Genomic DNA, 44,657 nt, shown 5'->3' with positions numbered 1-44,657 from the left:
CCACGGGTGGCCATTCCGCGTTAACAGGGTGGATTGCCGACGTAGAACGGATCCAGGAGGATCGAAGAATGCCAGAGCAGGAGCCGCGCGACGATCGACGCGCGCCGCGCGAACGATCCACCGGGAAGCCCTCGTCGGCCGGCGCCGACCGCAAGCCGTACGCGAGTCGCGATGGTGATCGCAAGCCGTACGCGCAGCGCGACGGCGACCGTCCCTATGCGAAGCGCGACGGCGATCACAAGCCGTACGCCAAGCGCGACGGTGACCGCAAGCCGTACGCGAAGCGCGATGGCGACCACAAGCCGTACGCCAAGCGCGATGGCGACCGTCCCTATGCGAAGCGCGACGGTGACCACAAGCCGTACGCCAAGCGCGACGGTGAGCACAAGCCGCACGCGAAGCGCGATGGTGACCGTCCCTATGCGAAGCGCGACGGCGATCACAAGCCGTACGCCAAGCGCGATGGCGACCGTCCCTATGCGAAGCGCGATGGCGATCACAAGCCGTACGCGAAGCGCGATGGTGAGCGCAAGCCGTACGAGAAGCGTGACGGCGACCGTCCGTATGCGAAGCGTGATGGTGACCGGAAGCCGTACGAGAAACGCGATGGCGACCGTCCTTACGCGAAGCGCGATGGCGACCGGAAGCCGTACGAGAAACGCGATGGCGACCGTCCTTACGCGAAGCGTGACGGCGACCGGAAGCCGTACGAGAAGCGTGACGGCGACCGCAAGCCGTACGAGAAGCGCGATGGCGACCGTCCGTACGAGCGCTCTGCGCGCCCGACGCGCGGGGGAGCGAACCGCCCCGACCGCGCCGTCCGCGAGGGCGAGATCCGTGCCGTCCGCCCTCGACACGACGACCCGGTCATCCCTGAGGATGTCACCGGCCGCGACCTGCCGCCGGCTGCGCGCAACGAGCTGAAGACCCTCAGCAAGGAGAACGCCGAGGAGGTCGCGCGTCACCTCGTGATGGCGTCGCAGTTGATCGACGAGGACCCGGCGCTGGCGCACCAGCACGCACTGTCTGCATCCCGTCGCGCCGGCCGCATCGCCGTGGTCCGTGAGACGCTCGCCATCACCGCCTATGCGACCGGCGACTTCGCGCTCGCCCTGCGCGAGCTGCGCACCTACCGGCGGATCTCGGGTCGCGATGACCAGATCGCTTTGATGGTCGACAGCGAGCGGGGCGTCGGACGTGCCGATCGCGCGCTCGAGGTCGGTCGCGCCGTCGACCGCGCCACGCTCGAGACGCCGGTGCGTGTCGAGCTGGCGATCGCGATGTCGGGCGCCCGTCTCGACCTCGGCGAGCCCGAGCGTGCGCTGCAGGAGCTCGACATCCCCGAACTCGATCCGGATCGCGCGTTCGAGTGGAGTCCCTCGCTGTTCGCCGCCCGCGCCGCGGTGCTCGAGGAGCTCGGCCGCACGGACGAGGCCGCGCAGTGGCAGCATCGTGCCGTGATCGCGGCGGACGCGATCGACGCGGCGTCCGGTCTCGGCGACCTCGAGACCGTCTTCGTCGAGGAGGTCATCGAAGAGGACTTCGAGGACGAGGCTGAGGACGAGCAGGACACGTCCGAGGATCTCGGCGAGCCCGAGCCGGAGCCCGAGCCCGAGCCCGAGTCCGAGTCCGAGTCCGGCTCGGTCGATGAGCCCGAGTCCGCCGCCACGGAGCAGGAGGAGATCTCCGTCGCCGACGAGGTCGCCGAGATCCTCGTGGAGGCGGGGGTCGACGACGCACCCGGCGACGGCGAGGCCGACCGCTGATGGCGCTGTTCGGGCGGCGGGCTGCGACGCCCGCCCCGCTGGACGGCGTCGACGTCGTGCTGGCTGACCTCGACGGAGTCGTCTATGCCGGTGCCGGCGCCCTGCCGCACGCGGTAGACAGCCTCAACCGTGCCCGAGGCGGTCGCTCACTCGCGTACATCACGAACAATGCTGCGCGGACGGATGCCTCGGTCGCGGCGCATCTGAGCGAGCTCGGGCTCGCGACGACGCCGCGTGATGTCGTCACCAGCCCGCAGGCCGCGATGCGGCTGCTCGCGGAGAAGATCGCCCCTGGGTCCACGGTCCTCGTCGTCGGAGGCGACGGCCTCGTTGTCGAGGTCGAGAAGGCCGGGTTCGTCGTGACACGCAGCGCCGATGACGCGCCGTCGGCCGTCGTGCAGGGATTCGCGCCCGAGGTGGGCTGGACTCAGCTGGCTGAGGCGGCCTTCGCGCTCAAGACGCCCGAGGAAGACGGCGGCATCCCGTGGGTGGCGACGAACACGGACTGGACGATCCCGCAGTCCCGCGGCATCGCGCCCGGCAACGGCACGCTGGTCTCCGCCGTGCACACCGCCGTCGGGCGGCTCGCGACCGTCGCCGGCAAGCCCGAGGTGCCGATCTTCGAGGAGGCCGTCGCGCGGTTCGAGGCGCAGCATCCGTTGTTCCTGGGTGACCGTCTCGATACCGACATCCTCGGCGCCAACCGTGCCGGCATCCCGTCTGCCCTGGTGCTCACGGGCGTGGATCGTCCGAAGCACGTGCTGGCGGCGCCCGAGAACTCGCGTCCGACGTACATCCTGGGGGACCTCCGCGAGCTCCACGAGCCGTACCCCGAGGTACAGGTGAAGGACGGTGTCGCCACGGTGCGGGACGCCCGTGTCGCGATCGACGGCGCCGATATCCGGATCCTGAGCGAGGGCGCGCCGGTCGACCTCGTCCGCGCGGGTGCGGCGGCGATCTGGTCGACCGGACGCGCGATCTTCGGCTTCCGCGTGCCCGAGCGCCTCTACGCGGATCCGTTCCACCGCCCCTGATCCTCGCCGCGGAAAAGCGGGGACTGTCGGGCGACCCCCGTATTCTGGGGGCATGGATGGAGCCGACGCGCATCAGGACGAGCACGGCGATCTGCTGTCGACCCTCGAGGTGATCGAGGCGCAGCCGCTGGCCACGCGTGCCGAGGCGTACGACACGCTGCACGACACGCTCGCCCGTCGCCTCGAGGCGACCCCCGGCACCCCGTCATGACGAGCCGCCTCGACGCCGCTCTCGCCGCCCGGGGTCTCGCGCGCTCCCGCACCCACGCCGCGACGCTGATCGCCGAAGGGCTCGTGACGGTCGACGGCCGGCCCGTGGTGAAGGCCTCGGCTCCGGTCGGCGACGAGAGCCTGATCGAGGTGGCGGTTTCGGACCACTACGTCAGCCGTGCGGCGCACAAGCTCATCGCCGGCCTCGACGCCTTCGAGGTCGATGTCCGCGGCCGCGTCGCGCTCGACATGGGCGCGTCCACCGGCGGCTTCACCCAGGTGCTGCGCGAGCGCGGCGCCGAGCCGGTGATCGCCGTGGATGTCGGTCACGGGCAGCTCGCGGCATCCGTCGCCGACGATCCCGGTGTGGTCGCGGTCGAAGGGTTCAACGTCCGCTACATGACCCCCGACTCGCTCGCCGAGGCGAGCCGCGTCTCCGAGGCGCCCTCGGTGATCACGGGCGACCTGTCCTTCATCTCGCTCACCCATGTTCTTCCCGCGGCGCGCGCGGTCGCAGCAGCCGATGCGGATCTCGTGCTCCTGATCAAGCCGCAGTTCGAAGTCGGGCGCACGGCGGTCAAGGGAGGCCTCGTGACCAACCCCGTGCTGCGCGCCGACGCGGTCGCGCGCGTCCTGTGGGCGGCGTGGGACGCGGGCCTCGGCACGTGCGGGTTCGTCTCCTCCCCGATCGCGGGGACCCACGGCAATTCCGAGTTCATCGCACACCTCGCGCCGGGGCGGGGGAGCAATCCGACAGAATGGTTGAGCACTGTGAACCGACTGGCGGGGAGCCGATGAACGACGCCGACACCGAGGCCCAGCGCAGCATCCTCGTGGTGGCGCATGCGCATCGCGCCGACACCGTGGCTGCCGCGGAGCGGGTCGTCGCCGCGCTGCGCGCCGCCGGAGCCCGTCCCGTCCTCGCCCTCGACGACGGCGAAGACCTCGTGCAGGCGGGGCCGACGCTGGCCGACGTCGCGGTGCTGGGCATCGATGTGCCGGTGACCGAGATCGAGCTCGCGATCGTCCTCGGTGGCGACGGAACGATCCTGCGGGCCGCCGAACTCGTCCGGGACGGCAGTGCGCCGGTCCTCGGCATCAACATGGGCCACGTCGGCTTCCTCGCGGAGATCGAGCGCGACGACATGGATGAGGCCGTCCGCCGCGTCATCGCGCGCGAGTACGAGGTCGAGGACCGCATGGCGCTCCAGGTGCGGGTGAAAGACACCGGCGACTCCGTGATCTACGAGACCTGGGCGCTCAACGAAGCGACAGTCGAGAAGGCGAGCCGTGAGCGCCTGCTCGAGGTCGTCGTCGAGATCGACGGCCGGCCGCTGTCGACGTTCGGCTGCGACGGTATGGTCGTCTCGACGCCCACCGGGTCGACCGCCTACAACTTCTCCGCCGGCGGGCCGGTGATCTGGCCGACGGTCGAGGCGATCGCCGTGGTGCCGCTGTCGGCCCACGCCCTCTTCGCGAAGCCCCTCGTGGTCGGCCCCGAGCACTCCGTGGCGATCGAGGTGCTCGAGCGCACCAACGGGACCGGCATCCTGTGGTGCGACGGGCGCCGGTCGCACGACCTGCCTCCGGGTGCGCGCGTGGTGGTCCGGCGGTCCGATCGCCCGGTGCGTCTCGCCCGCCTGCATCCCGCCCAGTTCACCGACCGTCTCGTGCGCAAGTTCCGCCTCCCCGTCGAGGGCTGGCGCGGTCCGGCCGCGATCACGGGCGTCATGCCGACCCAGAAGCCGGCGAAGGATGCCGCGATCGCCGCGGACGTCGAGATCGATGTGGTCGGCAGCGAGGTCGCCCCGTGATCGAAGAGATGCGCCTGCGCGACCTCGGCGTGATCGCCGAGGCGACGCTGCCGATCGGTGCGGGCTTCACGGCGATCACCGGTGAGACCGGTGCCGGCAAGACGATGGTCGTGACGGGACTCGGGCTGCTGCTCGGCCAGCGCGCCGACTCCGGCGCCGTGCGCGCGGGCGCGGCTCAGGCCACGGTGGACGGTGTGTGGATCGTCCCCGAGGACGGGCCGGTCGCCGCGCGCGTGCGCGAGGCCGGTGGCGATGTCGAGCCCATCGGCGGGGGTCGTGCCGAGCTGTACATCGGGCGGTCGATCTCGAGCGAGGGCCGTGGGCGGGCGTCCGTCGGCGGCCGCGCCGCGCCGGCCGGAGTGCTCGCCGACCTCGCCGACGAACTCGTCGTCGTGCACGGGCAGTCCGATCAGCTGCGACTGCGATCCGCCGCCGCACAGCGTGACGCGCTGGACCGATTCGGCGGCGAGGCAGTACACACCGCACGCGACGCGTACCGCCGGGCCTTCGAGCACTGGCGTGCGATCGACCGAGAGCTGTCGGAGCTCACCGACGACCGCGACGCGCGGGCGCGCGAGGCCGAAGACCTGCGGAACCAGCTCGCCGAGATCGAGCAGGCCGCGCCCGAATCCGGCGAGGACGCCGAGCTGGCGACGCGCGCCGAGCGCCTGGCGAACGCCGAGGAGCTCCGGCTCGCCGCCGCGACCGCGCATGACGGGCTCTCCGGCGAGGGCGACGAACCCGATGCCGGGGCGCTGCTCGCCGAGGCGCGTCGCGCCCTCGAGCGCGTGCACGACCCGGTGCTGGCCGAGCTCGGCGGGCAGCTCGCCGACGTCGGCTACCGGGTCGCCGACATCGCCGCCGCCCTCGCGGGCTACCTCGCGGATCTCGACGAGTCCGGCCCGCACGAGCTCGCGGCCGTGGAGGAGCGCCGTGCGGTGCTCGCCGGCCTGGTCCGCGCGCACGGCACCCTCGACGCCGCCATCGAGCTGCTCGACACCGGCTCCTCTCGCCTCGCGGAGCTCGACGACGACTCCGATCGCATCGACCGGCTGACGGCGGAGCGGGATGCCGCGGCATCCGTCCTCGACGAGACCGCTGCCGTGCTCACTGCGGCGCGGACCGAGGCAGCCGCGCGGCTGGGTGCCGCCGTGAGCACCGAGCTGCGCGCGCTCGCGATGCCGGACGCGCGCCTCGAGGTCGCCGTCACGGCGGGCACGGAGTCCGCGTCGGGGCGCGACGACGTCGCCATCCTGCTCGCGCCGCACCCGGGCGCCGAGCCGCGGGCCGTCTCGCGCGGCGCGAGCGGCGGTGAGCTCAGCCGCGTCATGCTCGCGATCGAGGTCGTGATCGCGGCGGTCGACCCGGTCCCGACATTCGTGTTCGACGAGGTGGATGCCGGCATCGGCGGCGCCGCGGCGATCGAAGTGGGCCGGCGTCTCGCGCGCCTGTCGGAGTCGTCGCAGGTGATCGCGGTGACGCACCTCGCGCAGGTGGCGGCGTTCGCGGCCAACCATCTGACGGTCGTCAAGGCGAATGACGGCTCGGTCACGGCGTCCGATGTCCGCCGCCTGGACGGCGCCGATCGCGAGGCCGAGATGGCGCGTCTGCTGTCGGGCATGCCCGACTCGGACGCCGCTCTCACCCACGCACGCGAGTTGCTCAGCCTTCGCAGCGAAGTCGACTGAGCGCGGTGCCCGCGCCCGCGTGTCCTCAGCTTCTGCGAAGCTCATCGAAACACTGCCTGATAGGATAAAAGCCCGTGATGCAGACTTCTGATTCTTTCCGCGGCGACACTTCGAACGACACCACCAAGCACATCTTCGTGACCGGTGGTGTCGTTTCCTCGTTGGGCAAGGGTCTCACCGCGGCCAGCCTCGGAAATCTCCTGACGGCCCGCGGACTGCGTGTCGTGATGCAGAAGCTCGACCCGTACCTGAACGTCGATCCGGGCACGATGAACCCGTTCCAGCACGGCGAGGTCTTCGTGACCGACGACGGCGCCGAGACCGACCTCGACATCGGGCACTACGAGCGCTTCCTCGACATCGAGCTGAGCCAGGCGGCCAACGTGACCACCGGCCAGATCTACTCGCAGGTCATCGCGAAGGAGCGCCGCGGCGAGTACCTCGGCGACACCGTGCAGGTGATCCCGCACATCACCGACGAGATCAAGCGCCGCATGCGCCTGCAGGCCGACGAGACGCCCAAGCCCGACGTGATCATCACCGAGATCGGCGGCACGGTCGGCGACATCGAGTCGCAGCCGTTCATCGAGTCGGCGCGTCAGATCCGCCACGAGCTCGGCCGCAACAACGTCTTCTTCGTGCACGTCTCGCTCGTGCCCTTCATGGGCGCGTCGGGGGAGCAGAAGACGAAGCCGACGCAGCACTCCGTCGCGACGCTGCGCTCGATCGGCATCCAGCCCGATGCGCTGGTGCTGCGCAGCGACCGCCCCGTCACCGAGGCGAACAAGCGCAAGATCGCGCTCATGTGCGACGTCGACGAGGGCGCGGTCGTGAACGCGATCGACGTGCCGAGCATCTACGACATCCCGTCGATGCTCAACGAGCAGGGCCTCGACGAGTACATCGTCCGTGCGCTCGGCCTGTCGAAGGCCGCCGACGTCGACTGGTCGCGCTGGCAGCGCGTGCTGAACGCCGTGCACAACCCCAAGCACGAGGTCACCATCGGCCTGGTCGGCAAGTACATCGACCTGCCCGACGCCTACCTCTCGGTCACCGAGGCGCTCAAGGCGGGCGGGTTCGCGCAGGAGACGCACGTCAACATCCGCTGGATCCCCTCGGACGAGTGCGAGACGCCCGAGGGTGCCGCCAAGGCGCTCGGTCCGCTCGACGGCATCGTGATTCCCGGTGGCTTCGGCATCCGCGGCATCGAGGGCAAGATCGGGGCGCTCAAGTTCGCGCGCGAGCAGGGCATCCCGACGCTCGGCATCTGCCTCGGCCTGCAGTGCATCGTCATCGAGTACGCCCGTCATGTCGCCGGCATCGAGGATGCCTCGTCGAGCGAGTTCGACCCCGACACGCAGCATCCCGTCATCGCCACGATGGAGGAGCAGGTCGACATCCTCGACCACGGCGACCTGGGCGGCACGATGCGTCTCGGCCTGTACCCGGCCGACCTCGCGGAGGGTTCGATCGCGGCCGAGGTGTACGGCGCGGGGCGGGCGTCGGAGCGCCACCGCCACCGCTACGAGGTGAACAACCGCTACCGCGACCAGATCGCCGAGGCGGGTCTCATCTTCTCGGGCATCAACCCCGATCTGAACCTCGTCGAGTACGTCGAGCTGCCGCGCGATGTGCACCCGTACTACATCGCGACGCAGGCGCACCCCGAGCTGCGCTCGCGTCCGACGGACGCCAACCCGCTGTTCCGCGGTCTCGTCGGCGCGGCGCTCGAGCGGCACCGCTCGAGCGAGCTGTTCGAGGTCGAGAACGACTGACGTGGCGGAGGAGCTTCTCGCCGACGAGCCCGTCGACGCCACCATCCTCGACAGCGACCTGGTCTACGAGGGCCGGGTCTGGGACGTGCGCAGCGACACCGTCGCGTACGGCGACGGGCAGATCGTGCGCCAGTACGTCGATCATCCCGGTGCGGCCGCGGTCGTGGCGGTGGACGACGAGGGGCGGGTACTGCTGATCCAGCAGTACCGGCACCCGATCCGCCACCGCGACTGGGAGATCCCGGCCGGTCTGCTCGACATGGCCGGCGAGACGCCGCTCGAGACCGCCCGACGCGAGCTCGCCGAGGAGGTCGACCTCGTCGCCTCGTCGTGGGAGCCGCTGGTGAGCATCTTCACCACGCCCGGCGGGAACGACGAGATCGTCCACCTGTTCCTCGCGCGCGGGCTCACCCCCGCGAGCGAGGTGCACGCGCGGGAGGACGAGGAGGCCGACATCCGGCTCGAGTGGCTGCCGCTCGCCGACGCCGTCGCGGGGATCCTCGCGGGGCGGCTGCGCAACGGCATCCTCGCGGTGGGCCTGCTCGCTGCGGCCGAACATCTCCGCCAGGCCGACGCCGAGGGAGCCTGACAAACCCTCCGGAGTTCGCCGGCCGACCGGCAGGACGTGAGACCCTCGTGACAGGAGGCGCCTGACATGCAGATCGCTCGAGCGATGGACTCGTACCTGCGCCACGTCGCGATCGAGCGCGGCCTGTCGGAGAACACCGTCGCGGCGTACCGGCGCGACCTCGGCGGCTACGCCGACTGGCTGCGCGAACAGCACATCGACGACACTGCCGCGGTCACCTCGGTGACTCTGGCCAGCTTCATCGCCGACCGCGCCGCCGCCCAGCCGCCGATGGCCGCATCGTCGCTGGCGCGGCTGCAGTCCTCGGTACGGGGGCTCCACCGCTTCCTCGCCCGTGAGGGCATCGAGCCCGCCGACCCGTCGTCGAACCTGCGCCCGCCGAAGCAGCCGCGAAGGCTGCCCAAGGCGCTCACGATCGAGCAGGTGGAGAGCCTCTTGGATGCCTCGGGGCCCGCGCCGGCGACCGAGGCCGACGCATCCGGCAACGGGGGAGCGGCGGCGGGCGATCTGCTCGGCATGCGCGACCGCGCGCTGCTCGAGCTGCTGTACGCCACCGGTGCGCGGGTGTCGGAGATCGTGCAGCTCGACGTCGACGATGCGGCGCACGGCGACGTGCTCCGCGTGCGCGGCAAGGGATCGAAGGAGCGCATCGTGCCGGTGGGTTCGTACGCGCGCGCGGCCGTCGACGCCTACCTGACCCGCGCGCGGCCCGAGCTCTCGCACCGTGGCCGGTCGACGCCGAAGCTCTTCCTCGGCGCGCGCGGAGCGCCGCTGTCGCGGCAGAGCGCGTGGCTGATCATCCAGTCGGCGGCCGAGCGCGCCCACCTCACCGCGCACGTCTCGCCCCACACCCTGCGGCACTCGTTCGCGACCCACCTCCTGCAGGGCGGCGCTGACGTCCGCGTCGTCCAGGAGCTGCTGGGCCACGCCTCCGTCGCGACGACCCAGATCTACACCTACGTGTCGGTCGATGCGCTGCGCGACGTGTACGCCACATCGCATCCGCGCGCGCGGTGACGCCACGGAGCCGGTTCCGACGAATCCGCACCTGAACAGCGATTTTGCACGGCCGAACGCTGTGCGGTCCTGATGCCCCGGAGCGGATAATGGCCGCATGACCGACGTCGCCGCGCGCGCGGCATCCGGAGCACCTCAGGCCGCAGCTGGGCCCACGCGCCCGGAGGCTCCGCGCGGCGCGCCAGCGACGCGTGGAGGGGGCGTGGGGACCGTTCGCCCGACAGCCTGCCCGCCGACGGCGCTGGCGGTGTTCTGGATCGTCGCGGGGCTCGCCGGCTGGGTCGTCTCGTTCCTGCTCTACCTCGAGTACATCGGCCAGCTCGCGGGAACAGCGCCGCTCATCTCGTGCCAGGTGAGCCCGATCGTCACGTGCGGCCCCAACCTGCTGTCGCCCGGTGGCAACCTGCTCGGCTTCAGCAACTCGATCATCGGGATCGTGCTGTTCCTCGGCCCCATCTACGCCGGCGTGAGCGCCCTGGCCGCTCCGGGCGGGCTCCGCCGGTGGTACTGGCGCGTCTATTCGCTGTTCCTGTTGGGAGCGGTGGCCTTCGTCCACGTCCTCGCGTGGCGCAGCGTCTTCGAGTACGGCTCGCTGTGCCCGTGGTGCATGGTGGTGTGGGTCGTGACGATCCCGCTGTTCTGGTTCACGCTGGGGTGGACCGTCCGCGACGGTGTCTGGGGAAGGATGCCTCGGCTCGGCGCCGCACTCCTGACCTGGGCTCCGCTGATCACCGTGCTGGACTACGCGCTGATCGCAATCGCCGCGCAGGTGCGTCTCGACGTGCTCGGCTCGCTCTGACGGCGGTCCGAGCCGCGCCGTTGCGCGGCCCAGCCCGCCGCGCCGCAGGCGTTCCGGGGCGCGGCGTGACTAGAATCGGTGGACACGAAGCACATAGGCGGGAGCATTGGTGGCGGGCAAGGCACAGGCGGCGACGAAGGCCGCCACGGGGGACACTCCGATCGGACCCACCGGTCGTCCCTATCAGGGCTTCCCCACCCCGCCGAAGCTCGACGGTCACGGTCCCGCCCGCATCATCGCGCTGTGCAACCAGAAGGGCGGCGTCGGCAAGACGACGACCACCATCAACCTCGCCGCCGCCCTGGCCGGCTACGGCCGCAAGGTGCTCGCGGTCGACTTCGACCCGCAGGGCGCGCTGTCGGCAGGTCTCGGCATCCAGACCCACGAGATCCCGACGATCTACGACCTGCTGCTCGACGGCAAGCGCGACCCGCACGAGGTCATCGTGCACACGCGCGTCGACAACCTCGACGTCATCCCGGCGAACATCGACCTCTCGGCGGCCGAGGTGCACCTCGTCAACGAGGTCGCGCGCGAACAGACCCTGTCGCGGGCGCTGCGCAAGCTCACGGGCGACTACGACGTGATCCTCATCGACTGCCAGCCGTCGCTGGGCCTCCTGACGGTCAACGCCCTCACCGCGAGCCACGGTGTCGTCATCCCGCTCGAGTGCGAGTTCTTCGCCCTCCGCGGCGTCGCGATGCTCATCGAGACGATCGACAAGGTGCGCGACCGCCTCAACCCCACCATCACGCTCGACGGCGTGCTCGCCACGATGTACGACGCGCGCACGCTCCACTCGCGCGAGGTGCTCGAGCGCGTGGTCGACGCCTTCGGCGATGACGTCCTCGAGACCGTCATCGGCCGCACCGTCAAGTTCCCGGATGCCTCCGTCTCGGGCATGCCGATCACCGAGTTCGCGCCGGAGCACGCCGCCGCGCAGGCCTACCTGCGGCTGGCGCGGGAGCTGGTCGCCCGTGGCGCCGTCGCCTGACGCTTCGACAGGCTCAGCGACCGGGGGCGGCCCCGCGACCGGGGAAGGCCCCTCGACCGGGGAAGGCCCCGCGACCGGGGAGGGGTTCCGGGTCGCGCTCACCAACTTCGACGGACCGTTCGACCTCCTCCTCACCCTGATCTCGAAGCACGAGCTCGACATCACCGAGGTGTCGCTGTCGCTCGTGACCAACGAGTTCATCGCGTACCTCCGCGAGCTGGGTCCGGGCGAAGAGCTGGACGAGGCATCCGAGTTCCTCGTCGTCGCCGCGACCCTGCTCGACATGAAGGTCGCGGGGCTGCTGCCGCAGGGCGAGCTCGTCGACGCCGAGTCGGTCGCGCTCCTCGAGGCGCGGGATCTGCTGTTCGCGCGACTGCTCCAGTACCGCGCGTTCAAGGAGGTGTCGTCCTGGTTCGAGCGGTGCCTGCGCCGTGAGGCGGTGCGTCACACGCGCTCCGTGCGCCTCGACGAGAAGTACCGCAACGCCGTTCCGGAGCTCGTGTGGTCGCTCAGCGCCGACGACTTCGCCGCGCTCGCGCTGCTGGCGATGACGCCGAAGGAGATCCCGCGCATCGGGTTCGACCACCTTCACGCACCGCTGGTGAGCATCCGCGAGCAGGCTGCGATCGTCGTCACCCTGCTGCGCGACGCCGGATCGCTGACCTTCCGCGAGCTCATCGCGGGCGTCGGCCAGCCGGGTGTGGTGGTCGCCCGGTTCCTCTCCGTACTGGAGCTGTACCGCCACGCCGCCCTGTCCTTCGAACAGCTCGAGCCGCTCGGCGAGCTGACCCTCCGCTGGAGCGCTCAGCGCTGGAGCGACGAGAACCTCGCCACTTTGGGAGCCGACTATGACCGATGATGCTTCGACCGACGGCCCGCCCATCGTGACGGTGACCGATGTGGCGCGGCGGCTGGAGGCGATCCTGCTGATCGTCGAGGAGCCGCAGAGTCTCGTGAGCCTCGCGGCCGCTGTCGGCGCACCGGTGCCCGCGGTGCGCCAGGCGATCGAGACCCTCGTCGACGACTACGACGGCAAGTCCGGCGGCCCGGTGCGCGGGTTCGAGCTCCGCGAGGTCGGCGGCGGCTGGCGTCTCTACGTCCGCGAGGAGCTCGACGACCTCGTCAGCGAGTACGTCGGCGGGCAGGCGCCGTCGCGCCTCTCGCAGGCGGCGCTCGAGACCCTCGCGGTCATCGCCTACAAGCAGCCGGTGACCCGCAGCCAGGTCGCGTCCATCCGTGCCGTCAACGTCGACTCGGTCGTCCGCACGCTGCTCGCGCGCGGGCTCATTACCGAGCTCTTCGCGGATGCCGAGACCGGCGCGATCAACTACGGCACCACCGATGCGCTGCTCGTGCACCTGGGCATCAATTCATTGGACGAACTGCCGCACATCTCGCCGCTGCTGGACGGCGCGGACGAAGTCGGCGACAACCTGGACGAAGGAGTGCGTCGATGACCGGCGGAGCGGGATCGACCGAAGGGGTGCGCCTGCAGAAGGCCCTCGCGAACGCGGGGGTCGCGTCGCGGCGCGTCGCCGAGCAGCTCATCGTCGAGGGGCGCGTGCGCGTGAACGGCACGGTTGTCACCGAGCTCGGCTCGCGCGTCGACCCCGAGAACGACCTCGTCGACGTCGACGGCACGGCCGTCCAGTTCGACCAGTCCAAGCGGTACGTCATGCTCAACAAGCCCACGGGCGTGGTGAGCTCGATGAAGGACGACCGCGGCCGCCCGGACCTCCGCCGCTTCACGAAGGACTGGGACGAGCGCCTGTACAACGTGGGGCGATTGGATGCTGAGACCAGCGGCCTGCTCGTGCTCACGAACGACGGCGAGCTCGCGCACGTGCTCGCGCACCCGTCGTTCGGCGTCACCAAGGTCTACATCGCCAAGGTCGACGGCCGCGTGACGCCGCAGACCATCCAGCAGCTCCTGCGCGGCGTCGACCTGGAGGACGGCCCGATCTCCGCCGACAAGGCGCGGCTGCTGTCGTCCTCGGCCGAGGGCGGTGGCTCGCTCGTCGAGCTCACGCTCCACTCGGGGCGCAACCGCATCGTGCGCCGCATGATGGCCGAGGTCGGGCATCCGGTCGTCGAACTCGTGCGCCGGCAGTTCGGCCCGCTCCACCTGGGAACGCTGCCAGCCGGGCGCGCCCGGGAGTTGACTAAAGTGGAGCGGGGCGCTCTGCTGACTCTTTCGCGCCAAGCCGCAGGTCAACAGGAGGAATAAGTGACAGCGACCTCCCTTGCTCCGCGCGTGCAGGGCACGGTGCGCATCGTCGGTGCCGGCCTTCTCGGCGCGAGCATCGGCCACGCGCTCAGCGCGCGCGGGATCGATGTCGCGCTGGACGACACGTCCCCTTCGCAGCTGCGTCTCGCGATCGACTACGGCGCCGGCCGCCGTGCAGCCGATGACGACGCTCCGTCGCTCGTCGTCGTGGCGGTGCCGCCCGATGTCACGGCCGACGTGATCCAGCGCGAACTCGAGCGCCACCCGCGGGCGGTGGTGACGGACGTCGCGAGCGTCAAGCTCGAGCCGCTGCGCACCCTGCGGGAGCGCGGCGTGGACCTCACGCACTACATCGGCTCGCACCCGCTGGCCGGACGCGAGCGCGGGGGAGCGATCTCCGCCCGCGCCGACATCTTCGTCGGGCGCCCGTGGGTGGTGTGCCGCGACGAGGAGACGCCGTCGTCCGATCTCGCCCTCGTCGAGGGCCTCGCTCTCGACCTCGGTGCGACGCCGATCGAGATGACCCCCGAAGACCACGACCGCGGCGTCGCGCTCGTCTCGCACGTGCCCCAGCTGGTGGCCAGCCTGCTCGCCGGGCGCTTCGTCGACGCGCCCGACGGGTCGCTGCGGCTCGCGGGCCAGGGCGTGCGGGACACGACTCGCATCGCGGCATCCGCTCCCGAGCTCTGGGTGCAGATCCTCGGCGCGAACGCGGCCCCGGTCGTCGACGTGCTCGACCTGATCGCGGCCGACCTCACCGCCGTGGCCGACGCCCTGCGCGAGCCCGACGCTCCGGGTGCACGCCGTGCCGTCGCGGACACGATCCGTCGCGGCAACGACGGTGTCGAGCGCCTGCCCGGCAAGCACGGCCAGAACCGCCGCTTCGAGCAGGTGGTCGTGATGGTCGACGACACCCCCGGTCAGCTCGGACGCCTGTTCGGCGAGCTCGGCGACCTCGACGTGAACGTGGAAGACCTGCGCCTGGAGCATTCGCCCGGCGCCCAGTTCGGCCTCGCCGAGATCAGTGTCGTCCCCAGCGCCGTGCGCCGGGCGATCGACGGTCTCGAATCGCGCGGCTGGAAGATAGCGAGCACCACCAATGACTGACCCCGCGATCACAAGACCAGGCCCCGATCCCGTCGTCGTCGCGATCGACGGCCCCGCCGGAAGCGGCAAGTCCAGCGTCTCGAAGCAGGTCGCCCGCCGTCTCGGCTACGGCTACCTCGACACCGGAGCGGCCTACCGCGCCCTGGCGTGGCACGCCCTCGAGCGCGGCATCGACACGTCGGACGCAGCATCCGTCCTCGACGTCTCAGGTGACTTCGACTACGCGATCTCGCTCGATCCTGACGCGTACTGGGTGCGGGTCGGTACGAGCGACGTGACCGATGCGATCCGCGAGCCCCGCGTGTCGGACGCCGTCAGCGGCGTCGCGCGCGTGCCCGCGGTGCGGCAGTCGGTGAACGCGCTGTTCCGCGCGCTCGTGGCCCGCTCCGGGCGCCCGGGCGTCGTCGTCGAAGGGCGCGACATCACGACGGTCGTCGCCCCCGACGCCCCCGTGCGCATCCTCCTCACGGCCGCGCCGGAGATCCGCGCCGCGCGCCGCAGCGCCGAGGTGACCACGCAGGATGCCGCGACCGTCGCCGCCGCACTCCACCAGCGCGACGCTTCCGACTCCACCGTCGTCGACTTCCTCACCGCCGCACCCGGCGTCGAGGTCGTCGACTCGACCCCTCTCGATTTCGACCAGACCGTGGACGCCGTGCTCGGCGTGATCCAGGCCGCGCTGAGCGCGCCGGCGGTCGACCCCCAGCAGACAGGAGCCTGAGATGGCCGCTGATGACAGCCCCGACTTCGACGAGTTCGAGGTCGGCGACGACAACCTCGCCGAGAATCTCGCGGACCTCGACGACGAGCTCGCCGAGCAGCGGGCCGTCGCCCTGCGCGTCGGCCTCGACGACTACGACCTGGACGACGAGGACGCGGCGCTGCTCGCGGGCATCGTCCGCGGCGAGGACGGCATCGAGTTCCTGCCGGCGCTGCCGGTCGTCGCGATCGTGGGTCGCCCGAACGTCGGCAAGTCCGCGCTGGTGAACCGCATCCTCGGCCGTCGCGAGGCCGTCGTGGAGGACACCCCCGGTGTCACGCGCGACCGCGTCACGTACAAGGCCGAGTGGATGGACCGCCGCTTCACGCTCGTCGACACCGGCGGGTGGGAGCCCGACGCCCGGGGCATCGACCGCTCGGTCGCCGCGCAGGCCGAGGTCGCGATCGACCTGTCGGACGTCGTGCTGTTCGTGGTCGACGCGATGGTCGGCGCCACCGCGACCGACGAGCACGTCGTGCGGCTGCTCCGCAAGGCGAACAAGCCCGTCTTCCTGGTCGCCAACAAGATCGACGACGCTCGCCAGGAGCCGGAGGCCGCGGCGCTCTGGAACCTCGGCCTCGACCAGCCGTGGCCGGTCTCGGCCATCCACGGCCGTGGCGTCGCAGACCTCCTCGACGAGGTCGTGAAGGTCATGCCCGACGTGTCGGCGGTGGCCAAGGCCGAGATCGGCGGCCCGCGCCGCGTCGCGATCCTCGGCCGCCCGAACGTCGGCAAGTCGTCGCTGCTCAACAAGGCCGCCGGCGAGGAGCGCGTCGTCGTCAACGAACTCGCCGGCACCACGCGCGACCCCGTCGACGAGGTCGTCGAACTCGGCGGCAAGCTGTGGCGATTCGTCGACACCGCCGGCATCCGCCGTCGGGTGCACCTGCAGCAGGGCGCCGACTTCTACGCCTCACTGCGCACGTCGGCGGCGCTCGAGAAGGCCGAGGTCGCGATCGTCGTGATCGATGTGACCCAGCCGATCAGCGTGCAGGACCTCAACATCATCGACCTCGTCCTCGAGTCCGGTCGTGCGCTCGTCATCGCGTACAACAAGTGGGACCGCCTCAACGACGACGACATGGACGGCCAGGACCGCCGCCGCTACCTCGAGCGCGAGATCGAGCAGGACCTCGCCCACGTCCAGTGGGCGCCCCGCGTGAACATCTCGGCCCGCACCGGCCGCCACCTCGACAAGCTCGTGCCGGCGCTCGAGACGGCCCTCGAGTCGTGGGATCAGCGCATCCCCACGGGCAAGTTCAACGCGTTCCTCACCGAGCTCATCGCCGAGCACCCGCACCCGCTGCGCGGTGGGAAGCAGCCGCGCATCCTGTTCGGCACGCAGGCGTCGACGCGCCCGCCGACCTTCGTGCTGTTCACTACCGGCTTCCTCGACCCGGGCTACCGCCGCTTCATCCAGCGACGCCTGCGCGAGCTGTACGGCTTCGAGGGCTCGCCGATCGTGATCAACATGCGCGTGCGCGAGCGTCGCCAGCGCTGACGTGGAGTCATGTGGATGACGGATGCCTCGGCCCGAGGCGTCCGTCATTCCTCATGCGCGCTCGCCGTGACGGTAGAGTGCCGGGCGCACCATCGCGGTCGCGTCGGGCTCGGCGAAGCCGAACTGCCGGTAGAGGCCGTGTGCGTCGCCGGTGAACAGCGTCCAGCGCATGTCGGCGCCGGGGCCGTCGTCGATCATGAGGCGGATCAGGCGCTTGCCGAGTCCGTGCCCGCGGTGCGCGTCGACGACGAAGACATCGGCGAGGTACGCGAAACCGACTCCGTCCGAGACGGCGCGCGCGAAGCCCACCAGCTCGCCGGTCGGGCGGTGGTAGGCGGCGACCACCCGCCAGGCGTTGTCGAGCTGCGTCTCGACCTGCTCGCGCGTGCGCCAGCCTCCCCAGTACGCCTCGGTCGAAAGCCACGCCCACACGGCGTCTCGCTGGATGCGGGTCGGGTCGTCGTCGAGGTCGTAGAGATCGTCGGGCATCCGGCCATTCTGGCGGACTCGCGGGTGGTGGTCACGCGAGGTCACGCCGGCCGCCTGCAGCGCCGGGTGTGACAGGCTGGCAGGGTGACGATCGAGCCTCCCGCCCCCGGTGAGCTGCGGCGTCCACACGGACCCCGCGACCCGGGCGACGCGTGGGTCGTGGCGCCGACAGGGGAGCGGTACTGGGGCCGGTTCGGGGCCGCAGGTCTCCTCGCAGTCGACGCGGAGCGGGGCGTGCTGCTGCAGCACCGGGTCTCGTGGAGCCACTTCGGCGACACCTGGGCACTGCCCGGCGGCGCGCGCCACGAGGGCGAGTCGGCCTGCGACGGCGCACTGCGCGAAGCCGCCGAAGAGGCCGGCGTGCCGGATGCCGCGGTGCAGCCCCGCGTGCTCAGCGTCTTCGATCCCGGCTACTGGAGCTACACCACCGTCGTGGGCGACGTGGTGGTGCCGTTCGAGCCCACCATCAGCGACCCCGAGAGCCGCGAGCTCGCCTGGGTGCCCGTCGACGAGGTCACGCGCTACCCGCTGCACCCCGGCTTCGCGGCCTCGTGGGAGAAGCTGCGCGGCCTGCTCAGCGTGCGGCCGGCGGTCGTCGTCGACATCGCGAACGTGATGGGCTCGGTGCCCGACGGCTGGTGGCGCGACCGCCCCGGCGCGGCGTCCCGCCTGATCGCGCGGATCGCCGACCTCGCCGCGCACGGTGTGCCGGCATCCGCGCTGGAGCTGCCCGAGCAGACCTGGTACCCCGAGTGGACCGCGGTCGTCGAGGGGCAGGCGCGCGGGGTGGACGGTGCCACGGGTGTCGAGGTGGTGCGGGCCGAGGCATCCGGTGACGACGCCGTCGTCGCTGCCGTGCAACGGGAGCTCGCCGAGGGACGTACGGTGACGGTGGTCACGAGCGATCGCGGGCTCGCCGAGCGGGCGACGGATGCCGGAGCCGCCGTCCGCGGCGCGCGCTGGCTGCTCGACCTGCTCGAGGGCTGAGACCCGCACGGCGAACGGCGGCGTCCTTGCGGGGCCGGCCGGATCGGCGGTACCGTTCCGGCAATATCCGAGGGGTGGCGGCGCCGACCTGAGGCCGGCACGCGACCGAGGTGGGAGCGGCATGAACTCCTCCAGCGACCTCGACGCCGGCCGTGCGGCTGTCGCCGACCGGCGTTGGGCGGATGCCTGGGAACTGCTCGCCCGCGTCGATGCCCGCGACGGTCTCGGTGGGTCCGATCTGGAGCTGCTCGCGACCGCCGCACTCCTCCGCGGAGAAGCGCAGGCCAGCATCGACGCGCTTTCGCGCGCGTACGCGGCGCACCTCAGCGCCGGGGACACCGCTGGCGCCGCGCGCTCGGCGGGATGGCTCGCGCTGAACCTGATCGAACAAGGGGACTTCACCAACAGCGTGCTGTGGGCGGCGCGCGCGATGCGGATCGTCAACGCCATGCCAGAACCCGGCGCGCTGGCCGGATTCGTCCGGATGGCCCCTGCCGTCGGTCAGCTCGGCAGCGGGAACAACGCCGAAGCGGTGCATGCGTTCGAGGAGGTCCTTGCGATCGCCGAGTGCGAGGCCGACCGCGAACTGGCGACGCTCGCCAGACTCGGCCTGGGGAAGTCTCTCATCGAGTCCGGCGCCGTCTCCGAGGGACTCGGACGCCTCGATCAGGCCATGACCTCCATCGCGGCCGGCGATGTGGCCCCGCTGCCGACCGGCGTGATCGTCTGCGGCGCGGTCTCCGACGCCATCCTGGCCTTCGACCTGGACCGCGCGGCCGCGTGGACGGGTGTGCTGGGGCGGTGGTGCATCGAGCAGCCGCAGCTCATCGCGTTCAGCGGGCAGTATCGCGCACTGGAGGCCGGACTTCTGCTGGTCCGGGGGGCCTGGACGGAGGCGTCGGCAGCCGTGGAGCTCGCCCTCTCGCGATTCCGCGCGGGCGACTACCGAGCGATCTGGGGTGCGCCCTATCAGCACGCGGAGCTCTCGCGCCTGCGCGGTGCGTTCCACTCCGCCGAGGAGTCCTACCGACGCGCCGGCGAATCGGGATGGGAACCGCAGCCGGGTCTCTCGCTGCTCCACCTCGCGCTCGGTCGCGCGCGGCGCGCGCAGGACGAGATCCGGCGAAGCGCCGCGGGTGCCGACCCGCTCACCCGGCGGTACCTGCTTCCTGCCGTCGCCGAGGTCGAGATCGCTGCGGGAGATCACGATGCTGCTCGCCGCGCGGTCGAAGAGCTGCGCGACGCGAGCGGGACCTCCGCCACGCCGATGCTCGACGCCACGATCGCCGCCACCGACGCGAGGGTGCTGCTCGCCGAAGGCCGCACGGCCGACGCGCTGGACGCGGCCCGCACCGCCGTGCGGGCCTGGGACCTGGTCGGGGCGCCCTATGAGGCTGCGCGGAGCCGCGTACTCGCCGGACGCGCCTTGCACACGATCGGCGAGGCGGAGGCGGCGCACGAAGAGTTCGATGCTGCCCGCACGGTGTTCCTCGCGCTCGGCGCGGAACCCGCCGTCGCCGAACTGGCCGCTGTGATGGGCGACCGTCGCGCCGGCGCGCTCACAGCTCGCGAACTGGAGGTGCTTCGGCTCGTGTCGACGGGCCTCACCAATCGAAGGATCGGCGAAAGGCTCTCCCTGAGCGAGAAGACGGTCGCGCGTCACCTCGCCAACATCTTTGGCAAGCTCGGTATCACGTCCCGAGCGGCTGCGACGGCCTACGCGTACGAGAACGGCCTGGTCTGACAGGGCGCCGCCTCTACACAGAATTACCCACGGGCAGCATCCGTCGAAGATGCGCTCTTCGGCCGACGCGGCACCCGGGCGCCCGCGCCTACCGTATGGCCATGGACATCCCGCTGATCGCCGGCACGGCTTCGACCGTCGTGTTCGCGGTCAGCAACCTGCCGATGCTCGGCAAGGCGCTGCGCACTCGTGACGTCTCGTCGTACAGCCTGCCGAGCATCGCGATGATCAACGCGGCGAATGCGGTCTACTCGCTCTACGTGTTCAGTCTTCCTCCGGGCCCGATCTGGGCGCTGCACACCTTCTACCTGATCTCGTGCGCGATCATGCTGGTGCTGTGCCTCGCGCAACGGCGCGCGGCGACACGGCGGCGCGCGCTCGACGACACCATTGCTGCGGATGGGCCCGTCAGTGATCTTCGCGGCCACGCAGGCGGTCGATCTCGCGGCGCTCGCGCTTGGTGGGGCGGCCCGCGCCTCGGTCGCGCTGCGCCATGATCGGCGTGGGGTCGCGCGGGGGAGTGCGATCCTCCATCGCTGCCGCGACCAGGGGTGCGCCGACGCGCTTGGAGATCGGCTGACGCACGACCAGCATGCGATCGAACCCGTCGATCCGCACCCGCACCTCGTCACCGGGCTTCACAGCCTGCGCCGCCTTCACCCGTTCTCCGCCCACGCGCACGTGCCCGGCGCGGCAGGCCGTCGTCGCGGCCGAGCGGGTCTTGTAGATCCGCACGGCCCAGAGCCAGGCGTCGACGCGCACGGACGTGCCCGGGGCCGCAGCATCCATCAGGGGATCACCGCCGGTGTCGGCGCCGTCTGCCGCGCCCGCACGCTCACCAGGACGCCCGCTGCGATGAGCCCCTGGCCGAGGCAGTAGGTGAGCATGACGAGCGGGCTCGTCCAGTCGGGCATGGCGTCGGGCGTGAAGAGGCGGAACGCCAGCACCGAGTCCGACGCGAGGAAGAACACCCCGCCCCACACGATGAGCGGATGGCAGCGGGACGCCGCGAACGCCGTGCCGCCGAGCACCAGTCCGTAGATCGCCACGGCGATGGCGAGTCCGCCGAGGTGGGGCCACAGCACGGCGAGGAGCACCACCCACCACACGGCGTACACGGCGGCCCAGAGGGGGACGCGGCGCACGGCGAGCCGCTGCCAGAACAGCCAGATGTAGCAGAGGTGCGCGAGGCCGAAGAAGAGCAGCATCATCGGCACGGTCGGCAGCCACGGGACGAAGGTGCCGGCGCCGTCGCCGAGCCACGAGAGCACGATCGCGACGACCAGCAGGGTGTGGGTGGGCGTCCAGCGGGAGCCCCACGCGCCCCAGACGACCGCGAGCCCGAGAAGCGGCATCAGGGCCAGCTTGGTGGGCGCGGCGACGGCATCGGAGCCGACCGCGAGCGCCGAAACATGCACGATCGACACCGCGATGTACGGCACGAACCCGATCCAGAGCCGACGCATGATCCTCCTCGAGACGCAGGGCAACCATAATCGTCGCATGACCGATGTGCTGGCTCGGATGGGCCTCGTCCGGATGTCCGCACGCGATACCGGTGCGTCGCACCGCGTGTCGACGCCGCTGGAGCTGCTGTTCGACCTCGTCTTCGTCGTCGCGGTGTCGCAGGCGTCGCAGAACCTGCACCACCTCATCAGCGAGGACCACGTCGGCCAGGGCGTGCTCGCCTACCTGATGGTGTTCTTCGCGATCTGGTGGGCGTGGATGAACTTCACGTGGTTCGCTTCGGCGTTCGACACCGACGACTGGCTCTACCGCGTCCTCACGATCGTCCAGATGGGCGGCGTGCTCGTGCTCGCAGCGGGCGTGCACGACGCGATGGTGGAGTTCGACTTCCTCGTGGTGACGTGGGGCTACGTCATCATGCGGTTGGCGATGGTGGCGCAGTGGCTGCGGGCCGCGGCATCCGATCCCGACTCCCGCCAGACCGCGCTGCGCATGGCGGCCGGGGTGAGCGTGGTCCAGGTGCTGTGGGTCGCCCGCATCTACCTGCTGGACGACGTGGCCCAGTTCTGGACGTTCTTCGTCCTCGTCGTGCTCGAGCTGCTGGTGCCGGTATGGGGCGAGGCGTCGGGGCGCACGGCATGGCACCCCCACCACATCGCCGAGCGGTACGGGCTGTTCACCCTCCTGCTGCTCGGCGAGAGCCTGCTCGCCTCGGCGAATGCGATCATCGACGCACTCGGCGAGGGGGAGCACGTTCCGGAGCTCGTGACGCTTGCGATCTCGGGCATCGTCGTCACCGCCGGCATCTGGTGGGTCTACTTCTCGCGCGAGCAGCAGCACCGGCTCGAAGGCAGGAAGTCCGCCTTCCGCTTCGGGTACCTGCACTACGTGATCTTCGCGGCCGTCGGTGCGGTGTCGGCCGGTGTCGAGGTCGAGATCGACGAGATCACCGGCCACACCGAGATCCCGCACGCGATCGCCGGCCTCGCGCTGACCCTCCCGATCGCCATCGTGGTGGCGGGATCGTGGGTCGTGCTGCTGCGTGCGTCACTGTCGCGATGGGCGTCGGCGGCCGTGCTCACAGGGGCGGTGCTGATCGCGCTGGCGGGCGTGCTGCCGTCGGGCGAGTATGTCGCCGCCGCGGCGCTCCTGGTGGGCGTCGTCGTCGTGCTCGAGGTCGATCGCGTTCGTCGGGAGTCGACGCCGGTGCACTGAGGTCTCGGGGTTTACTCCGCGAGGTCGAGCGAGACGATCGCGAGGTGCGGCTTCGGTCGCGCCACTTCGCGGAACCCGGCCTCTTCGAACGTCGACAGCACGCCGTGGAACAGGTCGTTGACGGGGATCTTCTTGCCCGCATCGAGGTCGAGCGGGTACGCCTCGATCACGCGGGCGCCGCTCGTGCGTGCGTAATCGATCGCCGCGTCGAGGAGCTTCGCGTTGAGTCCCTGCTGACGATGCTCCTTGCGCACGACGAAGCAGCTGACCGACCACACCGAGTCGTCGTCCCAGGGCTCCTGCGAGGCATCGGTGAAGTTGCGCGTGCGCCCGATCCGCACCTGCTTCGTGCGCGGTCCGATCCGCACCCAGCCGGCCGCTTCACCGTCGACGTACGCGATGAGGGCGGGAGGGGGACCCGCGTCCATCTCGTCGCGCAGCATCCCTTCGCGCCGCTCCTGCGAGGTCTTCTGCCACTCGGCGTTCGTGATCATCCACCACTGGCACTGGCAGCCGTGCCCGTCACCACCGCCGCTCAGCGCGTGCTGCGCGTCGGCGAAGCGATCTGCGGTGGCCGGTTCGATGGTGATGTTCGCCATGTCGCGACGCTATTGCGCCCCACCGACATGGGCAAGCGATCGACGGATGCCACGCCCGGGCGTCCCTCGGTTCGCGAGGCCTCCGCGGAGCGGGTAGGATGGGGGAGTTGTCCACGCGCAAGCGGGGGCTAACGGGATGTGGCGCAGCTTGGTAGCGCACTTGACTGGGGGTCAAGGGGTCGCAGGTTCAAATCCTGTCATCCCGACCAATCGAAAGAGGGTCGGCCGAAAGGCCGACCCTCTTTCGTCTCTCCTACGAGCGGATCGAGCGTCGCCGCCGCGCGTATGCGGCCATCGCTGCGCCCACGAGGAGGAGGAGCCCTGCGGCCACGAGCGCCGCGGACGGATCCGCACCGGTCGGCGGCAGGCCTCCAGTGGAGGGCGGAGTCGACGCCGGGGGCGTCGGTGGAGGCGTCGTGACCGGCGCCGCCGCGACGACCACGACGATCGTCAGCGCCTCGCCGGTACCGCCGTCCTTGTCGGTCGACGTCAGGGACGCCGTGTACGTGCCGGCCGCCGCATAGGTGTGCGTGACTGGCGGATCCGCCGGGCCGACGACCGTCAGGACCGGCGAGCCGTCGCCCCAGTCGACCGTGTACGTGAAGTCCGCGGCCATGTCGGCGGACGACGGATCGTCCGCCCCGACCTTGATCGTGAACGGTGATCCGGCTGTCGCGGTCAGGGCGCCGGTCACGACGGTGTCCGGTGCCGTGTTGACGACGGCCAGGCTGGTGGTGGAGGTGCTCTGCTGCGAACCGAGCGTCACGCGAAGGGCGACGGTGTGGTTCGACGGGCCGTCGTCGATGCCCAGCGCCTCGAGCTGATCCCAGGTCAGCGTGGGCGTCAGGCCGCTCGCGTCGCTGTAGTCGCCGTCCGCGTCGAGGTCCCACTCGTATGTGGCTCCGGGGCTGGACCCGGTGCCGTCCAGGGCCAGGCTCTCTCCCTCGGCCACCGAGTACGGTCCGCCCGCCACCGAGACCGCGGGGGTCAGCACGACCTGATCCAGGTTGCCGCTGCTGGTGGCGTAGGCCGCCGTTCCGGAGTAAGTCGCGGTGAGGGGATGCGTGCCGGCGGGCAACGCGCTGGTGGTGAGCGTCGCTGTGCCGTTCGCGTCGAGCGCGACGGCGCCGCCGAGCGGGCTGCCGGCGTCGGCGAACGAGATCATTCCGGCGGTGACGGGTGATCCGCCGGCCGTCACCGTCGCGGTGAACGTCACGGCTTGGCCGACGAGTGAGGGGTTCAGGCTAGACGTGATGGCCGTCGTCGTCGAAGCGAGACCGACCACCTGATCCACGCTCGCGCTGCTCGTGGCGTACGCCGGCGTTCCCGAGTAGGTCGCAGTGAGGGCATGCGTGCCCACACCGAGCGCGCTCGTGGTGAACGTCGCCATCCCGTTGGCGTCGACGGGGACGTTCGAAGCGAGCGGCGTGGCTCCGTCGGTGAACGAGACGGTCCCGCCGGTGACGGGCGAGCCGCCGGACGTGACGGTCGCGGTGAACGTCACGGAGTCGCCGAAGAAGGAGGGGTTCACGCTCGAGGTGAGCGCCGTCGCGGTTGCGCTCACGGTCGCGACCGTAAGGCACCACCCGCCGCTGATCGACCCGGCGTCGCCGCCCGCGTCGTCCACCACCCACAGGCTCCAGACGCCGTTCCCGTTGCCGCCGTTGAACGTCGCCAGGGTGGTCGCCGCGCTGATGGCCGGAGCGGGCGCGGGGAACGCAGCATCCGTCCCCTCCGTGTCGAGGTCGCTCGCTCGGAACGTGCCCGAGACGAGCGGCGCAGGCACCGAACCGGCGGCGGCGTCGTCGAAGACGACGGTCGCGCCGCTCACGGGTGTGGTGCCACCGGCGTCGCTCATCAGCAGGAGGTTGGTAGCGGGTGTGGGGCCGGACAGCATGACGTCGAGGTCGATCGGCGCGGTGTGCGAGATCCCATTGAGGGTCGCAGTGACCTTCGTGACCGGACCGGCGAGCCCTGACACGGTGATGTTCGACGGATAGGGAGCGGATGCTCCTTCCTGAGGAACCGTCAACGCCCCCGGGTTGCAGAAGGTGTTCCCGGTGACGACGGTCGTGTTGTCGACCCGCTGCGACACCGAGCCGTTGCTCCCCAGGAATCCGGTGCTCCCCGCGTACGTCGCGAGGATCGCGTGGGTGCCCTCGGCGAGGGCGCTGGTGGTGACGGACGCCTGCCCCGAGGCGTTGAGTGCGACGGGGGCGCCGAGGGCGGCGTTGTCCGCAGTGAAGGCGACGCTCCCCGTCGTCACCGGGTTGCCGCCGGCGGTGACCGTCGCGGTGAAGGTCACCGGGTCGCCGGTCGTCGACGGTGTGCCCGACGTGGTCACCGTGGTCGTCGTCGCCACCGCGGCCTGCTCGGTCGTGATGACCAGGCTCCATCCGCCTGCCATCGTTCCCAGATCTCCCGACGTGTCGTCGACGATGAACAGCTGCCAGGTGCCGTTGGGGGCGATGCCGGTGAACGCTCCCGCGAGAGTCGTCTGCGCGGATGGTGCGGGCGCGGGCGCCGGGAAGGCGTCTCCGCTGCCGTTGTTGCTCGGACGATATGAACCGGTCGGCACGCTGCCGCTCGGCACGACATCGGCGGCGGAATCGTCGAAGGTGAGCGTCGCGTTGCTCGACGTCGTCAGCGTGTTCGGCGCGCCGACGTCGGACATCACGACCAGGTTCTGCCCGGTGGGCGCGACGACCAGCGCGTCCACGTCGTTCAGCGCCCCGTGCGTGAGGCCGTGGAAGACCACCTGAACCTTCGTGACGAGCCCCGCCAACCCCGACACCGTGATGTTCGACGGGTAAGGGTTCGCGGGACCGGTCTGGTTCGCCGATCCCGCCGCGGGTATCGCGATCGACGCCGTGTTGCTGAACGTCGTCGGTCCGTCCGCGTGCGCGAGCGACGGCGCGGCGACGGCGCCGAGCAGCGCAAGAGCGATGGAGACGGATGCTGCGATCCCACGTCGCGGGAACCGTGAGCGTGAGGTCTCGCCTCGCCGCGACTCGGATCTGACCATGCTCTGCACCCCTTCGTCGGGATCCGGTGCGCTGGACCGCCGTGGGGCGAGGGTCACGGACACAGGGCTTGACGGCACCCTATGACCGGCATGGTCCGCTTGTACAGGTCCGCCCCCGACTCGACGGAGCGGGGCCGAGGCGTCAGCCCGCGTGCGTCAACACCCGCACAGCGCTGTTCACCCGCGCGCCGGGCGTCGACTCGTCGATGTTGATCACGACGGGCTGGTGCTCGAGCACCTCTTCGCGCTCGTACTGCGCGTACGACATCACGATGACGACGTCGCCGGTGTGGACGAGGCGCGCCGCGGCGCCGTTGATCTGCATCACGCCGGTGCCGCGCTCGCCGGCGATCGTGTAGGTCTCGAAGCGCGCGCCGTTGTTGACGTCGACCACGTGCACCTGCTCGTGCTCGACGATGTCGGCGAGATCCAGCAGATCGGCGTCGATCGTGATCGAGCCGACGTAGTTCAGGTCGCTGCCGGTGACGGTGGCGCGGTGGATCTTGGACTTCAGCAGGGTGCGACGCAAGAGAAACTCCGGGGGATAGTGGATCGAGTCCATAATACGGCCGCCCCTGACCCGAATCGTGGTCCTGTGCGCGCCCCAGGTAGTCTGGACCCGATGGGGAACACTCGTGCCGAGGCGGCATATCTGCGGGCTCTCGCGGCGTTCCGAACCCCCACCCTCGATCTGCTCCACGGTCGCTACGCGCCCTTCGTGGTCGCGGCCCTCTCCATCGTGTTCACGGTCGATCGCCCGTCGGTCGAGATCTCCGACGCGCACGCCGAGGTCGCCGAGATTCTCGACGAACTCCGCGCCGCGGGCTACGACGAGGGCGATCGCACGCTCCCGGTCGGCACCGCCCGCGAGATCTGCCGCTACTGGGTGCGGGTCGGATGGCTCGTGCCACAGATCGACGGCGACGCCGAGGTGTACCGCCTGACCGCGCACGCGGTGGGCGCGCTCGAGATCACCGGGCGCACCGCCGGAGGCCGGACGCGCGTGTCGAACTCGCGCGTCCGCACTCTGCTGGAGGCGGTCGAGCGCCTCTCCGATCACGCCGAGACGGATCCCGCCGTCCGGATGGCCCGCCTCATCCAGGAGCGTGACGCGCTCGACGCCGAGATCGCCCGCCTCGAGCTCGGCCAGTCCGAGCCGATCGACGACGAGCAGCTCCTCGAAGAGGCGGAGAACGTGCTGCACCTGGCGCGCGAGCTGCCGGCGGACTTCACGCGCGTCGCCGAATCCATCAAGGCCATGCAGCGCGACGTCGTCGCCGACCTGCGTCGTGACGTCCGCCCGACCGGCGAGGTGCTGCGCGAATACCTTCAGCGCGGGCAGCACGTCATGCAGTCCACCGTCGAGGGCCGCGCCTTCGCGGGCGCGCTGCGCCTCATCGGCGACCCGGAACGCATCGACAGCCTCACCGAGCAGCTCCACACGCTGCTCGCCCAGCCGTTCACTCGCCTCATGGACGGCGAACAGCGCAAGGAGCTGGACGCCATCGGCCGCCGCGTCGAGCTCGGCGTCGAGGAGGTGCTCACCGCGCAGCGCCGCGCCTCGCGCGTCATCACCGGACAGGTCCGCACCCACGACCCGATCCGCGACCGTCAGGTCGACGATCTGCTCCGCGACGTCATGTCGGGTCTGCAGACGTGGACCCGCAGTTCGTCCTCCGATGCACTCGTCGAGCCGCTGCGCAGCCTTCCGATGGCCGACGTCGGCCATCTGCGGCAGTCGGTGAGCGACATCCGCCCTCCTGGCGCGCCCGCTCCGCTCACCACCTCGGACGAGGACGCGGAATTCACGGATGCTGACACCCGCGCGTGGGGAGGACCCCGGTACGCCGAGCTCGAGGCCTACGTCGCCGGCCTCGGCGACGCGTTCGATCTGGCCGACGCGTTCCAGAGCGCGGATGACGAAGCCCGACGGCCGGTGGACCTCGTGGGCCTCCTCGAGATCGCCCACCGCAACGGCATGAGTGAGGGCGACGAGGTGTCCGTCGTCGAAGCCCTGCGCCCCGACGGGACGACGCGCCGGTTCGCGTTCGGATCCGTGACCGCCCGCACTGCGAAGGAGCACGACGATGACTGAGACCGCCACGCAGGCCGATCTCGACGCCGGCGATGTCGATGCCACCGACATCGCCATCGAGGAGGCCGCCGCGAGCGACGCGTTCATCGCACCCGCTTCGATGGAGGACGACCTCGACGAGCTCTTCCCCGGCGACCGCGGGGTCCTCGACGCCGCAGTGCGGCGCGTGTTCGTACATGTGCTGCAGCGGCGGTTCCTGCTGGCGGACCGCAACCGCGACGAGTGGACGGTGCTGCTCGACAACCAGCAGCTCATCGAGTCGCGTCTCAACGATCTCTTCGTGCGCCTCGTGGTCGACCACGACCGCGGCGTCGCCTACAAGCAGCAGGTGCGTTCCGACGAGTTCGAGATGCCGATCCTGCTCCGGGATGCCGCGTACACGCGCTCCGAGACGCTCGTGCTCGTGCACCTGCGCACCGTCTATCAGCGCGAGTCCGCGGCGGGCGAGCCGGCAGCCCGCGTCGACATCGAGGACGTCGAGCAGACGGTCATGAGCTACTTCGTGGACGCCGACGGCGACACCGCTCGCCGGCAGCGCTCGATCCGCAAGGCGATGGATCGGCTCGCGCGCGACGGGATCGTCGACGAGGAGACCACCGGCCGGTTCCGCATCAGCCCGCTCGTCGAGATCGTGCTGAGCGCCGAGAAGCTGCGCGAGCTGCGCGACTGGCTGCGCACGCAGTCTGATCCGGCGCGCGCAGAAGGCGCAGCATCCGTCGCCGCCGTCGATGTGTTCGACGAGGCCGAGGAAGACGACCTCGAGGAGAACGCGCTGTGACGATGCTCGACACGCTGTTCGGGCTGATCCCGGCGGCATCGCGCGGGCAGCAGTGGCTCGCCGAGGACCTGCAGCTCGTCAACTGGGGTGGCTACGACGGCGCGCACCGCGTGCGGTTCTCGCCTGAGGCGACCCTGCTGTGCGGCGGGTCGGGCTCGGGCAAGTCGACGCTGATGGACGCGTACATCGCGCTCATGATGCCCCACACGACGCCGTTCAACGGCGCGTCGAACGGGGGAGTGACGGGGCGTCCGCGCGGCGACGAGCAGCGCAACATCCTCTCCTACGGACGCGGCAAGCTCGACGAGTCGCGCACCGAGGAGGGCACGAAGATGCGTGTGCTCCGCGGCGACGGCGAAGACACGTGGACCGCCGTCGCGATGACGTGGATCGACCACGACGGCTCCCGCTTCACCGCGGTGCGCGCGTGGTACATCCCGGCCGGCGCTCGCGTGCTCGAAGACACCGTGCGCGTCCGCGCGACGACGGACCGGGCGTTCGACGTCAGCTCGCTGCAGGAGGCCGCGGCGCTGCGCCTCTCCGACCTCGCGATCCGCAACGCCGGACTCGACCCCGTCGGAACAGATCGCGAGTTCTCGGCGCGGCTGCACGCGGTGCTCGGGATCGGCGCCGCGGGCGCGGGAGGCAAGGCGATGAGCCTGCTCGCCCGCATCCAGGCCGGCCAGCAGATCACGACGGTGGACGACCTGTACAAGCGCCTCGTGCTCGAAGAGCCCGAGACGATGACCACTGCAGACGCCGTCGTCGCGCACTTCGACGGCCTCGAGAGCACGCGCACGCGCATGCTGACGGCGCGCCAGCAGGTGAGCGCGCTCGAGCCCATCCGCGAGCTGCGCGAGAAGATCGCGGTGGCGCTCGAGCGCGTGCGGCTCATCGACGAGGTCGGCGAGTTCTCCGACCCGGCCTCGCTGGCGACGCTCTGGCGCGCCGATCGGCGACTGGGCATGCTGCGCGAGGTCGAGACCGAGCTGCGCGACCGCAAGAATGCGGCCGACACCACGCTTCGTGAGAAGCGTGCGCTGGCCGACGCCGCTGAGGCGGAGCGCGACGGGCTCGTCGAGGTGCTGCGGCTCTCGGGCGGCGATCGCCTCGAGACCGCACAGCGGGAACTGCGCGAAGTCGAGCGGCGGCTGACCGCGACGCAGAGCCGGCGCGTGGGGTTCGACGCAGACCTGCGTGCGATCGGCGAGGACGCGGCCTCGCAGGCCGAGTTCGCGGAGCTGATGGACCGCGCCCGCGAGAGCCTCGCCGACCGCGATGCGAAGGGTGGGGTGCGGGCCGCGTACGCCGAGGCGATCTCGGCGGAGAAGTCCGCGGCCCGCGAGATCGCTGAGCTGGAGGCCGAGGTGCGGCGGGCGACCGGGCTGCAGGGCAACATCCCGCGGGCGCTGCACGAATCGCGCGAGCTCGTGGCGCGCGCGGCCGGCATCGAGGTCGAGGACCTGCCCTTCGTCGGCGAGCTCGTCGAGGTGCGCACGGAGTTCGAGCCGTGGCGCGAGGCCTTCAACCTCGCCCTGGGCGGTTTCGCGACGACCCTTCTCATCGACGTGGATCATCTCGGGCGATTCCGCACGGCGATCGACGCGGTGCGGACGCCGGTGCGCCTGCGCTACGAGGGGGTTCACGCCGGACTCGACGAGGCGGATCTGCGCGACACGAACACGTTGCCCGGTCGCCTGGACTACCAGAGCACGCCGTTCACGGGCTGGCTGCAGGAGCGTCTCGCCGACCGCTTCGGCTTCGTGTGCGTCGACTCCGCCACCGGCCTGTCGCAGCACCGCATGGCGCTCACGATCACCGGTCAGATGTCGCAGGGCAGTCGTGGTGCGCACGGCGGCCACGGCCGCGAGAACGTGCTCGGATTCTCGAACGACCGGCGCCTCGCCGACCTCGCGCGGCAGCTCGACGCCGCCCGCGCGAGGCTCGAGCACGCCGCCGAGGACCGCAAGCGGGCGGATGCCGCGCTCGACGCCGTCGACGCTCGCTTCGCGGTATACGCCAAGGTCCGCGATCTCACCTGGGAACAGGTCGACGTCGCCGCCGTTACGGCCGAGCGGGACCGTTGGCTCGCCGTGCAGGACGACGTGACGGCATCCAATCCGGAGATCGCCCGCGTGCAGGGGCAGATCGCCGCCGCGAAGGGCAAGGCTGCGCGCCTGCGCGAAGAGATCGCGCGCACCACGGTCGAGCGCGAGCAGATCGAGTCGCAGTGGAGCGACGTCATCGACGACGTCGACGCGGACCAGACGGTGATCGATGCCGCGGAAGACGCGGGACGGATGCTGCGCCCCGAGCAGGTCGCGTTCCTCGACGACCGTTTCAGCCTGACCGATACGTCGCGGCCCGCGAGCGCCTCGGACGCGCTGGCCGGTTTCGTCGCCGCGCTCACGACCGCCGCGCAGCGGCTGACCGAGGACCGCCGCGCTGCTGCGGACTCGCTCGAGCAGCAGCGCGACAGCGTGCGCCGGATCATGGTGAGCTTCCTTGAGCGCTGGCCGAATCCGAACCTGCTGCCCGACCCGGATGAGTCCGTCGACGACTTCGAGCGCATCCTGGAGGCGCTCAGGACGAGCGGGCTGCACGAGCTCGAGGCCGAATGGCGCGACAGCCTGCTGAAGCTGTCGGGCAACGACCTCACGAACCTGGACTCGACGTTGAGCCGCTCGATCCGCGAGATCCGCGATCGCATCGAGCCGATCAACCAGATCATGCAGGACCTGCCGTTCTACGACGACGACCACCGGCTGCAGATCACGACGCGCGAGAACCAGTCCGAGGCGCGCCGCCGCTTCCGCCGCGAACTGCGCGAGGTGCGTGCGCTCATCGAGGCGGCGTCGTCCGACGATGAGCGCGAGCAGGTGTATCGGCGGATGTCGAAGCTGATCGGCCACATGCGACGGTCGGCACCCGACTTCGGTGACCTGATCGATGTGCGCAACCACGTGCGGGTGAGCGCGGAGCGCGTCGACGCCGCGACCAAGCAGCACGTCGCCTTGTACGACCACATCGGAGAGAAGTCCGGCGGCGAGTCGCAGGAGCTCATCGCGTTCATCGTCGGTGCGGCCCTCCGCTATCAGCTCGGTGATGCCGGTGCGGTGCGTCCGCGCTACGCCCCGGTGTTCATGGACGAGGCGCTGATCAAGGCCGACGCCCACTTCACCAAGCGCGCGATCGGCGCGTGGCGCGGCCTCGGCTTCCAGCTCGTGATCGGTGCGCCGAACGACAAGTACAGCGCCATCGAGCCGCACGTCGATGTCGAGTACGACATCCTCAAGGACACCCGCGGCCGCTCGTGGGCGAAGCCCAAGGTCGGCATGCCGGCACTCTAGGAACCGGCGGTGCCGAGCGGCACGGTCACCACACCCGATGCCCCGTCGACGGTCACGTCGACCCCGGTCGTGATCGTCTCTGTGGCACGCGGCACACCGACGACCGCGGGGATGCCGTACTCCCGCGCGACGACGGCGCCGTGGCTGTTCGCGCCACCCATCTCCATGACGAGTCCGCCCGCGGTGAGGAACAGCGGAGTCCAGCCTGGATCGGTCGAGGGGGCGACGAGGATCTCGCCGGGTTCGAGACGCGCCCCGACGGGGTCGAGGATGACGCGCGCGGGCGCGGTGACGGTCCCGGCCGACGCCGGAGTGCCTCGCAGGGCTCCGGGCTGATCCGCAGCGGCGCCGGCCCCGACGGCCTCCGGTTCTGTGCCGTCGGAGAGCAGCATGCGCGGCACATGCCGACGCCAGAGCTCGGTGTCGTACCGGTCTCTGCGCTCACGGACCGTCGCGCGCATGTCGGCTCCCGCCGCGGCGCGCTTCGTCTCGTCGAAGTCGAGGAAGAACACGTCGGCGGGGTCGGCGATCCGTCCCGCCGCGGCGAGCTCGACGCCGATGCCGACGAGTTCCGCCCGCGCCCGGCGCATCGCGATGATCATGAGGAACTTCGGCATCTCGCGCATGCCGACGAGTGCTCGGGCCCGCCGCAGGCAGAACCGGACGGCGGCGGCACGGCGTCGGCCGCGCTCGCGTGCGCGACCGACGAGGGTGTCGATCATCGCCTCGGCGTCGCGGGCGCCGGCCGCGAAGTGCTGCGCGGGGGTCGCCGCATCCGTGTCGAGGCGAAGGTATCCCGACAGCACGCCGAAGAGGTGCGCGGGGTCTTCGGCCCATCGCGGCATGCCGAGGTCGATCTCGGCGACGGCGCGGTGGCCGTAGCGGGCGAGGAAGTTGGCCATCGCGCGCTGCAGGACGGCAGGCAGCGCGCCCGCCAGATAGGCATCGGCGAGGTCCTCGGCGTCGCGGGTGCGAAGCGCCGCAGCCGACTCGGAGTCGCGCCGCGCGCGCACGGCGACGTCCCACAGTTCGAGGTCCATCTGCGTGGTGACGTTGTCGGGCACGCTGCGGAGCACCGTCTGCAGGTCTCCCGGCTGCGCCGAGCCGCGCAGCAGTCGGCTCGCGAGCCCGAGCATGCCGAATCCGACGACGGCTCCGGGCAGGCTCCGGGGCGCCAGGGGCATCGTCCGGAACAGCAGATCGACGACCCCGTCGACGCGGGACGGGATGTCGCCGCCGGCAGGGATGTCCCGCGCCCGCACCTCGATGGCGAGGCGCTGCACCCGCCGCTGGGCGGCCGTGGGGCTGAAGAGCGCCTGTCCGAGCAGCAAGGGCAGCCGGATGCGGGCGGCAATGTGCAGGAAGCCGCGTGCGAAGTGTCGCCGCGACCTCGGGAGCACCGAGAATCGCGGGTCGTCGAACAGTCCGCGGAGGACCACGGCGGACCGCGCCTCCATCACGTCGAGCGCCCGCGGGAAGATCTCGCGGCCGACCGCCGATCGCACGACGGGCGTCGCATCGAGGAAGATGCGGTCGCCGCCGATCGCGAAGGCGCCCGGCCCGTCGGAGATCCGGGTGGGTCGGCGGCCGATGAGGTCGAGGAAGCCCGAGCCGATCACCCGGAAGGCGGCGACGCCCATCGGCGTGATGGGCCGATGGAGCCCCTGCGCGAGGCTGACGCAGAAGTACACACGGGTCTCGCCGGCGGGTAGCCGGGTATCGCGCACAGGCACGGGGAACAGCGTCGTGACCGGCCGGGACTGGGTGAGCCAGGCGTGCCCGTCGCCGTCGATCGCCCACTCGATGTCCTGGGGGCTGCCGAACGCCCGCTCCACGCGGTCTCCGAGCGCGGCGAGCGCACGCACCTGCGCGTCGGTGACGCTCGCCGGCTGGTCGGCCTCGCCGCCGGGCCGCCGATCGAGGATGCGCCCAGTCGCCGTGTCGATGATGAAGTGGTCGGGGTCGACCGAGCCCGACACGACGGCCTCGCCGAGACCGCGTGCCGCGTCGAGCACCGCCTGACGGCGGCGGCCGGTCACCGGGTCGGCCGTGAACAGCACGCCTGCGGAATCGGCGTCGACCATCCGCTGCACGACGACCGCCAGGGCGACCCCCGCGCCGTCGATGCCCTGGGCGGTACGGTAGGCGACCGCGCGGTCGGTCCACAGCGACGCCCAGCAGCGGTGGACCGCGTCCAGCACGTCGTCGACGCCGGCCACGTTGAGGTACGTGTCCTGCTGCCCGGCGAAGCTCGCGCCAGGGAGGTCCTCCGCGGTCGCCGACGATCGTACGGCGACGGCACCGGCCCCCGGCTCCAGCCGGTCATACGCCTCCCGCACCGCTCTGGTGACCTCGTAGGGGAACGGCGCCTCGAGCACGGCCGTCCGCGCGGCCGCGGCATCCGTGATCGTCCCTGACTCGACCGCCGAGCCGCGGACCGCACGCCGGTACGCCTCGGTCGTGACGCAGAAGCCCGGCGGCACGTCGAAGCCCGCGCGGATCAGTTCGCCGAGGTTCGCCGCCTTGCCGCCGACGGTCGCGAGGTCATCGGCCGACAGCTCCGCGAGGTCGACCACGAAGCCGTCGTGCGGTGCGGGGCTGGACGCGGCCATGGTGTCGTCCTATCGGCCAGGTCGGCCCACGCTCGTGGGCTCAGGTGCAGAATCGCACTCCGCGCACCCCGCCACAAGATCGACCGGGCTCGTCAGCCCGCCCAGGCCTCCTCGATGGCGATGTCGCGTCCGAGCACCCTCGACGCCGCGCGGTGGCCGGAGAGCATCGCCGCGGGCACCGTCGCCGGGTCGTCGGTCCACGTCGCCTCGCCGGCGAGGTGGAGCACGCCGCCGATCGGCGTCGCGAGATCGTCGTGGTCGGCCGTCGTCGACCCGACCGTCATGTAGGCGTACGATCCGTGCGACCACGGGTCGTCCTGCCAGTCCGTGACGTGCACGTATGTCGGCGTCACGACACGGTCGCCGTACAGGCGCCGCAGTTGCACGAGGATCGACTCGACGATCTCGTCCTCGGTCCAGTCCCACGTCTCGACCGCCGCCGGCCCGGCCGCGAAGGTCAGCAGCGTCGGCGTGCCGTCGAGCGCGGTGAGGTCGTACCACGAGTGCCACCACCGGCTCTCGGGGCCCTGCTGGCGGATCGCGTAGACGCCGTCGTCCCAGAACTTCGCCGGGAACCGCAGGAACACCTTCTCGAACGCGTTCATCGTGAGCCTGCTCAGCGCGCCCGCGACCGGCTCGGGCAACGGCGGCTCGATCACGAAGTCGTCGGACTGCAGCACGCCGACCGGCACGGTGACGATCGCGGTGTCGGCGGAGAACAGCCCGTGGTCGGTCGTGACGAGGACTCCCTCGGAAGACCACTGCACGTCGGACACGACATGGATGAGACGGATGTCGAGACCCTCGGCCAGCCGCCGCGGAAGGCGATCGTACCCGTCGGGGAACACGACCTCGTCGCCGTCGATGGAGTCGTCGTCGAGCCCGTGGGCGGCGAGGTCCTCGATCCAGGCGCCGTACTGCTCCTCGGAGCGGTGCTCGAGATACTCGCGCACGCGCTGCGTGCGCTCCGTGTCCCATCCCTGGGCGGCGAGCGCGGCGTCGGTCACGCCGCGGTACGACGCGTCGGGAGCGGAGGTCGCGACCACCTCGCGCAGCGTGGCGTCGACGGCGTGGATGTCGTCGATGTACGCCCGGGTCGCAGCATCCGTCAATCGCTTCCCGTCGGGTCCGTAGTACGCGATGGGGCGGCTGTCGGGCTGATAGCCGCCGACGGTGAACTCGACGGTGCGCATGCCGAACGCCTGCGCCGCCGCGGCGACGGGGGAGTCGGTGATGCCGTGGATCCACGAGGCGCCCATGTCGGTGACCGTGCCCGGGAAGTGGCGGTCGGTCGAGACGCGGCCGCCCACGCGGTCGCGGGCCTCGAGCACGACGACACGGCGCCCCGCCCTGCCCAGGAGGCGTGCGGCGGTGAGACCCGCCACTCCGGCGCCCACCACGATCGTGTCGAAATGATCCATCTGCGATCCTCCCCGGCCGGCGCATCACCGCGCCCTACGACGCTAGCGGCATACGGGTGACGGCAGAGCCACCGCCGCCGCCTCAGAGCTTGTAGCCGATGGCGCGCAGCAGGTCGCGGCGGTCGGCCACGTCCTGCTCGGTCTCGACGCCGACGGGCGGCTGGCCGTCGATGACGCCCGCGACGCCGCGGCCGGCGTCGGTCACGGCGACGAGCATCTGCACCGGGTTGGCGGTCGCGCAGTAGATGGAGCAGACCTCGGGGACGGCCTTCACCTGGTTGAGCACGTTCACCGGGAAGCCCTCGCGCAGCATGATCACGAACGCGTGGCCCGCGCCGATCGCCAGCGCGGCGTCGACGGCGAGCGCGACGAGATCATCGTCGTTGCCCGTGCGGCGCACGAGCCGCGCACCGGATGCCTCGCAGAACGCGACTCCGAACCGCAGCGTTCCGCCCACCCCGGCAAGCGCTTCGTGCAGGTCTTCGACGGTCTTGATGAAGTGCGACTGGCCCACGATGACGTTCACGTCGTCCGGCTTGACGAGTGGGACGACCTCGATGTCGACGGTCATGGGAACCTCCTCCGACAGCGCCAGCCTAGACTCCTGGCCTTCGCGCCGCGCGGGGGTCTGTTCGCCCTATTCCGCCCGGGTGGTGAGCAGCAGCCGGCAGTGGTGCGCGGTCACGAAGGGCTCCAGGCGCTCGAGTTCGAGCGGGCCGTCGGTGTGGAGGAGCACGTCCTGCACGAGGCGCGCGTGCACGCCGCACACCAGGGCGCGGTCCTCGTCGATCATGTCGTGGTACCGGCACGGCGCGAGGTCGAACGACAGCGTCTTCTCGTCGACGGCCGGGTCGAGCCCGGCGTCGTCGAGGTGCTCATACAGCACGTCGAGCTGCCGCGCCGCGTCGGCGGGAAGCTCCGGAGCCTCGCTGCCGGTCACGGCACGCAGCATCCGTCCTCTCGTCTCGGCGCCCTCGACGCGTGCGCTCGCCGCGTCGCTCGAGGCCGACTCGCGCACGGGGTGGAACACCACCGGAGGACGCCCGCGGACGCCGACCTGGATCGTCTCGCTGCGGATGAGCCCCTCGTCTTCGAGGACGCGCAGATGGTCGCGGACGGTGTTCAGCGGGATGCCGGACTCCGAGGCGAGCTCGCCGGCGCGGCGTCCGGGCACGCGCTGAATGGCCTGCAGCAGCTGCAGGCGGCGGGGCTGCGTAAGTCCGCGGAAGTCGTGCGCGCGGCGGGGCATGGTCCCAGGGTAGGCGGGCCGTCTCCGCCCGCGCTGAGAGGTCGACCGGATAAAACCGGTGGAACCCGCGGCACCCGGCGCGAGGACGGAGGAAGGTCGAGGGCATCGCGTCCGGTCCGAGAAAGGAACCCCATGCAGCTCTCACCGGAGTCCGAAGCCGTCGTCCGCGCCACCGCAGGTGTCGTCGCCCAGCACGCCGAGGAGATCACGAAGGTCTTCTACCCGGCGATGTTCGCCGCCCACCCCGAACTCCTCCGCGTCTTCAACCGCGCGAACCAGGCGGTGGGGGAGCAGCCGAAGGCACTCGCCGCGTCGGTCGTCGCCTTCGCGGTGCAGCTCATCGACCCGAACGCCCCCGACTTCACCCCGGTGATGCGCCGGATCGCCCACAAGCACGTCTCGCTCGGCATCCAGGCGCGGTCGTATCTCGTCGTCGGACACCACCTCCTGGGTGCTGTCGGAACGGTGCTCGGCGATGCCGTGACCCCCGAGGTGAAGTCCGCGTGGGACGAGGTCTACTGGCTGTTCGCGACGTCGCTGATCGCCGAGGAGGCGAAGCTGTACGCCGAGGGCGGCACCGACCCCGAGCAGCCGTGGCGCCCGTACCGGGTGGTCGAGCGGTTCGAGGAGTCCGACGACGTCTTCTCGCTCCTGCTCGCGCCGGTCGCCGGTGAGGTTCCGTCGCACCACACCGGGCAGTACGTCGCGATCGCCGTCGATCTGCCCGACGGCTCGCGCCAGCCGCGCCAGTACACGATCTCGTCGGGACCCCGCGGCGACTCGCTCCGCGTGACGATCAAGCGCGTGCGCGGGGTCGGCGACACCCCCGACGGCCAGGTGTCGACGTGGCTCTTCGAGAACGCGAAGCCCGGCACGGTGCTCGATGTGTCGCAGCCGGCGGGCGATGTGGTGCTCGACGAGTCCGACCAGCCCCTGGTGCTCGTGTCGGCCGGCATCGGCATCACGCCGGTCGCCGCGATCCTCGAAGACCTCTCCCGTCGCCAGCCCCAGCGCACCGTGCGCCTCTTCCACGCCGACCGTGCGCACGACACGCACGCGCTGTACTCGTCGCTGCGCCGCCAGGTGCTCGCGATGGACGACGCGAAGGCGCAGAACTGGTACGAGACGGATGCTGCGACCGCCCCCACGCTCCACCCGGCGCGTGAGGGGTTCATGGACCTCGCCGACGTCGAGCTGCCCGACGGTGCGACGGTGTTCATGTGCGGCCCGCTGCCGTTCATGCGCATCTCCCGCGCGACGCTGATCGCCCGCGGCATCCCGAGCGAGCGCATCCACTACGAGGTCTTCGGCCCGGATCTCTGGGCGCAGAACCCCGAGGGCGCCGCCGCCTGACCGGCAGGGGCGCCTACCGTCCGTTCGGCCTCGGTGAGACCATGAACCATGGCGACCGAGGCCGACGGGGGCGGTGCGGAGAGCGACGCGGTGCTCGCGCGCCGGCTGCAGATCCTTGCGACCGAGCACTGGGGTCTGCTCGCGGCGCGCAGCGCCGCGCAGAGCGAGGTGCTCACGCGCATCACGATCTACCTCACGCTCGTCTCCGCCGGGCTCGTCACGATCGGCCTCCTCGGGCAGGCGACGCGGTTCGGGTCGTGGTTCACGGTGGCGGCGCTCGGAATCCTCGGCTTCCTCACCGTCGTCGGCCTGCTCACCCTCATGCGCGTCCTCAGCGTCTCGGAGGAGGACATGATGTTCGTCGTCGCGATGAACCGCATCCGCGGCGCGTACGCCGAGGTCGATCCCACCGCGGCGGCGGCGTTCCTCGCCTCGACGCACGATGACGAGCTCGGCATGAGAGTGACGTACTCGTTCCTCCGCCACCGCGGCGCGTTCGAGCAGGTGCTCGCGTCATCCGCGATCCTGACCATCCTCGTGACGGCATCGGTCGCCGGCATGTTCGCCGGTGGGCTGTGCGCCGCGGCCGGGGTGCCGATCCCGGGAGCGGTGACGGTGGGCATCCTCGTGGGTCTCGCGATCGCCGCCGGCGCCGTTTGGTACGCGGGCTACCGCTTCACCTCGGCGTGGAAGTCGTACACGCCGCTCCGGCCGAGCGAAGGACCGCCGCCGCACTGGGTTCGGCCGCGACGAGTCACGTGAGAGTGTGGGCGCATGTCCCCGCACCACGCTTCGGCGCCCCTCGTGATCCGGCAGGAGGAGCGGGCGGATGCCGCCACCGACCTCGAGCGGTCGGTCGAGCTTCTGCGGGCCGTCGCCGACGGCACGATCGCTCAACATCGGGTCGTGCGGGTGTACGCGCCGGTGCCGACGGTCGCGATGAGCCGACGCGAAAGCCGGCTGCCCGGATTCGAGGTCGCCCGGGCCGCCGCGGTCGAGCGCGGCTTCGCTCCGGCAATCCGCCCTACCGGCGGGCGCGCCGTCGCCTACGACGAGAGCTGCATCGTGTTCGACGTCGTCGCGCGCGAGGCCGAAGGTTCGATCGACCAGGCGCGGTTCTTCCGCGAGGTGGGCGACGCGCTCGCCGCGTCGCTGCGCGGGCTCGGCGTCGATGCCCGGGTCGGCGACGTGCCGGGGGAGTACTGCCCCGGCGAGTTCAGCCTCAATGCGCGCGGCGCGGTCAAGCTCATCGGCACGTCCCAGCGTGCCGTGCGCGGCGCACGACTTCTCAGCGGGATGCTGCCGCTCGGGGCGGTCGATCGGTTCACAGACGTCCTGCTCGCGGTGAACGCCGCTCTCGAGCTCGACTGGGACCCGGCCACCTTCGGCACTCTGGCCACCGAGGTCGCGCGCATGCCGCGGGCCATGGTCGAGGACGCCCTGATCACCGCGCTCGCCGGCGGGTAAAGCGCGGGTTCACCCGGTGATCGAGCCCAGGGGCTGCGGGATGCCGCCGCCGGCGGGCCGGAGGGTGCGGGCGTAGTCCTCCTTGAGCACCGCCAGGTGGAACCACGCCTCGACGCCCGAGACGCCGGGGATCGCGCGGATCCGCTCGAGACTCGCGTACAGCGCGCCGGCCGACGGCTCGACGAGCGTCGTCACCACGTCGAAGCGGCCGAGGGTGCGCGCGGCGAAGTCCACGCCCCGCCACGTGCGCAGCGCCTCGGTCACGCGATCGTCGGCGTCGGCCAGGTTGAGGCCGACGCCCATCGACAGCTGGCGGTGCACGAGCCCGCGCGCCTCGACGGCGCTGATCTTGATGACGCCGCCGTCGACGAGCCGCTGCACGCGGGTCGTGACGGCCGAGGGGGAGAGGCGCACGGCCTCGCCGAGCGCGCGGTAGCTCTGGCGTCCGTCGCGCTGCAGCTGCTCGATGAGGGCGGTGTCGATCGCGTCGATGGTGACGTCGCCGTGGTACTCCGACACGAAGAACCCCTTGACCACGTCGGTGTAGATGAGGGTGTTGATGTCGGCGACGCCGGGGAGCGCCCGGATCTGGGCGAGCAGGTCGTGCAGCGCCGGCATCGACCCGAGTCGTACCTCGGTGACGAGGTCGTACGCGCCGCCCACGGCCGAGACCAGCACAGTCTCGCTCAGACCTCGCAGATGCTGCGCCACCGGCTCGACCCCGCCCTGCGTGCGGATCGACACGTGGGCGAGCACGTGCTGCCCGAGGAACACCGGGTCGACCGCCGCGACGACGCGCACCGTGCCGTCGGCGAGCATCGCGTTCAGCCGCGTCGAGACGGCGGAGCGCGACTGGCCGAGGCGGCCTGCCAGCGTGTGGATGCTGGCCCGGCCGTCGACCTGCAGCTCGCGGATGAGCTCGGCGTCGAAATCCATCGCGATCCTCGAATTCGTCGATTTCCCCGAGAACGCACGGTCGCGCGTACAGAAGACGAGTCTAGAACCACTCGTACAGGACGCGACACGTGGTTCTGCGCAGCCCATCGAACAGAACCCCAGTCGAATGCGCCCAGCGCTGGAGTTCTGCCCTTGCCAGCGGCATCCGTTCGTCCCTAACGTTCATCGCATCCCCGATACATCCGCAAAGGAGCGGTCATGACTTCCACCACCAGCAGGGCGCGGCGCGCCGGCATCGCCGCGTTCGTGGGAACCACCATCGAGTGGTACGACTTCTACGTCTACGCGACCGCCGCCGCGCTCGTGTTCGGGCCGCTCTTCTTCCCGAGCGGCGACCCGCTCGCCGAGACTGCCGCGGCGTTCGCGACGTTCGCCGTGGCCTTCCTCGTGCGTCCGCTCGGCGGCATCATCTTCGGCCACATCGGCGACAAGCTCGGGCGTCGCGTCTCGCTCGTGATCACGCTCCTGCTGATGGGCGTCTCGACCGTGCTGGTCGGCTGCCTCCCCACGTACGAGGCGATCGGCATCGTGGCTCCGATCCTGCTCATCCTGCTGCGCGCCCTGCAGGGCCTCGCGGTCGGCGGCGAGTGGGGCGGCGCCGTGCTCATGAGCGTCGAGCACGCGCCGGCCGGCAAGAAGACCTTCTACGGCGGCTTCACGCAGCTGGGCAACCCGGCCGGTGCGCTGCTGGCCTCGGGCATCTTCGCGATCATGTCGCGCTTCGGCGACGACTTCATCATGAACGGCGGCTGGCGCATCCCGTTCCTGCTCTCGATCGTGCTGGTCGCCGTCGGCTTCTGGGTGCGGTACCGCGTCGAGGAGTCCCCGGTCTTCGAGCAGAAGATCGAGGGCCGCAAGCAGACCATGCCGCTCGCGTTCGCACTCCGCGTCAACTGGAAGCCGATCCTCCTCGGCATCGGCCTGCTGCCGATCTCGACCGGCGGCTACTACCTGGCCACCACCTTCGCGACCTCCTACGCGACCGGCGAGCCCATCAGCATGAGCCCGCAGCTCATCCTCGACGCCATGACGATCGCCTCGTTCATCGAGTTCGTCGTGACGCTGCCGGTCGCGTGGCTCGGCGACAAGTGGGGCCGCAAGAACATCATGTACATCGGCCTGGTGACCTCGGTGCTCACGTTCGTGCCGTTCATGCTGGTGCTCCCCGGCAAGGTCGAGCCCGTCATCTTCCTGCTCGCGTCGCTCGTGCGCATCGCGATGAGCGCCACCTACGCGCCCATCGCCGCGATCCTCGCGCAGATGTTCCGCCCGCAGGCGCGCTACACGTCGATCGCGCTGTCGTACGGCGTCGGAGCGGCGATCTGGGCCGGCTTCTCGCCCTGGTTCGCGACCATGCTCATCGCGTGGACGGGCAGCGTCTGGTCGGTCATCTTCATGTTCATCGGCATGGCCCTGCTCGCCGGCCTCTGCACCTGGCTCGCACCGCAGCACTCCGACGAGGCGCCCGTGACGGACTCGTTCACGCCGCGCACCGACACGACAGCCGCACGCACGATCTGAGGAGATCCGCCGCCATGAGAAAGCTCGCCCCCTTCGACCGCCCCGCGCAGCAGACCGCGCGCCTGGTGATCGCCGGCGCCATCCACACCGTCGACGCCCAGGGCAGCACCGCCACCGCGATGCTGACCGACCGCGGCCGCATCGTCGCGATCGGCACGACAGCGGAGTGCCGGGATGCTGCGGCCGCCCTTCGCCTGGACCCCGAGGTCGTCGACCTCGGCGACGCGGTCGTCGTGCCGGGCTTCGTCGATGCGCACGCCCACCCGCTCATGTACGGCCAGCTCATGACGTGGGTGGAGTGCGGTCCCGAGAAGGCCGCGAGCATCCCCGAGATCGTCGCGCTCCTGAAGGCCGCGGCGGCCGAGCTGCCCGAGGGCCGCCCGGTGCGGGGCTATGGCTACGAGCACCGCAATCTCGCCGAGCAGCGGCATCCGTCCCGATTCGAACTCGACGCGGTCGCGACCGACCGCGAGGTGTACCTCATGAACGCGTCGGGGCACGGCGGCGTCGTGAACTCGTACACGTTCGAGCTCAATGGCGTCGACCGTGACACCCCGAACCCCGAGGGCGGCGAGATCTTCCGTGACGCGGACGGCGAGCTGACCGGCGAGATCTCGGATGCCGCGTGCAACATGCTCACCGGCGTGCACGGAGTGAAGATCGGCCACCATGGTCCGAACTTCCACCTCGCCGACGAGCCGGAGGAGCACCTTCGGCAGCTGGATGTCGCGACGCAGCGCTTCCTCGCCGGGGGAGTGACGACGATCGGCGACGCGCAGGTGTCGCGCCGCGAGTTCGACATGTATCTCCGGCTCGCCGAGGCCGGTCGCCTGGAGCTCAGGGTCTCGATGTACCTGCTGTCGCACCTGCTCGACGAGGCGCTCGAGATGGGCCTCGTCGGTCAGTTCGGCAACGCGCACCTGAGCTTCGCCGGGATCAAGCTCTACGCCGACGGCACGCTCGGCGGCTGGACGGCGTACTTCCCCGACGGCTACGTGGGCGACCCGTGCCGCACCGGCCAGCTGTACCACGAGCCCGCCGAGTACA

The 44,657-nt window shown here is 71.0% G+C and carries 40 protein-coding genes and 1 tRNA gene (1 of these 41 running past the window's edge); 30 read left to right on the top strand and 11 right to left on the bottom strand.

Going from position 1 to position 44,657, the window contains the following annotated elements; all coding sequences use genetic code 11:
• The first annotated feature begins 68 nt into the window (after nucleotides 1-68).
• The 17 genes from ACFVSU_RS04610 (at nucleotide 69) to der (ending at nucleotide 17,281) form a co-directional block, all read left to right on the top strand.
• Nucleotides 69-1,766 carry a primosomal protein gene (locus tag ACFVSU_RS04610; protein ID WP_387138636.1) on the top strand — a complete coding sequence of 566 codons (1,698 nt, stop codon included), beginning with the start codon at nucleotides 69-71 and terminating at the stop codon, nucleotides 1,764-1,766.
• Complete coding sequence (locus ACFVSU_RS04605) at nucleotides 1,766-2,800, top strand: HAD-IIA family hydrolase (protein ID WP_387138633.1); 1,035 nt, start codon at nucleotides 1,766-1,768, stop codon at nucleotides 2,798-2,800. The genes ACFVSU_RS04610 and ACFVSU_RS04605 overlap by 1 nt, the downstream gene beginning before the upstream one ends.
• Nucleotides 2,801-2,852: 52 nt before the next feature.
• On the top strand, nucleotides 2,853-3,011 hold the full coding sequence (locus ACFVSU_RS04600; RefSeq protein ID WP_387138630.1) for a hypothetical protein: 159 nt from the start codon (nucleotides 2,853-2,855) through the stop codon (nucleotides 3,009-3,011).
• The gene (locus tag ACFVSU_RS04595) at nucleotides 3,008-3,808 is read left to right on the top strand and encodes a TlyA family RNA methyltransferase (RefSeq protein WP_387138627.1); all 801 of its coding nucleotides are present in this window, start codon (nucleotides 3,008-3,010) and stop codon (nucleotides 3,806-3,808) included. The genes ACFVSU_RS04600 and ACFVSU_RS04595 overlap by 4 nt, the downstream gene beginning before the upstream one ends.
• On the top strand, nucleotides 3,805-4,824 hold the full coding sequence (locus ACFVSU_RS04590) for an NAD kinase (RefSeq protein ID WP_387138624.1): 1,020 nt from the start codon (nucleotides 3,805-3,807) through the stop codon (nucleotides 4,822-4,824). Before ACFVSU_RS04595 ends, ACFVSU_RS04590 begins: the two co-directional genes overlap by 4 nt.
• Nucleotides 4,821-6,512: a DNA repair protein RecN gene (gene recN / locus ACFVSU_RS04585; RefSeq protein WP_387138621.1), complete on the top strand. Its 1,692-nt coding sequence runs from the start codon at nucleotides 4,821-4,823 to the stop codon at nucleotides 6,510-6,512. The genes ACFVSU_RS04590 and recN overlap by 4 nt, the downstream gene beginning before the upstream one ends.
• A gap of 77 nt (nucleotides 6,513-6,589) precedes the next feature.
• Nucleotides 6,590-8,287, top strand: a complete 1,698-nt coding sequence (locus ACFVSU_RS04580) for a CTP synthase (protein WP_387138618.1) — start codon at nucleotides 6,590-6,592, stop codon at nucleotides 8,285-8,287.
• A 1-nt stretch (nucleotide 8,288) separates the two neighbouring features.
• Nucleotides 8,289-8,876 carry an NUDIX domain-containing protein gene (locus ACFVSU_RS04575; RefSeq protein WP_387138614.1) on the top strand — a complete coding sequence of 196 codons (588 nt, stop codon included), beginning with the start codon at nucleotides 8,289-8,291 and terminating at the stop codon, nucleotides 8,874-8,876.
• Between the two features lie 66 nt (nucleotides 8,877-8,942).
• Complete coding sequence (gene xerD, locus ACFVSU_RS04570) at nucleotides 8,943-9,893, top strand: site-specific tyrosine recombinase XerD (protein WP_387138611.1); 951 nt, start codon at nucleotides 8,943-8,945, stop codon at nucleotides 9,891-9,893.
• 97 nt (nucleotides 9,894-9,990) lie between these two features.
• Nucleotides 9,991-10,692 carry a vitamin K epoxide reductase family protein gene (locus ACFVSU_RS04565; RefSeq protein ID WP_387138606.1) on the top strand — a complete coding sequence of 234 codons (702 nt, stop codon included), beginning with the start codon at nucleotides 9,991-9,993 and terminating at the stop codon, nucleotides 10,690-10,692.
• Between the two features lie 109 nt (nucleotides 10,693-10,801).
• Nucleotides 10,802-11,686 carry a ParA family protein gene (locus ACFVSU_RS04560; protein ID WP_375872394.1) on the top strand — a complete coding sequence of 295 codons (885 nt, stop codon included), beginning with the start codon at nucleotides 10,802-10,804 and terminating at the stop codon, nucleotides 11,684-11,686.
• Complete coding sequence (locus ACFVSU_RS04555; protein ID WP_387138603.1) at nucleotides 11,670-12,545, top strand: segregation and condensation protein A; 876 nt, start codon at nucleotides 11,670-11,672, stop codon at nucleotides 12,543-12,545. Before ACFVSU_RS04560 ends, ACFVSU_RS04555 begins: the two co-directional genes overlap by 17 nt.
• The gene (gene scpB, locus ACFVSU_RS04550) at nucleotides 12,535-13,143 is read left to right on the top strand and encodes an SMC-Scp complex subunit ScpB (RefSeq protein ID WP_387138600.1); all 609 of its coding nucleotides are present in this window, start codon (nucleotides 12,535-12,537) and stop codon (nucleotides 13,141-13,143) included. Before ACFVSU_RS04555 ends, scpB begins: the two co-directional genes overlap by 11 nt.
• Complete coding sequence (locus tag ACFVSU_RS04545; RefSeq protein ID WP_387138597.1) at nucleotides 13,140-13,913, top strand: pseudouridine synthase; 774 nt, start codon at nucleotides 13,140-13,142, stop codon at nucleotides 13,911-13,913. The genes scpB and ACFVSU_RS04545 overlap by 4 nt, the downstream gene beginning before the upstream one ends.
• Nucleotides 13,914-15,020 (top strand): prephenate dehydrogenase, encoded by a 1,107-nt coding sequence (locus tag ACFVSU_RS04540; RefSeq protein WP_387138594.1) that lies wholly within the window; start codon nucleotides 13,914-13,916, stop codon nucleotides 15,018-15,020.
• On the top strand, nucleotides 15,013-15,741 hold the full coding sequence (cmk, locus tag ACFVSU_RS04535; RefSeq protein WP_387138591.1) for a (d)CMP kinase: 729 nt from the start codon (nucleotides 15,013-15,015) through the stop codon (nucleotides 15,739-15,741). The genes ACFVSU_RS04540 and cmk overlap by 8 nt, the downstream gene beginning before the upstream one ends.
• A gap of 1 nt (nucleotide 15,742) precedes the next feature.
• On the top strand, nucleotides 15,743-17,281 hold the full coding sequence (gene der, locus ACFVSU_RS04530) for a ribosome biogenesis GTPase Der (RefSeq protein WP_387138588.1): 1,539 nt from the start codon (nucleotides 15,743-15,745) through the stop codon (nucleotides 17,279-17,281).
• A 51-nt stretch (nucleotides 17,282-17,332) separates the two neighbouring features.
• Here der and ACFVSU_RS04525 read toward each other — a convergent pair whose 3' ends face one another.
• Nucleotides 17,333-17,770, bottom strand: a complete 438-nt coding sequence (locus tag ACFVSU_RS04525) for a GNAT family N-acetyltransferase (RefSeq protein ID WP_387138585.1) — start codon at nucleotides 17,768-17,770, stop codon at nucleotides 17,333-17,335.
• Nucleotides 17,771-17,854: 84 nt separating this feature from the next.
• Between ACFVSU_RS04525 and ACFVSU_RS04520 the strand changes: the two genes are divergently transcribed.
• The 3 genes from ACFVSU_RS04520 (at nucleotide 17,855) to ACFVSU_RS04510 (ending at nucleotide 20,998) form a co-directional block, all read left to right on the top strand.
• Nucleotides 17,855-18,757 (top strand): NUDIX domain-containing protein, encoded by a 903-nt coding sequence (locus tag ACFVSU_RS04520; protein WP_387138582.1) that lies wholly within the window; start codon nucleotides 17,855-17,857, stop codon nucleotides 18,755-18,757.
• Between the two features lie 121 nt (nucleotides 18,758-18,878).
• Entirely contained in the window at nucleotides 18,879-20,501 is a 1,623-nt protein-coding gene (locus ACFVSU_RS04515) for a LuxR C-terminal-related transcriptional regulator (RefSeq protein ID WP_387138579.1), read from the top strand.
• A 101-nt stretch (nucleotides 20,502-20,602) separates the two neighbouring features.
• The gene (locus ACFVSU_RS04510) at nucleotides 20,603-20,998 is read left to right on the top strand and encodes a hypothetical protein (protein ID WP_387138576.1); all 396 of its coding nucleotides are present in this window, start codon (nucleotides 20,603-20,605) and stop codon (nucleotides 20,996-20,998) included.
• Here the strand turns inward: ACFVSU_RS04510 and ACFVSU_RS04505 are convergent.
• Both ACFVSU_RS04505 and ACFVSU_RS04500 read right to left on the bottom strand, forming a co-directional pair.
• Nucleotides 20,910-21,290 carry an RNA-binding S4 domain-containing protein gene (locus tag ACFVSU_RS04505; RefSeq protein ID WP_387138573.1) on the bottom strand — a complete coding sequence of 127 codons (381 nt, stop codon included), beginning with the start codon at nucleotides 21,288-21,290 and terminating at the stop codon, nucleotides 20,910-20,912. The two genes, ACFVSU_RS04510 and ACFVSU_RS04505, sit on opposite strands and share 89 nt — an antisense overlap.
• The gene (locus ACFVSU_RS04500) at nucleotides 21,290-21,967 is read right to left on the bottom strand and encodes a lysoplasmalogenase (RefSeq protein WP_310290129.1); all 678 of its coding nucleotides are present in this window, start codon (nucleotides 21,965-21,967) and stop codon (nucleotides 21,290-21,292) included. The genes ACFVSU_RS04505 and ACFVSU_RS04500 overlap by 1 nt, the downstream gene beginning before the upstream one ends.
• A 37-nt stretch (nucleotides 21,968-22,004) precedes the next feature.
• On the opposite strand from ACFVSU_RS04500, the gene ACFVSU_RS04495 reads away from it, so the two are divergent.
• Complete coding sequence (locus ACFVSU_RS04495) at nucleotides 22,005-23,183, top strand: low temperature requirement protein A (RefSeq protein WP_387138569.1); 1,179 nt, start codon at nucleotides 22,005-22,007, stop codon at nucleotides 23,181-23,183.
• An 11-nt stretch (nucleotides 23,184-23,194) separates the two neighbouring features.
• Here the strand turns inward: ACFVSU_RS04495 and ACFVSU_RS04490 are convergent, their stop codons facing one another.
• Nucleotides 23,195-23,782, bottom strand: a complete 588-nt coding sequence (locus tag ACFVSU_RS04490; protein WP_387138566.1) for a GNAT family N-acetyltransferase — start codon at nucleotides 23,780-23,782, stop codon at nucleotides 23,195-23,197.
• A 132-nt stretch (nucleotides 23,783-23,914) separates the two neighbouring features.
• Between ACFVSU_RS04490 and ACFVSU_RS04485 the strand changes: the two genes are divergently transcribed.
• Nucleotides 23,915-23,991, top strand: a tRNA-Pro gene (locus ACFVSU_RS04485).
• Between the two features lie 44 nt (nucleotides 23,992-24,035).
• On the opposite strand, the gene ACFVSU_RS04480 is transcribed toward ACFVSU_RS04485, so the two are convergent.
• Nucleotides 24,036-26,807: an Ig-like domain repeat protein gene (locus ACFVSU_RS04480; RefSeq protein ID WP_387138563.1), complete on the bottom strand. Its 2,772-nt coding sequence runs from the start codon at nucleotides 26,805-26,807 to the stop codon at nucleotides 24,036-24,038.
• Nucleotides 26,808-26,949: 142 nt separating this feature from the next.
• A complete protein-coding gene (gene panD, locus ACFVSU_RS04475; protein WP_387138560.1) occupies nucleotides 26,950-27,336 on the bottom strand; it encodes an aspartate 1-decarboxylase in 387 nt (128 codons plus the stop codon).
• 93 nt (nucleotides 27,337-27,429) lie between these two features.
• Between panD and ACFVSU_RS04470 the strand changes: the two genes are divergently transcribed.
• From ACFVSU_RS04470 to ACFVSU_RS04460, 3 genes are read left to right on the top strand one after another with little or no spacing between them, the layout of a single operon-like run.
• Nucleotides 27,430-28,902, top strand: a complete 1,473-nt coding sequence (locus ACFVSU_RS04470) for a DUF3375 domain-containing protein (protein WP_387138558.1) — start codon at nucleotides 27,430-27,432, stop codon at nucleotides 28,900-28,902.
• Nucleotides 28,895-29,680: a DUF4194 domain-containing protein gene (locus ACFVSU_RS04465; RefSeq protein ID WP_387138555.1), complete on the top strand. Its 786-nt coding sequence runs from the start codon at nucleotides 28,895-28,897 to the stop codon at nucleotides 29,678-29,680. The genes ACFVSU_RS04470 and ACFVSU_RS04465 overlap by 8 nt, the downstream gene beginning before the upstream one ends.
• A complete protein-coding gene (locus tag ACFVSU_RS04460; RefSeq protein ID WP_387138551.1) occupies nucleotides 29,677-33,030 on the top strand; it encodes an ATP-binding protein in 3,354 nt (1,117 codons plus the stop codon). Before ACFVSU_RS04465 ends, ACFVSU_RS04460 begins: the two co-directional genes overlap by 4 nt.
• Here the strand turns inward: ACFVSU_RS04460 and ACFVSU_RS04455 are convergent.
• The 4 genes from ACFVSU_RS04455 to ACFVSU_RS04440 all read right to left on the bottom strand — a co-directional run bounded on the left by ACFVSU_RS04455 (nucleotide 33,027) and on the right by ACFVSU_RS04440 (nucleotide 38,312).
• Nucleotides 33,027-35,642 carry a PEP/pyruvate-binding domain-containing protein gene (locus ACFVSU_RS04455; RefSeq protein WP_387138548.1) on the bottom strand — a complete coding sequence of 872 codons (2,616 nt, stop codon included), beginning with the start codon at nucleotides 35,640-35,642 and terminating at the stop codon, nucleotides 33,027-33,029. The two genes, ACFVSU_RS04460 and ACFVSU_RS04455, sit on opposite strands and share 4 nt — an antisense overlap.
• Before the next feature lie 92 nt (nucleotides 35,643-35,734).
• Nucleotides 35,735-37,063, bottom strand: coding sequence for a flavin monoamine oxidase family protein (locus tag ACFVSU_RS04450; RefSeq protein ID WP_387138545.1), 1,329 nt, complete (start codon nucleotides 37,061-37,063; stop codon nucleotides 35,735-35,737).
• 82 nt (nucleotides 37,064-37,145) lie between these two features.
• Nucleotides 37,146-37,634, bottom strand: a complete 489-nt coding sequence (locus ACFVSU_RS04445) for an adenosine-specific kinase (RefSeq protein ID WP_310290155.1) — start codon at nucleotides 37,632-37,634, stop codon at nucleotides 37,146-37,148.
• Nucleotides 37,635-37,700: 66 nt separating this feature from the next.
• The gene (locus tag ACFVSU_RS04440; protein ID WP_387138541.1) at nucleotides 37,701-38,312 is read right to left on the bottom strand and encodes a helix-turn-helix domain-containing protein; all 612 of its coding nucleotides are present in this window, start codon (nucleotides 38,310-38,312) and stop codon (nucleotides 37,701-37,703) included.
• A gap of 132 nt (nucleotides 38,313-38,444) precedes the next feature.
• Here ACFVSU_RS04440 and ACFVSU_RS04435 point away from each other — a divergent pair, with 132 nt between their 5' ends.
• Genes ACFVSU_RS04435 through ACFVSU_RS04425 form a run of 3 tightly spaced genes read left to right on the top strand, consistent with a single transcriptional unit; the run spans nucleotide 38,445 to nucleotide 41,132 of the window.
• Nucleotides 38,445-39,665, top strand: coding sequence for a globin domain-containing protein (locus ACFVSU_RS04435; protein ID WP_387138538.1), 1,221 nt, complete (start codon nucleotides 38,445-38,447; stop codon nucleotides 39,663-39,665).
• A gap of 48 nt (nucleotides 39,666-39,713) precedes the next feature.
• Entirely contained in the window at nucleotides 39,714-40,427 is a 714-nt protein-coding gene (locus ACFVSU_RS04430) for a hypothetical protein (protein ID WP_387138535.1), read from the top strand.
• 12 nt (nucleotides 40,428-40,439) lie between these two features.
• Entirely contained in the window at nucleotides 40,440-41,132 is a 693-nt protein-coding gene (locus ACFVSU_RS04425; RefSeq protein ID WP_387138532.1) for a biotin/lipoate A/B protein ligase family protein, read from the top strand.
• A 9-nt stretch (nucleotides 41,133-41,141) separates the two neighbouring features.
• On the opposite strand, the gene ACFVSU_RS04420 is transcribed toward ACFVSU_RS04425, so the two are convergent.
• The gene (locus ACFVSU_RS04420) at nucleotides 41,142-42,068 is read right to left on the bottom strand and encodes an Lrp/AsnC family transcriptional regulator (protein WP_387138529.1); all 927 of its coding nucleotides are present in this window, start codon (nucleotides 42,066-42,068) and stop codon (nucleotides 41,142-41,144) included.
• Between the two features lie 219 nt (nucleotides 42,069-42,287).
• Here ACFVSU_RS04420 and ACFVSU_RS04415 point away from each other — a divergent pair, with 219 nt between their 5' ends.
• Nucleotides 42,288-43,610, top strand: coding sequence for an MFS transporter (locus ACFVSU_RS04415; RefSeq protein ID WP_387138526.1), 1,323 nt, complete (start codon nucleotides 42,288-42,290; stop codon nucleotides 43,608-43,610).
• Nucleotides 43,611-43,624: 14 nt separating this feature from the next.
• Nucleotides 43,625-44,657: the 5' portion of an amidohydrolase gene (locus ACFVSU_RS04410; protein ID WP_387138523.1), read on the top strand. Its footprint extends 656 nt past the window's final position; only the first 1,033 of its 1,689 coding nucleotides appear in the window; its start codon is at nucleotides 43,625-43,627; its stop codon lies off the right edge, out of view.

It is taken from the genome of Microbacterium sp. NPDC058062 (assembly GCF_042885375.1).
Taxonomy (GTDB): Bacteria; Actinomycetota; Actinomycetes; order Actinomycetales; family Microbacteriaceae; genus Microbacterium; species Microbacterium trichothecenolyticum_C.
This window is presented reverse-complemented; position numbering and strand designations above follow the sequence as displayed.

What these genes read in the sequence shown, in the direction of transcription:
- ACFVSU_RS04610 (WP_387138636.1), top strand. Translation starts at nt 69, where the DNA reads ATGCCAGAGCAGGAGCCGCGCGACGATCGACGCGCGCCGCGCGAACGA.
- ACFVSU_RS04605 (WP_387138633.1), top strand. Translation starts at nt 1,766, where the DNA reads ATGGCGCTGTTCGGGCGGCGGGCTGCGACGCCCGCCCCGCTGGACGGC.
- ACFVSU_RS04600 (WP_387138630.1), top strand. Translation starts at nt 2,853, where the DNA reads ATGGATGGAGCCGACGCGCATCAGGACGAGCACGGCGATCTGCTGTCG.
- ACFVSU_RS04595 (WP_387138627.1), top strand. Translation starts at nt 3,008, where the DNA reads ATGACGAGCCGCCTCGACGCCGCTCTCGCCGCCCGGGGTCTCGCGCGC.
- ACFVSU_RS04590 (WP_387138624.1), top strand. Translation starts at nt 3,805, where the DNA reads ATGAACGACGCCGACACCGAGGCCCAGCGCAGCATCCTCGTGGTGGCG.
- ACFVSU_RS04580 (WP_387138618.1), top strand. Translation starts at nt 6,590, where the DNA reads ATGCAGACTTCTGATTCTTTCCGCGGCGACACTTCGAACGACACCACC.
- xerD (WP_387138611.1), top strand. Translation starts at nt 8,943, where the DNA reads ATGCAGATCGCTCGAGCGATGGACTCGTACCTGCGCCACGTCGCGATC.
- ACFVSU_RS04565 (WP_387138606.1), top strand. Translation starts at nt 9,991, where the DNA reads ATGACCGACGTCGCCGCGCGCGCGGCATCCGGAGCACCTCAGGCCGCA.
- scpB (WP_387138600.1), top strand. Translation starts at nt 12,535, where the DNA reads ATGACCGATGATGCTTCGACCGACGGCCCGCCCATCGTGACGGTGACC.
- ACFVSU_RS04545 (WP_387138597.1), top strand. Translation starts at nt 13,140, where the DNA reads ATGACCGGCGGAGCGGGATCGACCGAAGGGGTGCGCCTGCAGAAGGCC.
- cmk (WP_387138591.1), top strand. Translation starts at nt 15,013, where the DNA reads ATGACTGACCCCGCGATCACAAGACCAGGCCCCGATCCCGTCGTCGTC.
- der (WP_387138588.1), top strand. Translation starts at nt 15,743, where the DNA reads ATGGCCGCTGATGACAGCCCCGACTTCGACGAGTTCGAGGTCGGCGAC.
- ACFVSU_RS04525 (WP_387138585.1), bottom strand. Translation starts at nt 17,770, where the DNA reads ATGCCCGACGATCTCTACGACCTCGACGACGACCCGACCCGCATCCAG.
- ACFVSU_RS04515 (WP_387138579.1), top strand. Translation starts at nt 18,879, where the DNA reads ATGAACTCCTCCAGCGACCTCGACGCCGGCCGTGCGGCTGTCGCCGAC.
- ACFVSU_RS04510 (WP_387138576.1), top strand. Translation starts at nt 20,603, where the DNA reads ATGGACATCCCGCTGATCGCCGGCACGGCTTCGACCGTCGTGTTCGCG.
- ACFVSU_RS04505 (WP_387138573.1), bottom strand. Translation starts at nt 21,290, where the DNA reads ATGGATGCTGCGGCCCCGGGCACGTCCGTGCGCGTCGACGCCTGGCTC.
- ACFVSU_RS04500 (WP_310290129.1), bottom strand. Translation starts at nt 21,967, where the DNA reads ATGCGTCGGCTCTGGATCGGGTTCGTGCCGTACATCGCGGTGTCGATC.
- ACFVSU_RS04495 (WP_387138569.1), top strand. Translation starts at nt 22,005, where the DNA reads ATGACCGATGTGCTGGCTCGGATGGGCCTCGTCCGGATGTCCGCACGC.
- ACFVSU_RS04490 (WP_387138566.1), bottom strand. Translation starts at nt 23,782, where the DNA reads ATGGCGAACATCACCATCGAACCGGCCACCGCAGATCGCTTCGCCGAC.
- ACFVSU_RS04480 (WP_387138563.1), bottom strand. Translation starts at nt 26,807, where the DNA reads ATGGTCAGATCCGAGTCGCGGCGAGGCGAGACCTCACGCTCACGGTTC.
- ACFVSU_RS04470 (WP_387138558.1), top strand. Translation starts at nt 27,430, where the DNA reads ATGGGGAACACTCGTGCCGAGGCGGCATATCTGCGGGCTCTCGCGGCG.
- ACFVSU_RS04465 (WP_387138555.1), top strand. Translation starts at nt 28,895, where the DNA reads ATGACTGAGACCGCCACGCAGGCCGATCTCGACGCCGGCGATGTCGAT.
- ACFVSU_RS04455 (WP_387138548.1), bottom strand. Translation starts at nt 35,642, where the DNA reads ATGGCCGCGTCCAGCCCCGCACCGCACGACGGCTTCGTGGTCGACCTC.
- ACFVSU_RS04450 (WP_387138545.1), bottom strand. Translation starts at nt 37,063, where the DNA reads ATGGATCATTTCGACACGATCGTGGTGGGCGCCGGAGTGGCGGGTCTC.
- ACFVSU_RS04445 (WP_310290155.1), bottom strand. Translation starts at nt 37,634, where the DNA reads ATGACCGTCGACATCGAGGTCGTCCCACTCGTCAAGCCGGACGACGTG.
- ACFVSU_RS04440 (WP_387138541.1), bottom strand. Translation starts at nt 38,312, where the DNA reads ATGCCCCGCCGCGCGCACGACTTCCGCGGACTTACGCAGCCCCGCCGC.
- ACFVSU_RS04435 (WP_387138538.1), top strand. Translation starts at nt 38,445, where the DNA reads ATGCAGCTCTCACCGGAGTCCGAAGCCGTCGTCCGCGCCACCGCAGGT.
- ACFVSU_RS04430 (WP_387138535.1), top strand. Translation starts at nt 39,714, where the DNA reads ATGGCGACCGAGGCCGACGGGGGCGGTGCGGAGAGCGACGCGGTGCTC.
- ACFVSU_RS04425 (WP_387138532.1), top strand. Translation starts at nt 40,440, where the DNA reads ATGTCCCCGCACCACGCTTCGGCGCCCCTCGTGATCCGGCAGGAGGAG.
- ACFVSU_RS04420 (WP_387138529.1), bottom strand. Translation starts at nt 42,068, where the DNA reads ATGGATTTCGACGCCGAGCTCATCCGCGAGCTGCAGGTCGACGGCCGG.
- ACFVSU_RS04415 (WP_387138526.1), top strand. Translation starts at nt 42,288, where the DNA reads ATGACTTCCACCACCAGCAGGGCGCGGCGCGCCGGCATCGCCGCGTTC.